Genomic DNA, 49,973 nt, shown 5'->3' with positions numbered 1-49,973 from the left:
TCGGTTGCACCAGTAAACAATCGTCTGTCGGTTTTAGTCAAACCAGTTACCACAACGTCTGATAATACTTGTGCATCGCTTTTCAATAGCACTTTCATGTTGGTGGTTCCTTTAAGTGTTTGAGCCACCATTCCAATATAACTAATCGTTACTTTNGGATTACTTTCATTCACCGAAAGCGTAAATTTACCGTCAATGTCGGTCACAGTAGCTATCTTTGTGCCCACAACTGTAACAGTTGCACCAATAACTGGTTCGTTATCAGCGGCACCAATAACCACTCCCGAGACTTTTGTTTGAGCTAAAGCAGTTCCTAAACAAAGGAAAATGCCAGCTAAAAACACAGCTAGTCTTTTCTTCATAAAGTTTTCTTTCTATATGTTTCTAATTAATAAAGAATTGATTTTCTCTTTTTCTCTCATCTAATAAATATTCTTCATTGCTCTGCTCTCATCAAAACAACGAAAAACTAACATGTAAAGCAGTATAAAGTTACGATTTAAAACATTTCTATTCATCAATGCTTATAAACTCTTATATATGCTCAATTTCTCTCTGTTACAACACAAATGTAAGTCAATCGAGGGTATATTCCAAACAATAAGAATAATAGTGTCCTTATTTAAAGCATTTTTAACATTGTAGACCCTAAAAAAGTAAATTATAAGTGATATTGAACTAAAATGAGGAATAAATGAATATATATTTTATTTTTATTATAAATTGAAAGCACGAATAAAGTTATAGCATTTAACATTTCATCTTCTTGAGCGAAATTCGCACAAAACAAAACACCCACATAGCCCTAACACAACAGCTTCTATATATATAAATAGGTGAAAACCCATTTCAATCCTTTTACAACCGTCTAACCCTTAAAAGGAAGGAAAAGAGCCATTATATTTCAATTTATTGCATTTTTCGTTATTTTTCAAATATACTCGCAGTCTTATCAATTCCTCATTTACTCTTTAAAATGATTAATTTAATGCCTATTATTTGCTTTTCTTAAAAACAATGCCTATCTTTGCAAAACATATTTACAAAAGATTTTAATTACAATAAAATGAATTCCAGCACCCTCGAAGTAAGAGTGTTGGAATTCAAATTTTATTATTTAATCACAAGAGTATAAACCTTTAAATTATAAACGCATTATGGCTTACATGTCACAAGAAGGCTACGATAAATTAGTAGCCGAACTTAAGCACCTTGAATCGGTAGAACGTCCTAAAGCATCTGCCGCTATTGCCGAAGCAAGAGATAAGGGAGACTTAAGCGAAAACTCTGAGTATGATGCCGCAAAAGAGGCTCAAGCTCATTTAGAATCAAAGATTAATAAGATTAAAGTGTCTTTATCTGAAGCAAAGATTGTCGACACTTCTCTTCTTAGTGCAGACGCTGTACAAATTATGTCGAAAGTGGTTATGACCAACTTGGGTAACAATGCAAAGATGACTTACACCATTGTTAGCGAAAGCGAAGCCAACCTTAAAGAGGGAAAATTGGCTATCACTACCCCTATTGCACAAGGACTGCTCAACAAAAAAGTTGGAGACGAGGTAGAAATCAAGATTCCTAATGGCACAATCAAACTACGCATCGATGCTATCAGCATTGCTTAAACCTACGGTTTAACCTAAAACTCTAATTATTATGACTATTTTTTCAAAGATTATCGCAGGAGAAATTCCTTCACATAAGATTGCCGAGAACGATAAGTTCTATGCTTTTCTCGACATCAACCCAGTGGCATTAGGTCACACATTGGTTGTTCCCAAACAAGAAGTAGATTATATCTTCGATTTATCAGACGAAGATTTGGCTGCAATGAACGTCTTTGCAAAGAAGGTGGCACACGCCATTAAAACAGCAATGCCATGTATAAAGATTGGTGTTACCGTTATTGGTTTAGAAGTTCCACATGCACACATTCATCTTGTTCCTATGAACTCTGAGGCCGATATGAACTTTCATAAGCCCAAATTAACCCCTTCTCAAGATGAACTTGCACAAATAGCAGAAAAAATAAGAAACGCTTTCGAGAAATAAAAGTTTATTTTTTGAGAGCTATTAGATAGTCGCCTTAAACATAACAACATGGTGTTTAAGGCGACTAACTTTTTCTATCACACACTAATCTTTCCACCTCAATCCCCCATTCACACTGGGATTAAGCATAAAAAGGGATATAAAACAAAAAGAGTACTAAAGAAAAACCTTAGTACTCTTATGCGCTTCAAGATGGGCTTGAACCAACGACCCCCTGATTAACAGTCAGGTGCTCTAACCAACTGAGCTATTGAAGCATTGTTCTTAATTGCGATGCAAAGGTAATAGGTTTATTTTAATCTTCCAAATATTTTCCTTATTTTTTTCGATTTTGATGAAAAAAAATACTTTTACACGTGTTTTTCTTGCTTATTTTATGGTAAAAACGCTATCTTTGTATAGCAAATACTTATTAAAGAAGAATCTTCAACCAAAAGAAGTTTGTTTGGTAGCTAAGAAAAACGAAACACACACGTAATAAGAAATAAAGAACAAGAAACTAAATTGCCCTTTACCTTATTATAATAGCCTTATCCTAACAGGAAACTTCTTCTAAATTTATATTGAAAATGAAACGAATTGCATTTTTACTTGCAGTGCTCATTAGCACCTTTTCAATGGTTGCTCAAACCAACAACCACAGTAGTAAAGTGGCAAAAAACCTTGATGTGTTTAATGCTATTTATAAAAATCTCGACCTGCTGTACGTAGATACGCTCGACGCTAACGAGGTTGTAGGGTATGGAATCAATTCTATGCTGCACAGCTTAGACCCTTACACTGAATATTATACTAAAGAAAAGAACGACGAACTCAACACCACTCTCACTGGAAAGTATGCAGGTATTGGTGCACTTATTAAATATAACAATCAATTAAAGAATGTAGTTATCGACCAAGCTTATGCCAATACTCCTGCAGCAGAAGCGGGTTTGAAGAAAGGCGACATCATATTGAGTATCGACGACAAGCCAATGGCAGGCAAAGACAATAGCTATGTAAGCAATTCTTTACGTGGCGAGCCTGGCACTTCGTTTAAATTAAAGGTGAAACGCCCATCAACATCAAAGGTTCTTACATTTAAAATCACCCGACGTTCCATTCAACTTCCTTCTGTTCCCTATTATGGAATGCAACCAGGAAACATCGGTTACATAAAATATACATCGTTCACCGAAGGCAGTGCAAAGCAAGTTAGATCTGCTTTCATCGATCTAAAGAGCAAAGGTGCTAAGGGATTGGTACTCGACTTGCGTGGCAATGGCGGTGGATCGTTAGGCGAGGCTGTTCAAATTGTGAACATGTTCGTACCTAAAGGCATCACTATTGTACAAACAAAAGGAAAACTTCAACGTGCTAATGCCGAATATAAAACAACCGAAGAGCCTTTAGATACAGTTATGCCTATCGTGGTTTTAGTAGACGGCAACAGTGCAAGTGCGAGTGAAATTACAAGTGGTAGCTTGCAAGACCTCGACCGTGCAGTGATTTTAGGTACACGAACATTTGGTAAAGGACTTGTACAACAAGTGATTAACTTGCCTTATGGCGGACTAATGAAGCTCACAACAGGTAAATACTACATTCCAAGTGGGCGCTGTATTCAAGCTATTCGCTACAAACATAGCAACGGAGGACGTATGGAACACGTGCCCGATTCATTAACAAAGACCTTCTACACTCGTCTTGGTCGTGCCGTTAAAGATGGCGGTGGCATCACTCCCGACGTGGAAGTAAAGGCAGATTCTGTTCCAAACATTGCGTTCTATCTTGCAGGAGTACGTGACTCTAACGAGGTAATGTTTAACTATGAGGTAGATTATATTGCTAAACACCCCACCATTAGCAGTCCTGAAAAGTTCGTAATCAGCGATGCCGACTATCAAATATTTAAGGATAAGGTGATTAAGAGCGGCTTTAAATACGACGGAGAGACCTCTAAATATCTCGAAAACATCATTCGTTTGGCTAAGTTCGAAGGCTATTATAACGATGCTAAACCACAGTTAGAGGCTCTAAAAGAAAAGCTTCAACACAATGTGGCACACGACTTAGAATATAGCAAAACGTTTATTTCTAATCTACTTGCTAACGACATCGTTCAAGCATACTATTTCCAAGAAGGCGGAATTGTTCACTCTTTGCAACAAGACAAGCAATGGAAAAAGGCTGTTGAGTTGCTCAACAACCCCAAAGAATATAAAGATTTATTGAAGAAGAAATAATTTTCTAATCACTATCATTATCAGCCCGTTCGACAACTCACACAAGGTTGCGAACGGGTTGTTTTATTTTCGTTTTACAAAAGCTGTCTTTTCGCTCTGCAAAGTCAATGTTTTTACACTCCAATCTCAATGCTTTTGCTTGCTAAAAGTATTGCTTTTATCGCTCACTTCTCCCCCACTTCTCACTTACAAACAATGCTCACGTCCAACTCTATATGTGTAAAAAAATTAATTTAGTACAACCAAAGCGAACAAAAGGCTACAAAAATACGTCACAAAATCGCATTTTTAGAAAAAGAAATGTTATTTTTGCAAGTTGTTAGACTAGACTTCAAGAGAGAGAAAGCATGACAGAGAAGACAATAGATATCGACAAAATACTAAAAGAAAAGATGGGAGCGAAAGCGAAATTTGTACCCTCTTTCCTCGTAAGATATCTAAAACACATCATTCATCAAGACCAAGTAAACGCTTTTTTATACGAAAGTAGAGACAAAGTGGGCACACCTTGGCTCAAAGAATGTGTGAAATATCTCGACATCACACTCCAAATCAAAGGCGAAGAAAACCTTCCAAGCAAAGACGATGGAAAGCTTTATACCTTTGTTTCGAATCACCCTTTAGGCGGAATCGATGGAGTTGCACTCGGAAGTGTTATCGGTCAGCACTATGATAGTAATTTTCGTTACTTGGTGAACGACCTCTTAATGAACCTACCTGGATTGGCTCCGCTTTGCATTGCCATCAACAAAACAGGACAACAAAGTCGCAATTTCCCTGCAATGGTTGAAGAAGGTTTCAAGGGAAACAACCATATTTTGATGTTTCCAGCAGGACTTTGTAGCAGAAAAACGAACGGAGTGGTGCGAGATTTGGAGTGGAAAAAGACCTTTATAACCAAAAGTGTCGACACACAACGAGACGTTGTCCCCATCCATTTCGAAGGAACTAACTCGCCATTCTTCTATCGTTTGGCTAACATCTGCAAGATGTTGCACATTCCTTTCAATCTTGCTATGCTCTATCTTGTAGACGAAATGTATAAAAACGTTCATAAAACATTCACCATCACCATCAGAAAACCTATTCCTTGGCAAACCTTCGACAAGTCGAAAACACCATTAGAATGGGCGCAAGAGGTTAAGAAACGAGTGTACGAACTTTAATATCGCAACGCAATTCATTGCAACAACTACAACAGTAAATAAATTCTTCAAACAAAAATCATGGAAGAAGCCATCATAAATGCTATCGACAAAGAACTTTTAAGAAGTGAGCTTACGCCTGAAAAGCGTTTACGTATAACCAATAAAAGTCACAACGAGATTTATGTAATCACTGCACATACTGCTCCAAACGTGATGAAAGAGATTGGACGTTTACGTGAAATCGCCTTCAGAACGGCTGGTGGTGGCACAGGAAAGAGTATGGATATCGACGAATTCGATACCTGCCCCAACTGCTATAAACAGCTTATTGTGTGGAATCCAGAGGCTGAAGAGATTATAGGAGGATACAGATATTCGTTTGGAGAGGATTGGGAATTAGACGAAAAGACAGGTCAGCCAAAGCTTGCAACAAGTCACATGTTCCACTTTAGCGACCAGTTTATTAAAGACTATATGCCTTATTCGGTTGAATTAGGACGTTCTTTTGTGTCGCTCGAATACCAAAATGTACGCACTAACACTAAGAGTATCTTTGCATTAGACAATCTTTGGGACGGATTAGGCGCACTAACTGTTATCAATCCAAAGGTGAAGTACTTCTTCGGAAAGATGACCATGTATCCCTCTTACATCCGTTATGGTAGAGATATGATTCTCTTTTTCCTCAAAAAATACTTCGACGATAAAGAGAAGCTCATTGTTCCTACCAAGCCATTGAAGCTCGAAACCGATGAGAAAGTGTTTGAAGAGCTTTTCAATGCCGACTCTTTCAAAGAGAATTATAAGATCCTTAATCGAGAAATTCGACAAATGGGCTACAACATTCCACCTCTTATTAATGCCTACATGGGCTTAAGTCCTACGATGAAATTATTCGGAACAGCTATCAATAAGGGCTTTGGAGATGTTGAAGAAACGGGCATTTTAATTGCAGTAGACGAGATTCTCGAAGAGAAACGCATTCGACATATCGACAGTTTCATTGCTGCCAATCGCAATAGTCTTGAAATTACGAGCGGCAATAACAACGTTATATACAAAGAAAAAGAGAGCAAAGAATAGTTTATTCCTTGCTCTCTTTTTGACATAAGTGGGGTGCTTTTCCCCTACTTCTCATTTTTTATTCGTAAATTTGCAAGATAAAGAGAATAAAATAACACTATATACAATGGCAGAAAAGAATTACAAAAGAACCACAGTAACGGCTGCTTTGCCCTATGCAAACGGTGGAGTGCACATCGGACACTTAGCTGGTGTTTACATTCCAGCCGACATTTACGTTAGATATCTTCGTTTAAAGGGCGAAGAAGTGGCATTTATTTGCGGTAGTGATGAGCATGGTGTGCCCATAACTATTCGTGCAAAGAAAGAAGGAATCACTCCTCAAGACGTTGTAGACCGTTATCATCAACTTATAAAAGATAGCTTCTCTGACTTTGGTATCAGCTTTGATATTTATAGTAGAACAACATCTGAAACACACAAACAAACTGCTTCTGACTTCTTTAAGCACCTATTGGATAACAATAAGCTACAAGAAGGCGAAACAGAACAATTATACGACGAGGAAGCTCACCAGTTCTTGGCAGACAGATACATCACTGGTGAGTGTCCATATTGCCACTATGAGGGTGCTTATGGCGACCAATGCGAAAGCTGCGGACGTGACCTTTCACCCACAGAACTTATCAATCCAAAGAGTACTATCAGCGGTTCGACTCCTGTTCTACGCAAAACCAAGAACTGGTACCTACCTCTTAACGACTATCAAGCATGGCTTAAAGAGTGGATTTTGGAAGGACATAAGGAATGGAGAGCCAATGTTTATGGTCAATGTAAAAGCTGGTTAGACCTCGATTTGCAACCTCGTGCCATGACAAGAGACCTCGATTGGGGTATTCCTGTGCCTGTTGAGGGAGCAGAAGGAAAGGTATTATATGTTTGGTTCGATGCTCCTATCGGCTATATATCTAACACTAAGGAGCTATATCCTAACGATTGGAAGAAATGGTGGCAAGATTCTGAAACCCGATTGGTGCACTTTATTGGTAAAGATAACATCGTGTTCCACTGCATCATCTTCCCTTCTATGTTGAAAGCTCATGGAGATTATATCCTTCCTGAGAACGTTCCTGCTAACGAATTCTTAAATCTTGAAGACAACAAGATCAGTACTTCTCGCAATTGGGCTATCTGGTTGCACGAGTATTTACAAGAATTACCTAACAAACAAGACGTTCTTCGCTATGTATTAACAGCCAATGCGCCTGAAACAAAGGATAATAATTTCACTTGGAAAGATTACCAAGAACGCAATAATAACGAGCTTGTGGCAGTGTATGGCAACTTTGTTAATCGTGCATTGCAGCTCACTAAGAAGTATTTCAATGGCGTTGTGCCTGCTTGTGGCGAGCTTCTTGACATCGACAAAGAGGTATTTACCGAGCTAAAAGGTGTGAAAGAAAAGGTGGAAACCTTGCTTAACAACTACAAGTTCCGTGACGCTCAACGTGAAGTTATGAACATTGCACGCATCGGAAACAAGTATATGACCGACTGTGAGCCATGGAAATTATGGAAAACTGAGCCTCAACGAGTTGAAACTATCTTATATGTTTGCTTGCAATTGGTGGCTAACTTAGCTATTGCTTTCGAACCATTCTTGCCATTTAGCAGTAAGAAACTACGCCAACTCATTCACATTGAGAATGCAGATTGGAGTAAGTTAGGTGCTACCAACTTACTAACTCAAGGCCATCAGCTTGCTGAACCTGAGCTACTTTTCGAAAAGATTGAAGACGAAACAATTGCTTTCCAATTAGAAAAGCTCGACAACATTAAGAAAGCTAACGAACAAGCGAATTATAAAGCGAAGCCTATTAAGCCTGTAGTGAGCTACGAAGACTTTGAAAAACTAGACATTAGAGTGGGCAAAGTCTTAACATGTGAAAAGGTGAAGAAGGCTAATAAGCTTTTGAAATTTACCTTAGACGATGGCAGTGGCAAAGAAAGAACTATTGTAAGTGGCATCGCTAAGTTCTATGAACCAGAGGAATTAGTGGGCAAGAGCGTTCTTTTCATCGCCAATTTCGAGCCTCGTAAGCTCATGGGAATAACCAGTGAAGGTATGATTTTATCTGCTGTTGACTTCGATGAGTCGCTCAGTGTCACCACAACTCTTCGTGAAGTGAAACCCGGAAGCCAAGTAGGATAAACGCAATAGCACTGCTATTGACTCTATAAAACAAAGAAGTTCTCTCTCTTACATTGATTTATTCATGTTCGAGAGAGAACTTTTTATTATGATGTTATTATCTTTCTACCTTTAAAGTAGAGCGCAGAACTATCGTATAAACAATAGTTCTCGGTACTTAGGAAGTGTCCAAAGCTCGTCAGCAACAATCAATTCGAGTTTATCAATGTGGTATCTTATGTCCTCAATGATAGGCGCAACGGTGTCGTGATACGCAATAGCTTTATCTCTTTCGCTTTCTATTTTATTCGCAACTTTACGTGCTTCCACCAAATTCTCAACCATAGTCTCGATGTGTTCGGTTCTTTCTGCAATCTCTTCTATAATCTTTAGGTTACGAGAAGTTAAGCTCTTAGCCTTTGATTCATCGAAAATAGCATACATATTGTGTACATTCTTAGCCAAACGACTTTGATAATGGGTTGCAACAGGAATGACATGGTTCATTGTTAGGTCGCCCATTACACGAGCTTCAATTTGAATTCGCTTGGTATAAGTTTCCCATTTCACCTCGTTACGAGCCTCAAGTTCGTTCTTTTTCATCACGTTTGTGCGCTCAAACATCGCCACAGAGTCGGGCTTTAAGTAGTGATCAAAGATGAGAGGACAGCTTGTTTCGCAGTCGAGTCCACGTTTCTTAGCTTCTACTACCCATTCTTCTGAATAGCCATTGCCTTCGAATACAATTGGAGCACATGTGCGAATGTCTTCACGAAGCACGTTGATTATTGCGTTTGTTTGGTCTTCTCCCTTCGCAATGAGGGCGTCTACACGCTCTTTGAACAATGTTATTGCTTCTGCAAAGGCGGTATTTAGCACAATCATAGCAGAGGCACAGTTGGCTTCACTGCCCACAGCTCTGAACTCAAAGCGGTTTCCTGTGAAGGCAAAAGGACTGGTTCTGTTTCTATCAGTGTTATCAATTAGCAGCTCAGGTATCTCTGGAATGTCTAATTTCATACCCTTTTTATCAGCCACATTGAACAGAGTTTCATTATCAGAGTCTACAATATGCTTTAAAAGACCAGAGAGTTGTTGACCCAAGAACGCAGAGATAATGGCAGGAGGAGCCTCGTGTCCGCCCAAACGATGTGCGTTAGTGGCACTCATGATCGATGCTTTTAGAAGTGCTTCGTGGCGATATACAGCCATTAAGGTCTCTACAATGAATACAACAAAACGCAAATTGTCTTCAGGAGTCTTTCCTGGTGCGTGCAAAAGAACGCCAGTGTCGGTGCAAAGACTCCAGTTATTGTGCTTTCCACTACCGTTAATTCCATCGAAAGGCTTTTCGTGTAGCAATGCTCTAAAGCCGTGTTTGCGTGCTACTTTCTTCATTAACGACATCAAAAGCATGTTATGGTCGATGGCAAGGTTACACTCTTCGAAGATAGGAGCAAGCTCAAACTGATTGGGAGCCACCTCATTATGACGTGTTTTACATGGGATTCCTAATTCAAGTGCTTGTATTTCGAGGTCTTTCATGAATGCTTGTACACGCTCTGGAATAGTTCCAAAGTAGTGATCGTCCATCTGTTGGTTCTTAGCAGAATCGTGTCCCATCAGTGTTCTGCCTGTTAACATAAGGTCGGGGCGTGCCAAATAAAGGTCTACATCAACGAGGAAGTATTCTTGTTCCCATCCTAAATTGGTTGAAACCTTCTTTACTTCGGGGTAGAAATACTTACAAACGGCTGTTGTTGCCACGTCTACTGCATGCAAAGAGCGTAGAAGTGGTGCTTTATAGTCGAGTGCTTCACCTGTGTAAGAGATAAAGATAGTAGGAATACAAAGCGTGTCGTCGATGATAAACACAGGCGATGTAGGATCCCAAGCCGAATATCCTCGTGCCTCAAAAGTATTTCTTATTCCTCCGTTAGGGAACGAAGATGCGTCGGGTTCTTGCTGAACAAGTAGCTTTCCGCTAAACTCTTCAATCAAACCTCCTTTGCCATCATGTTCTACAAAGGCATCATGTTTCTCTGCAGTTCCCTCTGTTAGGGGTTGAAACCAGTGTGTATAATGGGTCACTCCATATTCTTCTGCCCACTGCTTCATACCTTTTGCCACAGCATTTGCAATAGAACGGTCTAAGTGCGAACCATTATCTATCACGTCAATGAGCTTGTTATAAACATCTAAAGGAAGATATTTATACATCTTCTCACGGTTAAACACATACTTTGCAAAGAACTCTGATGGACGTTCTGCAGGTGTTTCTACTTCTAAAGGACGCTTTTTAAACGCCTCGGCAACAACTTGGAATCGTAAATTAGACATTGTATTTTGTTTTATTAATGTATCCATTTTATTTTCAACTCAATTTTCTCAGTTCATAGCTCCTTATCCGTTTCGACCCTATTGCACTGCCTTTTCGGCATTTCTCAACATTTGTTTGTCGTAACGGGCAATCTCTATGCTGTTAATGATATTCTGCCAAAGAATGTAACAGCCTGGTCCTACTGTTGAAAGGGGCGTTAAATAGGCGTTAGCAATCCATATTGCGAAAGCCGTATTCTTTTGTCCTAAGCCCTGACCAGCCTCTAATCGTCTATTAAAACGCAAGCCTATCGACCTTCCTACCATAAATTGTACGAGGCAAACTACAAGTCCTGCCACTGCAATGAGCAACAAAAACAACACACTTGCCTGTGCATGTACAATGTTTTTAATGGTTGTTCCACTCACAATGAGCAACGAACAAGCCCAAAGGTAATATGAAAGGTCTTTCACACTCACAATCTTTCGATGAATCTTCTTCATACTTTTCTTCACCACATAGGCCAGAAACATAGGCAAAACGAGCACTAAAAGAACCTGATAAAGTATCTTTAAGAAAGCCGAAAGGAAGCTGATGTGCAAACTAATGTCTACCAATGGCAGACAAATGGGAATGAGTATAGATGAAAAGAAGTTAGAAACATAGGTATAGGTGGTCATTTCTTCGATGCTTCCGCCCAACTTTTGGGTGACAACAGCAGCGGCAGTGGCACATGGACAGATGACACAAATAAGAATAGACTCGCAAAATACGAGCCTAGAACCACTTTTTCCCCACAACAATGTGAGTGCTAAAAGAAGGAGAATGATGCTGAATTGTGCTACAAGAGCGTAGCCATGCCAGCGTGTTACACGCAGTTTTTTGAAGTCTACTTTACAGAATGTAACGAAGAGAACTAAGAACATGAACAGCGGAAGGATTGCATTAAAGAAAGGCGCAAACAGCATTGCCGCACTCAACAAGCAAGGAGTGAAGGCAAAAATGAGATAAATAACAGCCCCAAAGGTGATAGACAGGGGCAAGGTCCATGTCTTTATAAACTTTATTAAACCCATGTTGATGTAAAGTTTACCGTCCTTTCAGTGTTTCTTTTCAATGCAACGCCTTTCAAACATCTTTATTTTCGGTTTGTAATAACCCACCAAACACGTTGTGTTGGAGTTGCCAAAAGAAAACAAAAGTAACAGCAAGCAATCTCGTTTTTTGCCCTCTAACAATATGCGCTAATCCTTTTAAACATTGGTTTGTTTGGCTTTCGGCATACAAAGTGCATTAAACGGGTATTTGCTCTGTTCTCAATTTGTTTGCAAAGGTATTATAATTTGTGGGTTCATAAAGCACTCTAATCTCTCTTTTTTGTTATATAATCTTAATTAGAGGCATTTTTTTAACTCCTATTCTACTTTCTTTTTCGATGTAGAAGGAAAGAAAAGAGATGCCAAGGGTGATGTGTTGAATAGGAAGGGAGATTGACTTGCCATTTTGATGGCATTTCAACACTGAAGTAAAAGCTATGCTATTGACCTGCAAAAGCATTGTTATTGCTGTGTAATTGCACTGCTTTTAGCATGCAAAAGCATTGCTTTTGTTGGGCACTACCTATAAAGCCGAGTAGAAAGGGCGTGCAATATAGAATATTTTTGTAACTTTGTGTGGAACATCTAAACGATGGTTCCTTTTCGTTTTCAGGTTTTCAAAAGGATAAAAAGGTTGGCTCATTTTGCCCATTGCTATCCTTTCAGCCAACAATCACTCGCTGTCGGACTACTGAATATCTGTCTAAACAAAGCATTTACATCACATTGAATACAAGGGCAACACGCTCTACAACATCAACACTTTACGTTTCACTATGAAAAGATATTACTTATCGCTTTTTTTTATGTGCTTTTTATCGGCTTCCCCACTCTTTGCCACTCAAAAAGATACCATTTTTGTAGCCGATTATGGTGTGACTCCCGACACTTACGAGAACCAAACCGAACGTTTGGAGGCTGCTATTGCCGATTGTAAGCAATTCAACTCTAAAGTATTGGTGTTTGAAAAGGGACGTTATGACTTGTGGACTGAAGGCGCAACCTACAAGAAATTCTTTATAACCAACACTTCTTCGGAAAGCGAATGTCCATCGAAAATAAAAACAATTGGTATGTTTTTCGAAGATATGGAGGGCTTAACCATTGAGGGAAACGGTGCAACTCTGATGTTTCATGGCAAAGTTACGATGCTTGCATTTGAACATTGCAAGAAAATGACTTTGCAAAACATTCATATCGACTTTGAAAGACCTGGCGGATCTGAGCTTACTCTCATTCAAAGAAATGAGAAAGGGGTGGTTGCTAAGTTTCATCCTGATTCACGATATGCCATCAAAGATGGTAAGATAACGCTCTATGGAGAGGGCTGGCGCACCAATATTCCACATTGCATCGAATACAATCCCACTACAGAACATTTTTATTATAGCCAGGCTTGGAATGTTCTTGCAAAGGCTAAAGCCACTGAGTTGGCTCCACATGTGGTGCTTTTTGAAACTACAGACACGGCTCAATGCAAGCTAAACCACACTTTAACGATTAGAGATATTATTCGTGACCAAGTGGGAATGTTGATTTATGAAAGCGAAGACATTACTTTTAAGAATGTTGGAGTGCACTATATGCATGGATTGGGCATCGTTAGTCAGTTCTCTAAGAATGTTGAAATGAACCACGTTTATTGCATGCCTCGTCAAAATAGTGGTAGATTATTGGCTTCTTCTGCCGACTTTATGCATTTTTCGGGTTGCTCTGGTAAGGTGAAGGTGGTGAATTGTAAGTTTGCTGGCGCACAAGATGACTGTATTAATGTGCATGGAACGAACTTACGCATTATGGAAAAGGTGAACGACTATACCCTTAAACTGCGCTTTATGCACCCTCAAACCTATGGATTTAATGCCTTTTTCGAGGGCGACACGGTGGCTTTTGTGCGCCCATCTACTATGCAACGCTATGCTCAAGCGGTGATTAAGACAGCTAAACTGCTATCGAACAGGATTGTGGAAGTAACGCTAACGAAACCTATTCAACACGATATTGAACTGCAAAGCGATTGCCTTGAGAACATAACTTGTACGCCTAAGGTGGAGATTCGCAATTGTTATTTCACCCGAACAAGTACTCGTGGCATTTTGGTTACAACGCCCCGACGAGCGGTTATCAGTGAAAACGTGTTCTATAAAACGGGTATGAGTGCCATACTTATTGAGGCTGATGCTGCGGGTTGGTATGAGTCTGGTCCTGTAAAAGATGTTTTAATCGAAAATAATACTTTCCTTGATTGTGCTAATAACAATAATAAACATGCTGTTATTGAATTGAATCCATCGAATACGGACATCAATGAGAAACGCCCTGTACATCAAAATGTGCGCATCATCAACAACCGTTTCACCAGTTATGGGCAGACTATTCTATCGGCTAAGAGCACTTCTAACTTGGTTTTCCGTAACAATGAGATAACTATGTATCGCAAATCGTCTGACACTTCCTCTAAATGGTTCTCGTTAAATGGTTGCAGTAAGGTGAAATTCAAGGCAAATCAGCTACTTGTTAGGAAGCCTATAGAGTACTCTTGCAGAATGTAATAGTACCAAACAAAAGGACTTGCTATACAAAGAGATATCGAAAGCAAGCCTTTTATTGAAGAATATGCATGTAACCTATTGGTGATTGAAGAGCAACTTCTTGCTCTTGTGATGCTTATCCAATGGGTTACATGCTTTTTATACCTCTTTCTTTTTTCTAATCCATTGAGAAAGGGTCATCACCTCTCCTTCTTTCTCTGCTACAAGCATAGGAATGGACTGGGGTTATCTACCTTTCAAAGGTGCTACAACAATGTTTCCCCTTTCTCTTCTAATTGTTATAGTCTTTCTTTTCTATTTGTAATGGTCTTTCTTTTCTACCTATTATTCTTTTGCTTTTTAATTAATTTCTCTCCTACTCAAATCGTTTTAGGGCTTATAAGCTGTTTTTCTTTCACCTTACAGGATTCGCTCACCGCAACAGCATAATTCCTTTAAATGCAAAAAGAAGAGCCTTTCTGCCCTTCTTCAATCGCCTTCGCTCATAGCTACACTGCTATTGGATTTTTACCTCACCCCAAAGAGGTAAAGAAAAGGCCGTGCGCCAAAGCGTTATCACGCTTTTGGGCACACGACCATTGGTATTAATCAAATCTATTCTTAGTCTACTATGCAATTATTGCACTCCAATAGGTCCTTGTCCAGCAACCTTTGGCCATCCTGGATTTTGATAAACAACAGATTGATCGATGTTGTTATCAGCTGCAGTAGATGACTTGCGGAATACACTTTGTGCAAGAGGAGTTAGATAATGAGCCTCTGTGAAATGGTAACCGTTGAACACAGAGTTGTTAACCTTACTCAATTGGTAAGGACGAACATATACTCCACTGATTGTTTTATCAGACATATTACCCTTACCTTGCTCAACATTTACAATCACAAGGTTTACTCCATCTTTATCAACTAACGCACCTTCGTAGATTGAACCCCAGTATCTCATACCCTCAATTTGGTATCCATTCACTTGATCTAGAGCTCTCCAACGACGTAAGTCATTTAAACGCATACCTTCAGCGATGAACTCATTACGACGTTCACGACGTATATTGTAAAGTGTTGTGTTAACTAATGCACCGTGAGAGTATGCTCCGAAGTCATTCTTAGCTTCTTCAGTCATAACTGTTGCATTAATTGTTTTGGTGTAATCTGGATCCACTTTAGCACGAGTACGTAGCGCTTTCCAATACTTAGCCGCTGTTGCATCGATTGTTTGGTTCTTTTCATACGATGCTTCCATGTAGTTAAGAAGAGCTTCTGCACCACGGAATACAACACTTGCAGAGATACCCATGTGGTGCTCTTCTTGTTGTTTTGAATCGTAGTTCAAACCTTTCTTCACTGCAAAACCAGTAACGATACGTGTTTCGTTGTTACCTTTTGCTAACCAAGACATATCAAATCTTGTTGCTACAGCTCCGTTGGTATAAGAAATAACGTCGCCATCTTGCTTACAGAATAGTTGGATACGAGAGTCACGATCTTGCAAAGTAGCTTTCACACCTTGTGTTTCCCAGTTGCTATTATAGCCAGATCCTGTAGCATAAATAGGCAAACCATTACGCATTAGGAATGAGTTTACATAGCCACGTGTGTAACCTGTACCACCACCATTACGTCCTAATTGCATTTGAATGTTATGAGTTACGCCTTGTTCTACATTGTATTGACGCCACATAAGCACTTCAGGATAGCTTGCTAAGTCAGGCATACTGAACATTGTAAAGTATGGGTTTGCGCTCTTCAAGCTTGCATCTTGACCATCACGAACATCTGTATTAGCTGCTAAGTTGTCTACCACTTTGTCGCCAACTACTTTTGCAGAGGCCATAGCTTCACTTAAGAAGTAATCGATTTCACTATCAATATTGAAGCCAGCAACGTCTGCTGCGTCTCCAGGCCAACCGCTTCCACCAGGTACAAGGGCTGTTCCTTTGTGGTATTTGAGCCATGTTCCTTCGTAAAGAGCTACACGAGAGCGGAATAAATAAGCCACATTTTTGCTTATTCTGTTACGTCCTCCAGGTGCATCTTCTTTCAAAAGTTCGATCGCTTTGTCGAGGTCTTCTAAGATAAAACGAGCCACTTTGTGTTGTGGTTGACGCTTAGAATTGTCGAGCAACACCTTTCTATCGTCTGCTAAAATCTCTTTAATAATAGGACAATCTCCAATAGTTGAGAGTTTATCAAAATAAGCTTTAGCACGCAAGAAGTAAACTTCTCCGATGTAGTGCTTAATGTTATCAGGATTACCTTTTAGTGTTCCTGCTTGATATTTTGGCAACACTTTCTCGAAGAAATAGTTGCAATGGTGAATCTGTTCAAAGTTCCATTCTTTCGAAGAGTTAGCGGGAACTTGCCAGTTTCCAGGCACCCAGTAGTTAGAATAGTCAACTCCTGCTTGGTTATCAGTTGCATTATCATCTGCAAAAGTACCCATACCATAAGACCCTGGATTAAGAGTTGAGAAGTCATAGTACTTTATTGCATAGTCTGCCAAATCGCTTTCAGCTTGGAAGAACTTTTCAGGTGTAACCTTATCTTCTGGCTCTCTATCTAAAAAGTCATTACATGCAGTGAATGTAGTGAGCGTAGTGAGCATTAATCCCGAGAAGAGAATACTGCTAATATATTTTAGTTTCATAATAAATAATCGTTTAGAATGTTACACTTAGACCCATTGAGAATGATTTTGTCAATGGATAAGTTTTACCTATTTGATTGCTATTAGATAAATATCCAACTCCAGCTAATTCAGGGTCAGCTGTTTTTATGAAGTTTGTGATGGTTAGAATATTCTCTGCAGATACGAAAACACGAACGTTTTGTACTGCAATTCTCTTTGTAAGAGCAGCAGGTAGAGTATAACCTAATGTGATATTCTTCAATCTGCAGTATGCTGCATTTTGCAAATAACGTGTTTGTGTTTGTGTATTACGTCCACCATTCCATGACAATCTTGGATAGTAGCTATCAAGATTTTGTCCTAATGGGTGGTTAGCTTCTGCACGGAAGTAATCTAAGTGTTCCTTAAATCCAAGTCCTTGCCATTTTCCTTGTCCTAAAGCACCCCAGAACATTGGACCTCCAGCATCGAAATCTCTCTTCAAAACACCTTGGAAGAAGATCTTTAAGTCGAAGCCTTTCCAAGCTGCATCAAGGTTCAAACCAAAGTTATAACGTGGAGTTGAGTTACCAATGATACGTTTATCACCTGGTTTATCAGCTGTTCCTTCACCACCATTTACTTTGAAATCGCCATCTAAGTCGGCATACATAATGTCACCAGCAGACCAGTTACTACCGATTGCACTTTGGTTAGCTTTAGCTAAGTGGGCATCCATTTCTTCTTGAGTTTTTGCAATACCAACAGTTGTATAACCCCAAATATCGCCTAAACGAGAACCAGCATAGTGTGTACCGATTGTCTTTGATGGGTTAGGATACTTATCGATTGTAACGAAGTTGTCTGACAAGTTTAATGTAACACCATAGCGGAAATCAGCGATTCTATCACGCCATGATAGTTGAAGTTCCCAACCTTTAGATGTCATATCGAGGTTGTTTACCTTTGGAACAGCAGCACCTAGTACGTCTGGAAGCTCAGGAGCAGGACCTACCATGTCGAAAGTTTTACGTTGGAAGTAATCGAACGAACCTGTTAAGCGGTTGTTAAATGCACCCCAATCCAAACCAATTTCCCATGTTCTGTTCTTTTCCCATGTTAGAAGAGCAGAGATAAGAGCTGGGTCTTCAGCTACGTTTGGCTTTTGTCCGTTAACCAACCAGTTACCATTCTTAGTCTTATAAGGAATAGTTTGGTAGAATGGATACCAGTTATCTGTATTTTGGTTACCCAATTGTCCCCATGAAGCACGAAGCTTAAGAGTGTTGATATGCTTTTGCATTGAAGCCCAGAAGCCTTCTTGTGCGATGTTCCAACCGAATGAGAACGATGGGAATAGGTTCCATCTCTTTTCACGAGTGAAGCGTGAACTACCGTCGTATCTTAAGTTAGCTTCGAACAAATAACGTCCTTTATAGTCGTAGTTAAGACGTCCGAAGAAACCTGCTGTACTCCAAGTAGCTGGACCTCCAGTTACACTTGGGTCACTTGTTGTTGTGTTAAGTGTAGGAATACCGCTAATCATGTTCTTTTGTTGAGCGGTGAATGAGCGTTGGTGCAACCATTCGCTTTGATAACCCAACATCACTTTCATGTTATGATCGCCAAATGCACGAGTATAATCTGTGTAGAAGTTAGGGTTGAAATAGTTGCTCTTGTATGCATATTCGTAAACACCAGATACTGGATGGTCTATAACAAATGGTTTGTCATCTGCATCATAGCCGTAAACTGTTTGCCAATCTTGGTGATTAAAGTTGTTATTTGCACGATAGTTGAATTCTAAGTGAATGTTCCAATCTTTGATAGGAGTAAGAACTAATGCAAGTTGTTGTGCGAATTGGTCTTCTTGTGATTCGTTAACACCACCGTCTAACATTTGATTAATGTATGTAGCATCTACATAATGTCCGTTAGGATCCTTTACAGGAATGATAGGCCAACGGCGTACTACTTGGTGATAGAACAATCCATTACCTTCACTAAGTGTGTAAGGAGCAGTGTAATCTACACGTGCAAAACGTGTGCTGTATGAGAAGTTAAGCCAATCTGTGATGTTAGCATTAACCTTACCAGTGAGGTTATAGCGGTTACGAGCTTCTTTACCATAACGCAAGATACCATCTTGTCCGAGGTAGTTAGCCGAGAAGTAGTATTTCAAACGATCGCTACCACCTGTTAAACTAACGTTGTGTTCTTGTGAGAAAGATGTTCCAAAGAATTCTTTCATCCAGTTAGTGTTACCCAATGGCAAATTGTCGTTATCGTTCCAGATTTCCCATCTGTTTGCACTATTGCGGAACATTTTAGCCATTGTACCATTAGTTTGAGCCTCTTTAAGCGCTGCAAGCTTTTGATCAGAGAACCAAACGCCAGCACCTGAGTTAATAGATGCATCGTTCATGTATAGCGCCCATGTGTAAGAGTCGAGCATATCAGGAACGTTTATCAAGCTATTGAAGCGGAAAGAGTTGTTATAGTTCACTGTGAACTTACCTTCTTTACCACCTCTTGTTGTTACCAACACAACACCACCAGCAGCTCTTGAACCATAGATAGAAGCTGCAGAAGCATCTTTCAACACTGAGATATTCTCGATATCTTGTGGGTTAAGAGTGTTCAAATCGCCTTCCATACCGTCGATTAAGACAAGTGGAGCAAGGCTAGAACCTGCACCAATAGTACCTGTACCACGAATGTTGAAGCCTTTATTTGAATTCAAAGCACCACCATTAGCACCTGTAGTGAAGTTCATACCAGGCACCATACCTTGCAAAGCGTCCTTTACGTTGTTCACAGGACGTGCAGTAAGATCTTTAGCTGTCACTGTAGAAACGGCTCCAGTAAGGTTTGCTTTCTTTTGAGAACCGAAACCTACGACAACCACTTCGTTTAGTTTTTGAGCAGAAGAGTGAAGTGTTACGTCTACAACGCTGCGTCCACCCACGCCTACTTTTTGTGTTTCATAGCCGATATAATCGAACTGTAATGTTGCGTTCGAAGCGCATTGGATGCTATAATTACCATCGATATCAGTAATACTATTTGCCTTTGCGCCTACTTCTCTAACGGTTACACCAATTAAAGGTTCGCCACTATCGTCTTTTACGACACCTTTTACCAAATGAGTTTGTGCCCAAGTGGCAACAGACATCATTGCAAATAGAAGCATCATCCACATTCGCCGCGGATTGTTTAAACTGCTTTGTCTCATTGTTTATTAGTTTAAGTGTTTATAAATAATTATCGTGTTTAGTTTAGGTGATGAGCAACTTAAAAATGATAAGCCTCTCAAAACTGGCCGTAAAGATACAAGTTAAAAAAGTGTTCACAGAAAAAAAAAACGTTAATAATTATTTAAACGGATAATAAAATAGATAAAATAACACCTTTAGTATTTGTTTTTAACACTTGAAGGAATAAAAAGCACTTTTGATGTGCATCAAAAATTAAGCCCTTATCAGAAGTTTTTAGCATAAACATGCAGTTTTAATGCAAATGCGATAGTACTAATTTTTATTACGACAAAAAATGTAATTAAGATATATAAACAGAACGAGCGTTTTCGGTTTACACCTTATTATATATATAAGAAGAAAGCCTATATCTTCTTATTTCACTTCACCTATATTCTAATTGCAGTGCTTTTACATTGCAATAGCTATCCTTTTGCGATGTAATGTCAATGCTTTTGCAACCTAAAGTCAATGCTTTTATATTGAAAGAAAAAGGACATAAAAAAGCCCCAACAATGCAACAGCGAAACATTCGCTACATTTGTTGGGGATAAGAAACGGATAACCAAAAGAGAAAACGAGCGGATTAGCGTGCTCCACGCTCCGACCAATCGCCCCTATCTAAGTTTCGATAGCCTATAGCTTCGTATAAATGTTGTTCTAACACCTGCTCACTTCCTGCTAAATCGGCAATGGTTCGTGCCACTTTTAATATGCGGTTATAGGCTCGTGCCGATAAACTTAATCGTTCCATAGCAGTTTTTAGCAATTCGATTCCTGCCTGATTGGGCTCGGCATACTGATGAATCATTCGCTCGGTCATCTGTGCATTGCAATGAATTCCTTTCACATCTTTGTATCTTTCTTCTTGTATTGCACGTGCTTTGATCACTCTTTCTCGAATAGTGGCACTGCCCTCACCTGGTTTTGCCTTCGAAATGTCTTTAAAAGGCACGGGTGTTATTTCTACTTGAATGTCTATTCGGTCGAGAAGTGGACCGCTGATTTTACTCATATAACGAGCTATCTGACCTGGCATGCACACACAATGATGCGTGGGATCGCCATAATAACCGCACGGGCAGGGGTTCATCGATGCCACAAACATAAACGAACAAGGAAACTCGATGGTGTATTTGGCTCGAGAAATGGTGATCTTTCGGTCTTCTAACGGCTGTCGAAGCACTTCGAGGGTGGATTTATTGAACTCGGGTAGCTCGTCTGCGAACAACAAACCATTATGGGCAAGCGATATTTCTCCAGGCTGTGGAGAGGCTCCTCCGCCTACAAGTGCTACCTCAGAGATGGTGTGATGGGGCGCACGAAAGGGGCGTTGCGAGATGAGTGACATGTTTTTACCCAGCTTTCCTGCTATACTATGTATCTGTGTGGTTTCTAAACTCTCAGCAAGCGACAACGGGGGAAGAATGGAAGGAAGGCGTTTTGCCATCATACTCTTGCCACTTCCTGGAGGACCTATCATGATTAAGTTGTGCCCACCCGCTGCTGCTACTTCCATTGCACGCTTCACATTGTCTTGACCTCGCACGTCTTCGAAGTCTAAATCGAAATTGTATTGATGTTCGTAAAACTCTTTTCGGGTGTCGATAACGGTGGGTTGAAAGCTGGTGTTGCGCTGTGTTAGAAAGTCGATCACGTCTTTTATGTTCTCCATTCCATACACATCGAGATTGTTTACCACGGCGGCTTCTCGCACATTGGCCTTAGGAACGATCAAACCTTTGAACTTTTCTGCTCTTGCTCGTATGGCAATAGGTAGTGCTCCCTTAATAGGTTGCAACGAACCATCGAGACTTAGCTCGCCAACGAACATATATTGCGAAATAATGTCGGACACTATGTCGCCATTTGCAGCAAGAATAGCAAGGGCTAAGGGTAAATCAAACGAACTACCTTCTTTGCGCAAGTCGGCTGGTGCCATGTTTACTGTGATGTCGGCATGGGGAAATTTATAGCCATTATATTGCAAAGCGGCTGCAATTCGGTCACGACCTTCTCGCACTGCTTCATCGCCTAAACCTGTGAAATGATATAAAACACCATTTACAAGACTTACTTCTATGGTGACGGTGGTTACATTTAAGCCATTAACGGCGGCGCAATAGGTTTTTACGAGCATAAAAAATGATAGGTGTTTTTTGGTTAGTTGTATGGTGTGAATGGGTGTAGACGAAGGGAAAGAAGGAGAAAAAGGGTTTGTTTTTGATGTTCTTTTAGGGTAAAGGTTGTCGTTTGGGAAAATAGGAGCTATGCCCTATCGGGTGAGTTCTTCTACTTTCTTCTTTAATTCTTCGTTCTTTAGATTTCGAGCTACTATCTTTCCACGCTGTAACACGATATTATCTGTTGGCGAGAAGAAACCTAATGAGCGGATTAACTTACCGCCAAAAAGTTGCTCATCGCAAACTATATTCCAAGAAAGTTCGTTCGATTCTACTGCTGTCTTAACGGTTTCTTTCGATGCATCGACACAAATTGTTAAGATAGAGAGTTTGTTTCCTGCTGTACTTTTGAGTTCTTTTAAAGTACTGAGGGTTGAATAGGCGTTGTAATCCCATGTTGCCCAAGCGGTGATAACGGCGCAATCTGCTTTGGAGAGGACTGCACTTGAAATGGTGTTTCCTTTGATGTCGGTGGCAGAAAAAGAGGATAATGCCTTGCCTTTTTCTGTGTTTGCAAGTCCTTCTACTTGCTGTTGCATACGAACAAGGAAACCATTGCGGGGCTGTTCTTTTAACATAAGTGCTAAAAGTTGCTTTGCAAGTGTGTAATTAGGCGTGGTAGTTTGTAGGAAGTACTTGTAAAGCAAATACGAACTAACGAGCGATTCGGGGTGATCTTCTATAAATTGCTTTGCATACTCTATTCGCTTTGGAGGCGATGCCGATGCCATTTGCTCTCGAAGACCATTCATCAGCTTATTGTCTTTGGTGCCTTTGGTGGTGATTTCTTTCAAATGCGATGCGTCTCCGTCGAGAGTTACGCTCTCACCTGGCTCCATAAAGATGGGTTGCTCGCTGAAATTAGGAAAAACGAGCATTAAGATTGAGGAATGGTCGCACTCTGTTTGGTACACAAATCGACCTGCTTCTACTCGTATTGTGTCGAATCCTTGAATGCCTCCGTCGGGACTATAAACATAAAACTCACCTTGATTGAGGTTTAACAAGCGTCCCTCTAGCTTAAAATGCTTGCTATCGGTACCACAAGAAACCATAATCAAGGTGAGTGTTGCTATATAAGCGAATAGTCTCATATATGTTATTGAAGGGAACTTAACTCCCTCTTAATTCACATTGTCTTACTTAATGATTTTTAATTCCAAATCTTTATCGGCATAAGTCTTTAAAGATGGATTGAGTTTTAGCGCTTCTTCAAGATGCGAAGTTGCTGAGAACTTGTTGCCTCTACGTGCTGCTACGATGGCATGAATGTAGTGGGTGTAAGCTGTTTTGTGCTTTACTTCGTCTAAAGTTTGCGCTGCTGCAGCGTAGTTGTTATTCATCAATTGAGCAAGAGCTGCTAAATTGGTGTTTGAATCGGCTAAATCTCGCTCTGCATCTGCATACTTTCCTTTTGCAAAAGCAAGGGCTGCAGTGGCATAAGCTGTGTTATTTGTGCCTGAAGCATTTGCAATTTGCACTTCTGCTTGTGCAAGATTGCCGTGCATTAGGTCTATCAAACCAAGATTTGCAAGGGCTTCTGGCGCCTTACTATTTACTCTTAAAGCTTGCTCTAAATAAGACTTCGCCTTTATTTCGTTGCCTTTCTTTAATTCAAGAGTAGCAAGATTGTTGAACGCTCTGTAGTCTTTATCATACAAACGAGCTGCTGTTTGATACACTTCTTCTGTCTTTGTACCGTCTACAAGTGTTGCATAATAAAGTAATTCGTCGGCACTTAGCTTAACAGGATCTTTCTTATATTGCTCTGCTATCTCGTCATCACTGCGGCCAACAACCTCATAATTGATCACAAGTCGTGCTCTTCTAAGCTCTGGAAGAATTCCATTTGCAAGCTCTCTAAAGCCTTCACTCATGTTTCTTATTTGTTGTTCACGTTCTTGTGGGTCCTTATACATAGACAAAACACGCAAAATTACGTCTTTATCTTGTATGTTTGACACTTGAACGAGCTTTTGGAAGCCTTCCCAGTCTTGTGCTGTATAACCTGCATCGATGGCAGTTGACATCTTATTAGCCTTGAGTTGGTCTTTCACATAGCCTTCTCCTGTGTTCTGACGCTTATTCGCAAGCTTGTCATTAAAGCTGAAACCGCCTTCTGGAGACGCATAAGCTTTCACCTCAATATTATTTAATATGAGGCTTTCACGCTCGCTATTGATTTTCTTGAGCATGCGAACAAAATCATGAATAGAATTGCTTTGTAATTCGCTCTTACGCAAATTAGCTTGATTTACCAAGAATTTGATGTTTGCTTCTTGCTTCTCTTTCTTTACACGTTCAAAAGAATCGGGAGCCAAGCAGCCTCCATCTTCGAATAAGATGTTCTTATACAGTTCTGAAGTAGCAATTACTCCATAACCTATTCTTACTGGATTTAGATTAACCTTCTTATTTCCTTGCAATGCATTGAAAGTGACATAAAGGTCGCTTTTTTGCATTTCTGGGGTATAAGCAAACGCTGTTTTGATGGTAAAACGTCCACCTAAACGATAAGATACCGATGGATTGTTTCCTAAAACTTTTTCTCCTTGGAATGTAGCTGAAGTGCCTTTAACAACTGAACCATCGCTAGAACGTAGCTCTGGAACAAGAGTTAGCACTACATTGCGCTTCATATACTTTTCTGGAAACAATGTTGTAATGGTAGCATCTACTTGACCTGCCTTTACTTCTAAAGGTGTTGGAACTACTGTAAACTTATCTGCTGACAAGCTTTTGAGTTTAGAACAAGATGTAAATAGGAATAAGGTAGAAGCAGAAAGCGTTAGAATGGTATTTCTAAACATAAGATTTAATGTTTTAAGGATTGTACCGCGAGCGGGACTCGAACCCGCACAGCCATCACTGGCCAAGGGATTTTAAGTCCCTCGTGTCTACCAATTCCACCATTGCGGTAGCCTAATTAGAAAGTAAAAGAGCGGAAAACGAGACTCGAACTCGCGACCCCAACCTTGGCAAGGTTGTGCTCTACCAACTGAGCTATTTCCGCTTTTATTACTGGGTGCAAAGGTAATGTAAATAATTTAAAATGCAATAGCAATATACATTATTTAACATTATATCTTTAATTCTTTACTATTACGACCTCTTTTGGAGTGTTTGAAGCACGATAAACAACCAAACGATAACGTCCTTCGCCTTGAATCATGTTTCCACCTGTATTGAGATTAAAGGCTCTTTTACAGTTTTTGCACTGCGCTATACCTGCACTATTCACCGAAAGGGGATAACTTTTCAAGGGAATAGCATTGTAGTCGAAACAATGTGGACACTCTCCGTCGTAGGCAAAGAATGGAGCTGGCGTATCTAAATTGCCATACCCCACTATAAGGAGATTGTTTTGCCCTAATATTTGAGTTTGACGTGCGTCGATTGCATTAAATGGAACGACATCAACCAAGCCCTGATGGTTATCAAAACGAAAACTTCTTTGTCCTCCAGAAAGGGTCTCTGATACAGAGCAAAACACGCCAACGTTGCCCAAGGCAGTTGCTAATGCTGCCGAATGACCATGCAAACGGGTATCAAACACAAAGTTGGCGTGCTTTGTTGTATATTTAAATTCATCGCCAGAACAGCCCACACCTATTAATAATAATAGGAGAAAACAAAGTGGAACGATTCTTTTTGCGATATTATTGACCATAAGGAATGTTTTGAAGTATATCTGCAAGTTTTTCAATACCTTCGTTTAAAGGCTTGCTCACCATTGGCTTTAAGAACATACTGATCTCTGCCTTGATAGTAAGTTTCATCTTACAGCTATCCGAAGTTACAGGAAGAATCTGAATCCAGAAGTTAAAAGGCAACGGACTCTCTTGTGCTTCGAATTTAATACAGTCGAACTCTGTGCGTTCAATGATTCTCAATTTCACCGAACCAACAGCACCTGCGCTAATTGATATACTATCATTATCGAACGAAAGGTTATTGATTTGGTCTTCAGGAAGACGATCTTTCACCTTTTCGAGGTTCTCTAAATTACTTAAAGTGTTATATACTAACTCTTGACTATAGGGTATTTGACGTACGCTACTTTCGAATTTACTCGACATTTCTATTTCTTTTGATTTATAATTGTGCTATTCTTGAAAGCGTTTCGTTATTTACCAAATTCTGAAGGATTACTTCTCCAGCTATCAAGTAATGCGATATCGTTTTCTTTGATATAGCCTATCTCTAATGCTTTAGCCACTACATGCTCATAATCTGTTAGAGTAACCAATGGAACATTTGCCGAATCGAATGCTTGTTGTGCCACATCGAAACCATAAGTAAATGCTGCAACCATACCAACAACATTAGCACCTGAACGACGAAGTGCCTCAACTGCTTTCAAAGAGCTACCTCCTGTTGAAATTAAGTCTTCGATCACAACAACGTTTGAGCCTTCTTTTAGCTTTCCTTCGATAAGGTTTTCCAAACCATGATCTTTTGGTTTACTTCTAACATAGCAGAAAGGAAGTCCTAATTCTTCTGCCACAAGAGCTCCTTGTGGGATACCTGCGGTTGCAACACCAGCGATAGCGTCTACATTGTGGAAATGTTTTAGAATAGCGTGAGCCATTTCTAATTTCACAAATCTGCGAATATCAGGATAAGAAAGGGTTTGACGATTATCGCAATAGAAAGGCGATTTCCAGCCACTTGCCCATGTAAAAAGGTTGTTTGGTTGAACTTTTATAGCTTCAATCTTTAAAAGTTTCTCTGCAAAAAGGGTTCTCAAATTATCCATTATTATTTCTTTTGTTATGTGATACAATGAGTTGTAGAATATTATTATTGCAAAGATAGTTGAAAAAACACGAAGTTAGGCGACAAATCGGAAATAAAATCGTTTTTTATCCCCATTGACTTCATTTTCGCCTTGTTTATCTTTCGAAGAATAAAAACGAAAAATGGTTCTTGCCTTTCGACAAGAACCATATACTAAAGCCTCATAATATGCTTTATCGTTTATTATAATCTGAAATTCGAGTTCTTATAATTTGCATTGAGCTAACAATTTCTTTGCCGAATCAGAAAGTAGAACTACGGCACCTGAAAGAATCACAATATCTTTCAACACCAATCTACCTGCACCCGAAAGCAGCGGGAATCCATGCTCGCCACTACCCAAATCTGGTACCCAACATTCAGGAGTTGTTACCAAGAACGATAGTGTTCCTATTGTCATTACAATCACAAGTAGTTCTCCAAAGATACCGATTTTAGGTGTGAAGATACCCAACAAGGTTAAAACACCAATCGACATAATGAGAATTCCCAATCCTTTAGAAAAACCATATGTGTTATTTGCTTCGTGCCATTGGCGGTTTTTAAGCACCAATTCGCCTTCTTTATTCTTATATTGCTTATACTCTGGAGCCTCTTTTTCATAGAAGAAACTCATAAAAGGACTATTTGCTACGAATGGAACAATACCATCTGCCTCGTATTTAGCAAACTTCAATCCTCCAATCCACACAAAAACGATGAATATTCCTACACGTAAGAAATTCAAGCCAAACTTATTTAAGTTGGCAGCTACTGAGAGTAGCCCATGTACTAATTCTTTCATAATCTGTTATTTGTTTATTATTTATTTTCTGTTTTATATTATGTTACTCACGGTAATAAGTCTTTCTTTTTAGTAAGAACGACTTGAATAGTTTTATCTTCTGATTCTTCTTCTTATTATAATTGATTACAAAATTAGCACTTTAAATACAATTATACTTCAGAATCGTAATTTATTTTATCTATCAAGTTATAGATAAAAACTATCTACGGACATTTTTTGATCTTAATCCACTCATAACTAACACTTTAAGTAAAGCTATTCATTACACTTAAAGGCTCTTTTTATTTGAAAACATCAGCCAACACACCTCTTAGAATATAAAAAGAATCCTCTTTTTGATATTTCGTTTCAATCTTTTTTGTATATTTGCCATATACTAATCAATGTATTACGCCTCTAAAATGGGCTAACCTAAATAGAATCGACATTCAAAACATTGTATATTTTTATCATTATGGGAAAAACCCATTGTTATTATAGCATACAATAATATTAACTTTTAAAATAAATCTTATGGAATACTGTTCAAAATGTGGCACACAATTAAAAGAAGAGGAAAACTTTTGTCCTCAATGTGGCAAAGCTAAAAACCAACCTGTACAAACAAGTTATGCAGAAGAAACACCCCAACAAGGCCCTCAATTCAACTATCCTTTAAAGAAAATCTTATACATTGCGCTACCTTTAGCTATTTGTCTTCTATTGGGACTCACATGTCCTGATAAGGAGAAACACGTAGAATCAATACGTACTGAATTGACGAACGTTCTTGAAACATCAAATAAAAGCGAAAATGCGATGTATGCTTTAATGGGAGGTGCAGTAATTGAGAAAGTACTTAATAGCAAACTAAAAGTAAATAAATATTTTCTTTTTAGTACAGGAACATTCAGTAATGGCAAAGATTCAAAGCTTTTATCTATCGGAATCTTAGGAACTGTCTTTACTTTCATCGATAAAGACGAATTAGACAAGATGAACAAGTCCTTAGAATCCGAAAATAGTGATGAGGAATAGGTATGAGATACTGGCAGTTTACGTTTCTCATCATTCTCATGTTTCTATCCCATTCGTGTAAGAAGAAATGTGAGAATAAAGTCGTTACTGCCTGTATCGACACGCTATCTCTACACGATGGCGATCTTATTTTCAGAGAAGGCAGAAGCACCGAAAGCCAAGTTGTAACAAGTTTAGATAGTGGTAGCTATTCACATGTTGGAATAATGCTACACACAAAAGATGGTTGGAGGGTTATTCATGCCGTCCCTAATGAGACAGAAAACGAGTTAGATACCGTTAAATACGAATCTATTAGTTCTTTTATACAACCCGATAAATGTATAAAAGCAAAGGTTATACGTATTTCTTTAAGCGACAAAGTCGTCAAAGGGGCTATACAATATGCCTTACAAAAGGTTGGTATGCCCTTCGATAAAGACTTTGATATAACCGATACTACAACATTCTACTGCACAGAATTAGTGTGGAGAGCTTATAAACATGTAGGTATTGACATTTCTAAAGGAAGAAGACACCATATCAATTTATTGGGTTTCAACAAAACTTGTATTCTACCTTCGGATATAATGCCCAATAAAACAAACTGTACGTTGTCAAACAAAAGTGCACACCCCAAAGACGTATATTTAGGGCAAGAGGAGAAAATCAAAAAGATAAGAGAAATAATAAAGCAAAATTCAATCAACAAAAGAACTTTTGATAATAAAACAAGAAAATATAAGAGTAAATAACTACATTTGCAGTTGTGCACTTTTGTTTGACAACGTACAACTGCCCCTTGGGGTGAAATACTCAGCAATCTAACTCGCCCGAAAGACGAACGAGGGTACGATTTAAGCGAAACTGGAGTTTCCGACATATTCTTCCAAGAGGCTGCTGATGGATTCTGTTCTTGGTTTATCCTCCAATATATGAGAGGGTACAAACCATTTGTGACTATGATATCGAAGGAAATTGACATTGAAAATTTATTAAATTAATGATGATAAATAAAATAAAATATAGAATTATAATAGCAAGTATGATTTTCTGCTGTTTGGGAATAGCCCTATTTTCTCACTTTAGAAGTGATATCCTTACTATTCCAACAGAATATTATGTATTAGAGTCTGACACGACCAACGTTGGGAAAAGTTCAAGACATCTGATCGTGCTTTTATCTAATGCTCCACACTTAGAGAAAAATGTCAAGAAATGCCTTGAAGAATCTTTTTGGAGGCATATTTCCTTAGACACATTATGCCTTTATACTGTATATTCTGTACGTTATTATCGAGAAACAAAATACCTGACTCGTAACTTTAAAGAAGGAAATCAATATGTTCCAATATATAGCCATTGGGATAACACAATGGATTGGAGAAATCATTTTAAGGATGAATTGGGAAATGTTATGTTTTGTAAACGTAAAAATGGGACAGGAATCTATAGCATTATAATTAATGATACAGGTTATGGATTTCATATGTTTGTAGATATTGTTAAAAGTGAAAGTACTTACCAGGACTTCAATGATATAAAAAGCTTCTATAAAACAAAATGCAAAGAATTGGGAATCAAAACAAAGAATATTGAAGTTAATGAAAAATATTGAGAATTTTATGCAAAAGGAATTGCCCTTGTGTGTCAAATTTAGAATTAGCCAAAAGACTAAAAAGTAAGAAAACATGAAGAAGTATAATATTTTATATCGCCAATTAGCAATTCGAAAATAAAACTTTTAAAATAGTTGATCAATGAAAATAAAAGCACCAAGTGGAAGTCGCATTCTTTTTGAAGGAGAAGATATGTTCTTAACAGAATATTGTGATGATAGCAATATGTGGTTTTGGAAAATAATAGGAGAGAAGCCTTTTTTAATAGAAAAGGGCTTTAAGGAACAAGGTAATTTATACACCCTATCCTTTCCTCAAAAAAGGAAATATCCTTATTCTGCCTATGAAAATCGCATGTATTGCATTTACTTGGGATACAAGTATGATGTTGAGAATATATGGTATGAATTATTCATACTATACCCAAATGAACGTAAAACGAGAAGATATTTAAAATTATATGACCATGATGATAGCCGAATAGAAGTTCCTTATGAGAAATTCATCGCTTCATCTCCAATCATTTGGGAAGAGCGAAAGCCTATCTCTGATTTTGTTTTTGATGTAGAACCGCTGGTCTATCTGTTCAAAGATAATTCATATATTGAAGAAAATCTGCATGGTGCATGGTATAACAGAATATCAAATGAGGGAAATGAACAACAGTAATATTTCATATCGTTCAATAGCAGTATTGCTTTTTACTATTTTGCTATCGTCTTGTCTCAAAGAGACTGCCGTTCCTATAGAATCGACATTCACTGCACGTTGTCAAACAAAAGTGCACAACTGTCATGGGTGGCGTGGCTGCATGGGCTACAGTAGGGGTTTTCCTGCAAGGTGCGATGCAAAGAATGATGATAGGCGCCGGTATCCTGCATGGTAGGGGAACCCCATTTAAAATAAGTTTTAACGGATTATACCATAACAAATAATGTGTAGAAGAATATTAAATATCGTTGTCCTGCTCCTCTGTAACCTCCTAACTTCGTGTCTTGGTGTGTTCTATATAGACTTAGGCAATCATTATGCATGGTTGGAGGACAGAATAATAGTTAAGATAAAAGAAGAAACGGAAAACAGCCTTTCCTATGATCTTCTTATCCGCCCACAGGTCTTGAATTATGACTATGACAATAAATTCATTATAGCCTATCAGATTTACGATGGCAGTGACTGGTATAATTCTAACCCAATAGCAGAAAAAAAAGACAGTTTGTTAATCCAATTCGCAAAGCTGAAAGAAATGAAATATTGCTATTGGATTATAAATAAAGAGACAAATCAGGTCATAGGTCCTATGAGGAAGCCGGAATTTGACAGGAAATGTGAGGAACTTCATGTAAAGGCAAAAATGCGCCATTTCCATGAAAAGAAATTCTGGTAAAACAATGGGGAATAGGGGGTAATCTTTTCTCATGTTAAGAAAATTCCTTAGCAAAATCTTTGACAACTAAAATTCTATCCAAGAATTGTCCTTATCCAATTTTTGGATAGATAACTTTTATATTATTATGCACTACTGTCCGGTTAAATTTCACCAAAGCAAAAGTTGCGGTCATTTTCCGGATTTTGATTAGTAATTGTTTTATCAAATAGTTCATTCATTTGGGTACGTTCCGTAAGAAGATCATAGTTTAGCAAGAATAGATCATTTAACAGGTACAAAACAACTAACGTCGCCCCACTGATTTTTCATAACGAGCGTATCCTTGCGAAATGAAATATGTTGTACGATAGTTGTTCCATAAGCGTCTACAGTCATACTATCACCTGCAAACTGATAAGGCATTGCCACAATAGGATATTCATCTACATAATACAAACTATCCTTATCGATTTCTAACACAGTAACCTCATCACCACTTGACGCCCAAAAACCAAATAATCGGGACTGCAGACTCTGTTGAGGCGAAGAGGCCATGCAAGACAGCATAATAAAAGCTGCTATTGAAATAAAACATTTTTTCATATTTGAATATCTTATGTAATATATAACTCAATTGTTGAATATAGTATAATTGTGTAGTCTCTTTTTTAAATGAGACTATCAATTTTTGATTCTATAATTAGTACTGCCTGATTTCTATATGAAACGCAGGATCATGAGAATTAAATGGTTCTAATAATTTTGTCACTCTACTAGATAGCGCACTGTGAAATGCTGATTGTTTATCAATAGGAACTCTCTGAAAAGAAATATCCATAACTTAAGTTCATTTCATGTCTGATTATATCTGCGGGATATCCTCCATAGAGTCTACGGAAGGAATATGGCAAATTTCTGAATCATCTACCTTCCAAAAATCTAATTCATAGAGCATATCATTAGAATCTATTAAAAGATAAACCGCTACTTCAACATTATCAACATCATGAAACTTGCAACATGAAAGAACTCTACTTTGTCTTCGAGTATATTTCTGGTTATTTTTAAAAAGCCCAATACTGCCTATTTTCTCTTTTGTGAGAGGATAAGCGATAAATTTATTTTCCCAATTACTTTCTAATTGGAATTGAGCTTTGGACGCTAGAAAGGCAATAAGAGCTACTTCCTCAGGAAAAATTTTTCTTTTATATTCCATGAATCCGACCTATATTATAAATGTACATTGTCAAACGAAAGTGCACAACTGCAAATATAGTTGCTTATTTTGAAAATTTATCATTTTATTATTAAAAATTCTTTTATTGATTGAATTTTGCTTTATTATTTCTCTTATCTTTTTGATTTTCTCCCCTTGCCCTAAATATACGTCTTTGGGTGTAAGATTATCTAACGATTCATGAAACCTTCTCCCCCTCCTTTCTCTCCTTTTGAATTACGCTTATATCGTTTCAATACAACATCTCTATTGTTATTCAGCACAAGCTACATTCTAAAAGCGGTGCTTTTGCAATGTAAAGGCAGTGCTTTTACCATATAATTGCATTGATATTACGATGCAATAGCAATGCTATTCCGTTTAACACGAAAGTCTATCTATACAAAAAAGCATTCTTACCATACACCAAAGCGGTGCGGATAAGAATGCTATTATTATTGTTTTAGCGAGCGACAGATGCCTGCCTACCTGCTATTTTCTATTCAACTGATTATTGTTGGTTGTTGTGTTGGTCATTATTTCCTTCACGACGAGGACGACGTTCGCCACGATCTTCACGGCGAGGACGGCGTTCACGCTCTACATAACCTTCTGGTTTTGGCATTAAAGCACGACGAGAAAGTTTGTATTTGCCTGTCTTTGGATCGATGTCTAATAACTTAACGGTGATGTTGTCGCCTTCTTTAATTCCAGCTTCTTCAACACTTTCAAGACGTTTCCAATCGATTTCAGAGATATGTAACAATCCGTCTTTACCTGGCATGATTTCAACAAAGCAACCATAAGGCATCACTGAGCGTACAACACCATCGTAAGTTTCACCAATTTCAGGTACTGCAACGATAGCTTTAATCTTCTTCAAAGCAGCATCGATAGAGTCTTTGTTAGGTGCACTCACCTGAACTTTACCTACTCCGTCTACTTCTTCGATTGTGATTGTTGCGCCAGTTTCTTCTTGCATTTGTTGAATAATCTTACCACCAGGGCCAATTATTGCGCCAATAAACTCTTTAGGAATTTCTAAGCTCACAATTCTTGGAACTTGAGGTTTCATCTCTTCACGTGGAGCAGAGATGGTTTCGGTCATCTTACTCAATATATGTTCACGACCAGCTTTAGCTTGCATCAATGCTTTTTCAAGTATTTCGAAGCTCAATCCGTCGCACTTAATATCCATTTGAGTTGCGGTAATACCTTTCAAAGTACCTGTTGTTTTGAAGTCCATATCACCTAAGTGGTCTTCATCTCCAAGGATATCGCTCAACACAGCATACTTTTCTTCTCCTGGATTCTTAATCAATCCCATTGCAATACCGCTCACTGGTGCCTTCATTGGTACACCTGCGTCCATCAATGACAATGTTCCTGCACATACAGTAGCCATAGATGAAGAACCATTACTTTCAAGAATTTGGCTCACAAGGCGCACTGTGTAAGGGAAATCTGTTGGAATTTGACCCTTCAAACCACGCCAAGCAAGGTGTCCGTGACCTACTTCACGACGGCCAACTCCACGTTGTGCTTTTGCTTCTCCTGTGCTAAATGGAGGGAAGTTATAGTGTAACAAGAAACGTTGGTAGCTCTTATCAAGAACATCGTCAACCATTTTCTCGTCTAACTTACTACCAAGTGTACAGGTAGAAAGGCTCTGTGTTTCACCACGAGTGAACAAAGCGCTTCCGTGAGGCATTGGAAGTGTAGACACTTCGCACCATATTGGACGAATTTCGTCTGGCTTTCTACCATCTAAACGCTTTCCTTCGTCAAGGATACAACGGCGCATTGAGTCTCTCATCACATCGTCATAGTAGCGGTCTACCAATGCATGTTTCTCGCTTAACTCATCTTCTGTTAAGTCTGTATGAGCGTTATTATATTCTTCGATAAATGCTTCTTTGATTTGATCGAATGCTTCTCCACGGCTCTTCTTGTCGTGATCGCCTGCAAGAGCGATAGCATAGCATTTGTCGTAAGTTGCTTTTCTAAGAGCTTCACGCAATTCTTCGTCGTTATTTTCGTGATTGTATTCACGTTTAACGTCTACGCCAAGTTCTTTAGAAAGTTCTGTTTGAAGGTCGCACATAGGCTTAATAGCTTCGTGAGCCACCTTTAATGCTTCGATAAGTTCTTGTTCAGACACCTCATCCATTTCGCCTTCAACCATCAATATATTATCTTTTGTTGCGCCAACCATAAGGTCCATATCCGCATTTTCCATTTGTTGGAATGTTGGATTCACAACATATTCGCCATTAATGCGTGCTACTCGAACTTCAGAAATTGGAAACTCGAATGGAATATCAGAGCAAGCAAGTGCTGCAGAAGCTGCAAATCCTGCTAAAGCATCTGGTTGATCGACACCATCTGCAGATAAAAGCATTACTTGTACGTACACTTCTGCGTGATAGTTCGATGGGAATAGTGGTCTTAGAGCACGGTCTACAAGACGTGAAGTCAATATTTCATTGTCGCTTGCTTTACCTTCTCTCTTTGTAAAACCACCTGGAAAACGCCCTGCAGCTGAGTATTGTTCTCTGTAATCTACCTGCAAAGGCATGAAATCTGTCCCGGGAACTGCATCTTTTGCGGCACAAACAGTGGCGAGAAGTACAGTATTTCCCATAGTGATAACTGCAGAACCGTCTGCCTGCTTTGCCACTTTCCCGGTCTCAACGCTGATGAATCTGCCATCAGACAATTGAACTTTTTTTGTTATTACGTTCATCTAAAATAATTTAAAACATTTATTGTTTTGTCGAGTATCTTTAATTTCTTGCTTACAAAGTTAGCGTTTTTATAACGAAAAGCAGTATTCTCGGGTCGTTAATTTCACTTTTATGCGTGTTTTTATTTCGATTAACATTTTACAACTTACAAATTATAATGTGCCAAAAGACATTTGTGAGCAAGGCGATCTCTTTCTACTTGATTTTGAAGAAGTTTTTTATTGCTTTCTGAAAGCAAATGAGGTGCATTGAAAAAGCAATGTGTTTGGGGCTCAAAAGGGGTGCTTTTACGTTCTAATTGCAATGCTATTACAACACAATAGTTATGCTTTTACATTCCAACTGCTATCTTATTGATAATCAATATATAAAAGCAAAGTGGAGATTCAACACAGAATCTCCACTTCATTATCTACTAACTATTACATGTTATGAAAAAAATTGAGAGAAAAATGAACTTCACAGTCCAATTATTTGTTTTATAAACATTGATTATTTTTATTGAGAAAGCATTGAAAAAATATCTTAATCAATTGGATTTACCATTTCTTGAGTAGACAAATTACTTTGTTTCATTGTGTCTACAACAGCCGAGTCATTTACAGCTACTGAGCTTCCACGATGGATTATCGTGCTAAATGTATCGTTGTTTTTTGTGTTTGTTGCATCAGGACTCATCGAAACGACCATCGCATTGCCTAATGTTAGAACGATTGCAACCATTGCTGCTGCCTTAAAGAGTGGCATTAAGCGACGTGTAAGGGTTATCTTTTGTGCCTTAACGGGTGCATCTTCGCCCACCATTGCAAGGAGTTGAGCGTCGAATTGCTCGTCGAGAACATTTTGTTCCTTATCTTCTTGCTCGTAAACAAATAGGGGGCGGAACTGTATTAAGCTGCCAGGCACGTCCTTTTGACTGAAGAATGAACGTAAGATGTTCTCTTCTTCAAGTGTGGTTGCCCCTTCCCAGTATTTGTTTAATAGTTGATTGATGTATTTATAGTCCATAATCGTCTAGCTTTATAAATCTTTCTTTAACCGTTTTGCGTGCTCTAAAGATGTTCACCTTTACTTGCTCTTCGGTTATTTGTAACACTTCTGCAATCTCTTTATATTGTTTTCCTTCAATATCTCGTAGTTGCATACAGCTTCGTTGCTTCTCTGGTAGTGCATTAATTATGCGCTTTATGAGTTCAACTCTGTCTCGCTGCAGTGTTTCTTCTAATGGAGATAGCTCTCTACTAATGTCTTGTATGACTGTATTTTCGAGCGATTCGTTGTTAGCGTCTTGCTTTTTTATACGGTCGAGAGCGAGATTTCGACAGATAGTAAGACTAAATGCTTCTATTGATTCTATCTCATTCCACTCGTCTTTTTTATCCCATACTTTCAAAAGAGTATCTTGCACGATGTCTTTTGCATCTTCTTCGCTCTGCGTTATGCGCAAAGCCAGGCGGTAAAGGATATTTTTTAGCGGCAAAACATTATTGCGAAAACTAATTTTTTCCATCTCCTATGTAATTAAATGACGAATGAAAAGCATGAAAGTTACAGTAAAACTTATTTTTAACTTTTATTTTCATTCTCGACTCTTTTTATGCTCTTTTGCGTGGGTTCTTTTCTCTTTTTCTACAAGTAGATAACGAACAAAACTGCACACTGATACGTCTTTTATGCTAAAGGGCTATAAAGGGGGTATCAACATGCAGTTTTTCTTATTCTGATGGCATTGCAACGGGGTTACAAAGCCTTGCTTATTGCGATTTAGTTTCGCACTGCTCTTATTCTAAATAGGTGTAACCATAGAGTCCAGAGCGGTAGTTCGACAAGAATTCTTTACCCTCTTCGAGTGATATTTTTCCTGCTTTGACACTCTTTGCTACCCATATTTCAAGCTGACGAACAAGCTTTTTAGGATTGTATTGCACGTAATCTAACACCTCTTCAACGGTCTCTCCATCGATAATTTGGTCGATATGGTAACGTCCATCTTTAACAGATATGTGCACAGCGTTGGTATCTCCGAATAGATTATGCATGTCACCAAGAATCTCTTGATATGCTCCTACAAGGAAAACACCTAAATAATATTGCTCAGTCTTCTTGAGTTGATGAACCGGAAGAACGTGAGAAATATGGCGATTGGTCACGAAATTGGCAATCTTTCCATCTGAGTCGCAAGTGATGTCTTGTAGAGTTGCATTGCGAGTAGGACGCTCATCGAGTCGTTGTATAGGCAAAATGGGGAACAATTGGTCGATAGCCCAACTGTCTGGCAATGATTGAAAGAGCGAAAAGTTACAGAAATACTTATCAGCAAGAAGCTTATCCATCTTTCTAAGCTCTTCTGGTACATGCTTTAACTGCTTTGTTAGGGTGTTAATCTCTCTACAAATGCTCCAATACATGCCTTCAATCTCTGCACGAGTCTTTAGGTCTACGATGCCATGAGCAAACAAATCGAGTGCTTCTTCACGTATTTGTTCAGCGTCATGCCAATCTTCTAAGATCGAACGAGGATTAAGATTGTCCCAAATCTCATACAAGTCTTTCACCAATTGATGGTCGGTTTCAGTTGGTTCGAACTCTTCTGACATTCTTGGTAACGACGCTGTTTCGAGCACGTCGATAACCAATACAGAGTGATGGGCAGCTAATGAGCGGCCACTTTCTGTGATAATGTTTGGGTGTTGTATGTTATTTTTGTTCGCTGCGTCGACAAATGTGTAGACACAGTCATTGACATACTCTTGAATAGTATAGTTAACTGAGCTCTCACTGCTTGGAGATCGGGTGCCATCATAGTCAACTCCGAGTCCACCTCCACAGTCAACGAAATCTACATTGTAGCCCATTTTATGCAAATTGATGTAGAATTGCGCTGCTTCTCTTAGTGCAGTTTGAATTCTTCTGATCTTTGTTATCTGCGAACCGATATGGAAGTGGATTAGACGTAAGCAGTTATGAAGTCCTTTTTCGTCGAGTATTCGAAGTGCTTCGAGTAGTTCACTTGATGTTAAACCAAACTTACTTGCATCTCCTCCGCTCTCTTCCCACTTCCCAGAGCCTGAAGATGCGAGCTTAATACGAATACCTAAGTTAGGCTTTACATTGAGTTTCTTAGCTGCTTTGGCAATAATTTCGAGCTCATTTAGCTTTTCTATAACGATAAAGATGCGCTTTCCCATCTTTTGAGCCAATAAAGCTAGCTCGATATAGCTTTGGTCTTTGTAGCCATTACATATAATTAAAGAGTCGCTTTGACATTGAACTGCGATCACAGCGTGTAGCTCTGGCTTTGAACCAGCTTCCAAACCGAGGTTGAATTTGCGTCCATGTGAGATAATTTCCTCTACAACTGGCTGCATTTGATTCACCTTAATAGGATAAATAATGAAGTTTTCTGCCTTATAATCATATTCCTTCTTTGCTTTTTGAAAGCAGCTTGCGGTTTGCTCAATACGATTATCTAGGATGTCAGGGAAACGCAATAACACTGGAGTTGTAACGTCTCTTAGTGCTAATTCGTTCATTACTTCTTTCAAATCAATACGTGTTTGGTCTTTAGAAGGACTTACATAAACATTCCCTTCTTCGTTAACTCCGAAGTAAGAAACGCCCCAACCATTTATATTATAGAGCTCTTTAGAGTCCTCTATGGTCCATTTCTTCATTTAGTTTACTATTATTTATTTTTACGTTGTCTTTGTTTTATCCTATGCTTTGTATGGATTTCCTTTTAAATAGAATTATTCTTTTGATTGATCCACACGCAAACAGCCTTTTAATCTGGTAACCCAATCATTTCTTTTAGGCGAGAAGCAGAGGCGATAATCTCTTCTCTTGTGTCGAGTAAGTTGATGTCGAACACATGTTTGGCTTTTAAATAGAATGGCTCTCGATAAGCTATTTGCTCCTTAATAAATTCCTTTACTTCTTCAGGAGATTTGTCTTTAAGGAGTGGTCGTGGCACCCTTGTCATCTTAATATGCTTAAAGAGCACCTCAGGCGACGCCTTTAAATAAATCGTTTCGCCTTGTTCATTCATATAATCGATATTGTTGTAGAAGCAAGGAGTGCCTCCTCCGCAGCTGATTATCACGTTTTCGAATTCAGCAACTTCATGCAACATGTTCATTTCTATTTGTCTAAAGCCTTCTTCTCCACGTTCTTCAAAGAGCTCACTAACGCTTTTTCGCATGCGATTCTCTATGTACCAATCGAGGTCATAGAATGTCCAACCAGTGAGTTTAGATAGTGCATAGCCCACAGTTGTCTTGCCTGCGCCCATATAACCGATAATGATTATGCGTTTCATTTCTTCTTTTCAGCCGACGCTTTCACCACATCCATGCACTCACCATAGGTCAATTCCGCTGCTTTTGCATGTAAGTTTTTGGGCAAACGATAGTTCTTTCCTTCATAACAGATATAAGGTCCATAACGTCCGTTAAGAATTTCGAGGTTAACCCCTTCTCCAAAGTCTTTCAAGTGACGTTGTTTCTCTTGCAATCTCTTTGTTTCTATCAATGCAACAGCATGTCCGAGAGTAACCGACATGGGATCTTCTCCCTTTGGAATAGATATATATCGTTTGTTATGTTGTATGTAAGGACCAAAACGTCCTGCACCAACTATAACGTCTTCGCCTTCGAACTGACCAAGAGTTCGTGGTAGTTTGAATAGTTCAAGAGCCTCTTCAAGAGTGATGGTCTCAATACTTTTGCCTGTAGGAACTTGCGCAAAGCGAGGCTTATCGGTATCTCCTGCGCTACCAATCTGCACAACTGGACCGAAACGTCCAATCTTAACAAATACTGGTTTATTGGTATTTGGCTCTAAACCCAATTGTCTTTCGCCTGCCTTATGCTCCGAACGAGCGTTCATCACCTTATCAACTGTAGGCTCAAACTCATCGTCAAAGGCCTTCATCATTTCCTTCCAAGTCTCTTTACCCTCAGCAATAAGGTCGAATTGACCTTCTACTTTAGCTGTAAAGTTGTAGTCAACGATGTCTGAGAAGTTAGCAGTTAAGAAGTCATTCACCACCGAACCGATGTCAGTTGGTAATAGTTTACCCTTCTCGTTGCCCACTGTTTCTTTCTTAGTAGTTGATGTTATCTTGCCATTTTTCAAGACATCCACCAAGTAGTTGCGTTCTTCTCCTGGCTTATCTCCTTTCACTACATACTCTCTTTGTTGTATAGTACTGATGGTTGGAGCGTATGTTGATGGGCGTCCGATGCCCAATTCTTCCATTTTGTGCACCAAGCTTGCTTCTGTGTAGCGTGAAGGTGCCATGCTAAAGCGTTCTGTTGAGACAATTTCTTTGCGTTCTAACAAGTCGCCTTCTTTAAGAGTTGCAGGCAAAACATGTGATTGTTCGTCTGCATTAGCATCGTCATCGTCGGTAGACTCACGATAAACCTTCAAGAAACCGTCGAAAGTAATCATCTCACCAACAGAAGTAAAGGTCTCACTTGCACCGCTAATGCTTACCGATACTGTTGTTTTCTCGATTTGAGCCTCTGCCATTTGACTGGCAATTGTACGTTTCCAAATCAACTCATACAATTTCTTTTCTTGTGCAGTTCCATCTATTTGGGTTTTATCCATATAGGTTGGACGAATTGCTTCGTGCGCTTCTTGTGCACCTTTTGCGTGAGTTTGGTAGTTACGAGAGCGACTATACGACTCACCATATAGCTTTTCGATTTCTTCTTTCGCTGCTCCTCTTGCCAAAGTAGATAGGTTTACGCTGTCGGTACGCATGTATGTGATGTGTCCACCTTCGTAAAGACGTTGCGCAACCATCATGGTTTGCGACACAGTGAAGCCCAACTTGCGTGCAGCTTCTTGTTGAAGTGTCGACGTAGTGAATGGAGGTGCAGGCATTCTCTTAAGCGGTTTCTTCGCAATTGAGGCGATTTGGAAGGTAGAATCCTTACTCTTTTCGAGGAAAGAAACAGCCTCTTCGTGGCTCTTAAAGCGCTTATCCAATTCTGCTTTGAGCTCTGTTACATTGCCTTCGCCATCTTTTAGCACAAAGATAGCATTCACTCTATAATAGGGTTCGCTTTTAAATGCTTGAATTTCACGTTCTCTTTCAACAATCAAACGCACGGCAACACTTTGCACACGACCTGCTGAAAGAGCTGGTTTCACCTTTCTCCACAACACAGGCGATAGCTTAAAGCCCACCAATCGGTCAAGAACTCGACGTGCTTGTTGTGCATTTACCAAGTTCATGTCAAGCTGACGAGGTGTCTCTATCGCATGAAGTATGGCTGGTTTTGTTATCTCATGAAACACAATTCTATTGGTTTTATCTTCGTCTAAGCCTAAAACCTCGCATAAGTGCCATGCAATAGCTTCTCCTTCACGGTCCTCATCGGATGCGAGCCAAACCGTTTTACTTTGTTCTACATTTCGTTTTAACTCTGAAACGAGTTTCTTCTTTTCTTCGGGAACCTCATAACATGGGTCTAAAGTCTTTGGGTCTATACTGATTTCTTTTTTCTTTAAATCTCGTATATGTCCATAACTTGACATCACCTTGAATTCTTTTCCAAGGAACTTCTCTATTGTTTTTGCCTTAGCGGGGCTCTCTACGATAACTAAATTCTGTTGCATATCAATGAGATCGTATTTTAAATTTGGTTGCAAAATAAATAAAAAGTCTACTTATACATTATTATATAGAGTGTTTTTTGTGTTTTTTTAAGTTTTGAATCTTTGTTTATTCTGTTTTTGTTTCGCCTATTTCATTAGCAAGCTGTATGCCAATCAACAACAAGCTTAACATCTCTTGCATTTTTAGAACATTGAGCATAGGTTGTATTCTGGGTGAAATTTGAACGTTTTGGGAGTTTCTTGGAGGCATTATGAAGATGGATTTGGAGTAAAGAATGATGAGAAAAGAGGCAAAAGGAATGCTTTTGGCGAAATAATAGAGCAAATTCTCACGCACGAGCGTAGGTTCATTAGTGAGTAAAAGGATTGCTTTTGCAAAGAAATGCTTTTTAGTTGCATGACAATAGCTATCAAATTGCATCGAAAAGGAAGTATTTTTATTTTCTAAAAGAATTGACTTTCCCCACTAAAAACAATGCTTTTGGGCCTATTTTTCGCAAAAATCGCCCATTTTATCGATTCTTTTTGTTTTCATTCGCTTTGTTATCATTTTGTACCTCTCTATTTTTCGCTATTGAGAAACGAAGTGTTTTGGATTTAAAATGTACGCCTTTATTTCGCATTCTCTCCTACTCTGTTTTTAGATTATTTAGCAGTTCAACCCCTCTTATCACCCTCAATAGATGTTTTATCTACGTTGGTTCTTGGCATCTGTTTTGCATCTCTTTCGCTTTTCTAAAATAAACCCCGATTAAATCGCATTTTTATAGATTTCATCGACATTATTTTATTCGATGAAATGGCGCATTTTAGTCCTTCTATTTCCTTCTCGATATAAGAAAAAAGCCTTGTAGGCTACACCAAAAAGGATTTTAGTGGGTTGGCGAGGGTTCTTGCTTTGCAAGACTTGTGTAGTGAGTTGGGGTCATAAAAAGATGGTTTTATTTTGAGTTATCTGCTATTTCTACTAACTTTGTTGCATGGTATTAAATTATATTTGGATTGGCTTTTTCATCATTGCGTTCGTTGTTGGACTGGTAAAAGTGATTTTTATGGGCGACACCGACGTGTTTACCACCATGATGAACAGTACTTTTGCCTCGGCAGAAGCAGCCTTTAAGATCAGCATTGGTTTAACAGGTGCCTTGTCGTTGTGGCTTGGTGTAATGCGAATTGGAGAGCAAGGCGGTGTGATTAACATGCTGTCTCGGGTCTTAAGTCCTGTGTTTTCTAAGCTATTTCCAAGTATTCCTAAGGGTCATCCCGCTACAGGTAGCATCTTTATGAACATCGCTGCCAACATGTTAGGGCTCGATAATGCGGCAACTCCATTGGGTTTAAAAGCAATGGAACAGCTACAAACGCTCAATAAAGACAAAGACACGGCGAGCAACGAAATGATTATGTTCCTTGTTTTGAACACTTCGGGACTAACACTCATACCTGTTTCGATCATGGTTTATCGTGTTCAGGCTGGCGCTTTGCAACCAACCGACATCTTTATACCCATTCTTATTGCCACTTTCTTCGCTACTTTGGCTGGCATCATCATCACTTCTATCTATCAACGCATCAATCTTTTCAACAAAACCATCTTACTAACGTTTGGCGGAATGCTTGCTGTGGTGTGCGGATTGATTTGGGGGTTGGGTCAATTAGATAAAGACACAATGAACAAGGTGAGCACACTTAGTGCCAACATCATACTGATGTCTATCATTATCTGCTTTATTTTGGCTGGCGTAAGAAAGCGAATTAACGTGTACGACGCCTTTATCGAGGGCGCAAAAGAAGGTTTTAATACCGCAATACGCATCATTCCCTATCTCGTTGCCATGCTGGTTGCTATCGCAGTGTTTAGAGCTTCGGGCGCAATGGACGTGCTGATAGGTTCTATTCGATGGTTGATTGCATCGCTTGGAGTAGATGCAAGGTTTGTAGATGCATTGCCAACGGCTATTATGAAGCCGCTTTCGGGTAGCGGAGCACGTGGTATGATGGTGGATGCAATGAACACTTATGGTGCAGATTCGTTCGTTGGACGATTGAGTTGCATTTTCCAAGGCTCTACAGACACTACTTTTTACATCTTAGCGGTGTACTTTGGAAGTGTGGGAATACGCAAAACTCGCCACGCAGTTGCATGCGGTTTGTTGGCAGATTTAGCGGGAGTAATTGCTGCAATAGCCATTGCTTACTTCTTTTTCTCATAGTATTGCAACACAATACATTTATCTTTTCGTAACTTTGCATTTGTTGTTATCACATCATAACACAGTAATAGCGAAATAAATACAATCAAAATACAGCTTTATGGCTAATTTAAAATCACTCGCAAAGGACACTGCTATCTACGGAATGAGCAGTATTTTAGGTCGTTTTCTCAACTATTTGCTTGTTCCTTTATACACTTCTAATATCTCTGCAGCAAGTGGTGGATATGGAATTATCACGAACTTATATGCCTATACTGCTCTTCTTCTGGTAATTTTGACATACGGAATGGAAACAACTTTCTTTAGATATGCCAACAAAACCAATGAAGATCCACAGAAAGTATATTCTTCTACGCTCATAATGGTGGGCTTTACCTCACTATTATTCATCGTTTTGGTGTCTATTTTCTTACAACCTCTTTCGGGAGTAATGGGCTATTCCGACCATAGTTCATACGTTTGGGTGATGGCTGCCACTGTTTCTATCGACGCTTTTCAATGCATTCCTTTCGCATATCTACGTTATAAAAAGCGTCCTATCAAGTTTGCTGCACTTAAACTCTTGTTCATTGCCTTCAACATCGCATTGAACTTACTCTATTTTGTGGTGTTACCCGATTTATATAAGAGCTATCCTGAGGTTATTCAGCATGTTTATAGTCCTGAAACGGGCGTTGGTTATGCTTTTTATATCAACCTTGTGTGTACGGCAAGCATCACTTTCTTCTTCTATAAGGAATTAACTGGCTTTAAATATACATTCGATAAAGAACTGGCTAAACGCATGTTATCCTATAGTTGGCCTATCCTTATTCTTGGAATTGCAGGTATATTGAATCAAACTGCCGATTTTATTCTCTTCCCATATCTATACAAAGGTGGTCAAGCACATCAGCAATTGGGTATCTATGGCGCTGCAAGTAAGATCGCAATGATTATGGCAATGATTACACAAGCATTCCGTTATGCCTACGAACCCTTCGTTTTTGGCAAAGGGAACGATAAAGATAACCGTGAGACCTATGCTGTTGCAATGAAATACTTTATCATTTTCACCCTACTTGCATTCCTTGTGGTGATGGGTTACATCAACATTTTGCGCCATATCATCGGTAGAGACTATTGGGAAGGATTGAAAGTGGTGCCTATTGTTATGGCTGGAACGATTATGATGGGCGTTTATTTCAACCTATCTTTTTGGTATAAGCTGATCGATAAGACCATTTGGGGAGCTTATTTCTCTGGTATTGGTTGCTTTGTGCTGATTCTTATCAATGTAATCTTTGTGCCTCAGTATGGCTATATGGCGTGTGCGTGGGCGGGACTCATTGGATATGCAACAGCAATGACGCTCTCTTACTTTGTAGGACAAAAGAAATACCCTATCAATTACCCCTTAAAAAGCATCGGAATATATGTTCTTATGACTGTAATCTTCTTCATTGCCATCACTTATAGCAATGAATATCTTCCTAAAATATATGCCCTTACGGTGAATACGCTCATTATCTTTGCATTCGTTGCACACATTATATATCACGATTTGCCCCTAAGTAGCATGCCAGTGATAGGAAAGTATTTTAGAAAAGGATAATTCAAAACTCAAATAAAGACAAATAACAAAAAGTATGAAGAAAACTCTTTTAGTATTATTTGCCATTGCTTCTACCCTAATAGCTAAGGCAGATGAAGGTATGTGGACGCTTTATAACCTTCCACAAGCCGTTTATCAACAGATGAAAGGAGAGGGCTTCGACCTTCCTTACAACAGTATTTATAAGGGAAAAGACGCCATTATGAAAGGTGTTGTGAACTTCTCGGGCTATTGTTCGGGTGTAGTTGTGTCGCCAGATGGCCTTGTTTTCACCAATCACCACTGCGGTTTCGAGGCTATTCGTAGTCATTCAACCGTTGAACACGACTATATGAAGGACGGATTCTATGCTAAGTCGTATGCAGAAGAATTGCCTAACAAAGATACTTTTGTATCGTTTATGATTGAACAAAAGGACATTACAAGCGAATTAGAGGCTCTTGGAATTGATAAAAAGACCACTATTCAAAAGGAACAGCTCATCGATTCGCTCGAAAATGTGCTTACTCGCAGAGCAAAAGCTATCGACTCAACTTATCATGTCAATATCGATCCATTCTATGAGGGCAACAAATACTACGCAACTACATATCAAGACTTCACAGATGTACGTCTTGTGTTCACCGTTCCCAAGTCAATGGGTAAGTTTGGAGGCGAAACTGACAACTGGATGTGGCCTCGTCAGACCTGTGATTTCAGCGTTTTCCGTATCTATGCCGATCCAAAAACAAACAAACCAGCGGCATATAGCAAAGACAATGTGCCTTACAAGCCAGCTCATTGGGCTCCCGTTTCGCTTAAAGGCTATGCAGAAGGCAGCTTTGCAATGACTATGGGCTACCCAGGAAGTACCAATAGATACCTTAGTTCTTATGGTATTAAGGAAAGAAGAGATGCTATCAACGAGCCAACAGCACAAGTTAGAGGCGTAAAACAAGAGGTTATGACTCGCCACATGCGTGCAAGTGAGGCAGTGAGAATTAAGTATGACTCTAAATTTGCACGTAGTGCGAACTACTGGAAGAACTCTATTGGTATGAACAAATGTATCGATTCTATCGGTATTATCAACCAAAAGAAAGACTATGAGAATCGTTTAAGAAGATGGCAAGATAGCACTGGCTACCTAAAAGGAAAGCTTAACTTCGACCGTATGGCTACTCTTTACGCACAACGCTTCGACCTTATGCGCACAATGCGTTACTTTAGAGAAACTTTCCACGGCACAGGTGAGTTTGTAGATCGTGCTAATCGCCTAAATAGAATGGAGATTAAAGGCTCTAAAAACAACAAAAAAGCCCAATTCATCGAGTTTGAAAACAACGAAGATGCATGGGACGAAGCTCTCGACAAGGAAGTTCTTGGCGTTCTTTTAAAGAATTATAGAGAGCATGTTGACAAACAATACTTGCCTAAGTTCTACACAGAAATAGACCAAAAGTTTGGCGGAAACTACGTTAAATACGTGGATTATCTCTACAAGAACTCTCTTTTGATGAAGAAGAACACTAAGATTTATGTCTATAAGAAGAAGGCTTTAACCGACCCAGGTGTTCTTTTCGGTCTTGACCTACTCGACATTCGTGGTGCATTGAGCCACCAATTGAATGCCATTAAGGATAGCATTGATTTGCAAGAGAAATATCTTTGCGCTGCCAAATTGCGTATGGAAGAAGATATGCCTCACTACTCTGACGCTAACTTTACAATGCGTTTGAGCTACGGACAAGTGAAAAGTTATGAGTTAGGCGGTAACAATTCGGGTTATTTCACAACCGCTCCTACTATCGTTAAGAAGATGAATAGAGGCCAAGAGGTGTACGATTATCGTGCAGAGCCTATCTTAAAAGAATTGCTTTCTGCTAAAGATTTCGGCCAATATACCGACAAAGCAAGTAAAGATTTGCAACTTTGTTTCTTAACAACCAACGACATTACTGGCGGAAACAGTGGTTCTCCTATCTTTAATGGTAAGGGAGAGCTCATTGGTTTGGCTTTCGATGGCAACTGGGATAGCCTTTCTAGCGACATAAATTTCGACGCTCGCCTTGCTCGTTGCATTGGAGTTGACGTTCGTTACATGCTTTATCTAATGGATAAATGGGGACATGCGGATCGCTTACTAAAAGAAATCAATGCTAAATAAATAAGCTTCTTAGGGCAATATACTTTGTCCTAAGCTTATAACACTATAAAAGCAGCGATTTAATCGATATGGGTTTACTTCTCGAAAGAGATAAATCACCGATTAAATCGCTGTTTTTTTATGTATCAATTCACTAAACAACCATCTTGTGCATCTGTGCGATTTGCTCCTCGACAAGGGTCTTTAGTTCTTCATTCTCAAGAATCTTGATATCTTGAAAAAGTCCTAACACGAAGCGAACAACAGGCACTAAGCTCACCACCTCGGTCTTTAACAACCAACGTTCGGCTTCTAATTCTATCAAATAGGCTTCTGACTGGGGATATTCTTCAATGAGAAGATTGTGCGAAAGCTGACCCAATTCGAGACAAATAGACTGCTTTTCTTCGCCCGAGAACATAAATATATCGGTGAAAAGCTCTTTATGCTCATGTTCGTGCATCCAATCTACATCTAAAATCTCTACATCGTGGGTGCGAGATACTTTGAATGTTTTGTTGACATGCGTTTTTAATTCAAAGCAACGCACCTCGTTTTCGTTATTCAAAAACAAGTAAGGCTCTACAATGCGGTCGGCAATTGTTTTGCTATGAGGCGAAGAATACTTCCGTAAACGCACTGCTTTATGCGATTCCATGGCTTCTCTTAGCTTCTGAATGTTGCGTCTTCGTCTTTTGAGATGTGCTGGTTTGGTTAATAACTCGAGGTTATAAAATCGTTCGAACTTTACTTTTATAGACCGAACCATATTGTCTTCATCATCTTGTCCCATCAACATTTGATAAAGAAACATGGCCTCCGAATCGTTCAAAGCAATACTATCGTGTAGCTTTCGAAAGAATTGATTCCTTCGATCGAGGCGATATTTTGTGCCGTTCTTAATGATTTTAAACCCGTACTTTTTAAAGTTTTCGAAATAATAGTAGATATTCCGTTGCGTAACTCCTAAACGTTTTGCTAACTCTTGAGTATCATGTTCATGGTTATCGGTTAGAAGTAGTATCAGTTCTAATTCGTTTCCGTATTTGTTCATAGGCTTGTTTGTGTGAAACAAAGATATAAAAAAAGTTATAACCGATAGGCTTTTTTGCCTAAAAAATCTGCATTTCACCGCAAAATATTGACCTTCTTTATTGATAAGCCTTCGATCTACATATTTAAAAGCAATGATTTTACTGTCTAAAAACAGTGCTTTTA

At 39.0% G+C, this 49,973-nt stretch carries 38 protein-coding genes and 3 tRNA genes; 16 read left to right on the top strand and 25 right to left on the bottom strand.

The features are described from left to right. On the bottom strand, nucleotides 1-362 hold a 362-nt coding region (locus A3GM_RS0106045; RefSeq protein WP_026216139.1), incomplete at its 3' end, for a carboxypeptidase-like regulatory domain-containing protein. A 795-nt stretch (nucleotides 363-1,157) separates the two neighbouring features. Between A3GM_RS0106045 and greA the strand changes: the two genes are divergently transcribed. Continuing rightward, nucleotides 1,158-1,625, top strand: coding sequence for a transcription elongation factor GreA (gene greA / locus A3GM_RS0106040; protein WP_018362493.1), 468 nt, complete (start codon nucleotides 1,158-1,160; stop codon nucleotides 1,623-1,625). A 31-nt stretch (nucleotides 1,626-1,656) separates the two neighbouring features. Beyond that, on the top strand, nucleotides 1,657-2,052 hold the full coding sequence (locus tag A3GM_RS0106035) for an HIT family protein (RefSeq protein WP_009228587.1): 396 nt from the start codon (nucleotides 1,657-1,659) through the stop codon (nucleotides 2,050-2,052). Nucleotides 2,053-2,235: 183 nt separating this feature from the next. On the opposite strand, the gene A3GM_RS0106030 is transcribed toward A3GM_RS0106035, so the two are convergent. Further along, nucleotides 2,236-2,309 (bottom strand) — tRNA-Asn (locus A3GM_RS0106030). A gap of 312 nt (nucleotides 2,310-2,621) precedes the next feature. Here A3GM_RS0106030 and A3GM_RS0106020 point away from each other — a divergent pair. From A3GM_RS0106020 to metG, 4 genes are all read left to right on the top strand, one after another. After that, complete coding sequence (locus tag A3GM_RS0106020) at nucleotides 2,622-4,277, top strand: S41 family peptidase (protein WP_018362491.1); 1,656 nt, start codon at nucleotides 2,622-2,624, stop codon at nucleotides 4,275-4,277. Between the two features lie 347 nt (nucleotides 4,278-4,624). Next, nucleotides 4,625-5,443, top strand: coding sequence for a lyso-glycine lipid O-acyltransferase GlsA (gene glsA, locus A3GM_RS0106015; protein WP_018362490.1), 819 nt, complete (start codon nucleotides 4,625-4,627; stop codon nucleotides 5,441-5,443). 60 nt (nucleotides 5,444-5,503) lie between these two features. Continuing rightward, a complete protein-coding gene (glsB, locus tag A3GM_RS0106010; protein WP_018362489.1) occupies nucleotides 5,504-6,508 on the top strand; it encodes a glycine N(alpha)-acyltransferase GlsB in 1,005 nt (334 codons plus the stop codon). 106 nt (nucleotides 6,509-6,614) lie between these two features. After that, nucleotides 6,615-8,660 (top strand): methionine--tRNA ligase, encoded by a 2,046-nt coding sequence (gene metG, locus A3GM_RS0106005; RefSeq protein ID WP_018362488.1) that lies wholly within the window; start codon nucleotides 6,615-6,617, stop codon nucleotides 8,658-8,660. Between the two features lie 129 nt (nucleotides 8,661-8,789). On the opposite strand, the gene A3GM_RS0106000 is transcribed toward metG, so the two are convergent. From A3GM_RS0106000 to A3GM_RS11885, 3 genes are all read right to left on the bottom strand, one after another. Next, nucleotides 8,790-10,979 (bottom strand): glutamine synthetase III family protein, encoded by a 2,190-nt coding sequence (locus A3GM_RS0106000; protein WP_018362487.1) that lies wholly within the window; start codon nucleotides 10,977-10,979, stop codon nucleotides 8,790-8,792. A gap of 78 nt (nucleotides 10,980-11,057) precedes the next feature. Then, entirely contained in the window at nucleotides 11,058-12,035 is a 978-nt protein-coding gene (locus tag A3GM_RS0105995; protein ID WP_018362486.1) for a transporter, read from the bottom strand. Between the two features lie 24 nt (nucleotides 12,036-12,059). Further along, nucleotides 12,060-12,170 (bottom strand): AgrD family cyclic lactone autoinducer peptide, encoded by a 111-nt coding sequence (locus A3GM_RS11885; RefSeq protein ID WP_169333328.1) that lies wholly within the window; start codon nucleotides 12,168-12,170, stop codon nucleotides 12,060-12,062. Nucleotides 12,171-12,832: 662 nt separating this feature from the next. On the opposite strand from A3GM_RS11885, the gene A3GM_RS0105985 reads away from it, so the two are divergent. Both A3GM_RS0105985 and A3GM_RS11575 read left to right on the top strand, forming a co-directional pair. After that, nucleotides 12,833-14,608 (top strand): right-handed parallel beta-helix repeat-containing protein, encoded by a 1,776-nt coding sequence (locus A3GM_RS0105985; protein ID WP_025830204.1) that lies wholly within the window; start codon nucleotides 12,833-12,835, stop codon nucleotides 14,606-14,608. 438 nt (nucleotides 14,609-15,046) lie between these two features. Next, complete coding sequence (locus A3GM_RS11575) at nucleotides 15,047-15,196, top strand: hypothetical protein (protein ID WP_154648095.1); 150 nt, start codon at nucleotides 15,047-15,049, stop codon at nucleotides 15,194-15,196. 28 nt (nucleotides 15,197-15,224) lie between these two features. Here the strand turns inward: A3GM_RS11575 and A3GM_RS0105980 are convergent, their stop codons facing one another. The 11 genes from A3GM_RS0105980 to A3GM_RS0105925 form a co-directional block, all read right to left on the bottom strand. Next, nucleotides 15,225-17,252: a RagB/SusD family nutrient uptake outer membrane protein gene (locus A3GM_RS0105980; protein WP_025830205.1), complete on the bottom strand. Its 2,028-nt coding sequence runs from the start codon at nucleotides 17,250-17,252 to the stop codon at nucleotides 15,225-15,227. 13 nt (nucleotides 17,253-17,265) lie between these two features. Then, nucleotides 17,266-20,448, bottom strand: coding sequence for a SusC/RagA family TonB-linked outer membrane protein (locus tag A3GM_RS0105975; protein ID WP_026216138.1), 3,183 nt, complete (start codon nucleotides 20,446-20,448; stop codon nucleotides 17,266-17,268). Between the two features lie 608 nt (nucleotides 20,449-21,056). Then, nucleotides 21,057-22,610 carry a YifB family Mg chelatase-like AAA ATPase gene (locus A3GM_RS0105970; RefSeq protein WP_018362482.1) on the bottom strand — a complete coding sequence of 518 codons (1,554 nt, stop codon included), beginning with the start codon at nucleotides 22,608-22,610 and terminating at the stop codon, nucleotides 21,057-21,059. Between the two features lie 135 nt (nucleotides 22,611-22,745). Continuing rightward, nucleotides 22,746-23,747 (bottom strand): DUF4369 domain-containing protein, encoded by a 1,002-nt coding sequence (locus A3GM_RS0105965; protein WP_018362481.1) that lies wholly within the window; start codon nucleotides 23,745-23,747, stop codon nucleotides 22,746-22,748. A gap of 45 nt (nucleotides 23,748-23,792) precedes the next feature. Next, nucleotides 23,793-25,463, bottom strand: a complete 1,671-nt coding sequence (locus tag A3GM_RS0105960) for a hypothetical protein (protein ID WP_018362480.1) — start codon at nucleotides 25,461-25,463, stop codon at nucleotides 23,793-23,795. Nucleotides 25,464-25,486: 23 nt separating this feature from the next. Further along, nucleotides 25,487-25,572 (bottom strand) — tRNA-Leu (locus tag A3GM_RS0105955). Nucleotides 25,573-25,593: 21 nt separating this feature from the next. Continuing rightward, a tRNA-Gly gene (locus A3GM_RS0105950) sits at nucleotides 25,594-25,666 on the bottom strand. Between the two features lie 75 nt (nucleotides 25,667-25,741). Beyond that, nucleotides 25,742-26,323, bottom strand: a complete 582-nt coding sequence (locus tag A3GM_RS0105945) for a hypothetical protein (protein WP_018362479.1) — start codon at nucleotides 26,321-26,323, stop codon at nucleotides 25,742-25,744. Next, nucleotides 26,313-26,732, bottom strand: a complete 420-nt coding sequence (locus A3GM_RS0105940; protein WP_018362478.1) for a hypothetical protein — start codon at nucleotides 26,730-26,732, stop codon at nucleotides 26,313-26,315. Before A3GM_RS0105940 ends, A3GM_RS0105945 begins: the two co-directional genes overlap by 11 nt. 47 nt (nucleotides 26,733-26,779) lie before the next feature. Then, nucleotides 26,780-27,412, bottom strand: a complete 633-nt coding sequence (gene pyrE, locus A3GM_RS0105935; protein ID WP_018362477.1) for an orotate phosphoribosyltransferase — start codon at nucleotides 27,410-27,412, stop codon at nucleotides 26,780-26,782. A 246-nt stretch (nucleotides 27,413-27,658) separates the two neighbouring features. Continuing rightward, on the bottom strand, nucleotides 27,659-28,237 hold the full coding sequence (locus A3GM_RS0105925; RefSeq protein ID WP_018362476.1) for a DUF417 family protein: 579 nt from the start codon (nucleotides 28,235-28,237) through the stop codon (nucleotides 27,659-27,661). A 516-nt stretch (nucleotides 28,238-28,753) separates the two neighbouring features. On the opposite strand from A3GM_RS0105925, the gene A3GM_RS0105920 reads away from it, so the two are divergent. The 5 genes from A3GM_RS0105920 to A3GM_RS0105890 all read left to right on the top strand — a co-directional run bounded on the left by A3GM_RS0105920 (nucleotide 28,754) and on the right by A3GM_RS0105890 (nucleotide 32,242). Then, nucleotides 28,754-29,257, top strand: coding sequence for a zinc-ribbon domain-containing protein (locus A3GM_RS0105920; protein ID WP_018362475.1), 504 nt, complete (start codon nucleotides 28,754-28,756; stop codon nucleotides 29,255-29,257). A gap of 2 nt (nucleotides 29,258-29,259) precedes the next feature. Then, the gene (locus A3GM_RS11030) at nucleotides 29,260-29,991 is read left to right on the top strand and encodes a YiiX/YebB-like N1pC/P60 family cysteine hydrolase (protein ID WP_018362474.1); all 732 of its coding nucleotides are present in this window, start codon (nucleotides 29,260-29,262) and stop codon (nucleotides 29,989-29,991) included. Between the two features lie 248 nt (nucleotides 29,992-30,239). Continuing rightward, on the top strand, nucleotides 30,240-30,854 hold the full coding sequence (locus A3GM_RS0105910; protein ID WP_238299405.1) for a hypothetical protein: 615 nt from the start codon (nucleotides 30,240-30,242) through the stop codon (nucleotides 30,852-30,854). 142 nt (nucleotides 30,855-30,996) lie between these two features. Further along, entirely contained in the window at nucleotides 30,997-31,524 is a 528-nt protein-coding gene (locus tag A3GM_RS0105900) for a hypothetical protein (RefSeq protein WP_018362472.1), read from the top strand. Between the two features lie 265 nt (nucleotides 31,525-31,789). Next, a complete protein-coding gene (locus tag A3GM_RS0105890) occupies nucleotides 31,790-32,242 on the top strand; it encodes a DUF3997 domain-containing protein (RefSeq protein ID WP_018362470.1) in 453 nt (150 codons plus the stop codon). A 264-nt stretch (nucleotides 32,243-32,506) separates the two neighbouring features. On the opposite strand, the gene A3GM_RS0105885 is transcribed toward A3GM_RS0105890, so the two are convergent. The 8 genes from A3GM_RS0105885 to topA form a co-directional block, all read right to left on the bottom strand. Next, nucleotides 32,507-32,827 carry a hypothetical protein gene (locus A3GM_RS0105885; RefSeq protein ID WP_018362469.1) on the bottom strand — a complete coding sequence of 107 codons (321 nt, stop codon included), beginning with the start codon at nucleotides 32,825-32,827 and terminating at the stop codon, nucleotides 32,507-32,509. Between the two features lie 259 nt (nucleotides 32,828-33,086). Then, nucleotides 33,087-33,440 (bottom strand): DUF6984 family protein, encoded by a 354-nt coding sequence (locus tag A3GM_RS0105880; protein WP_018362468.1) that lies wholly within the window; start codon nucleotides 33,438-33,440, stop codon nucleotides 33,087-33,089. Nucleotides 33,441-33,951: 511 nt separating this feature from the next. Beyond that, the gene (pnp, locus tag A3GM_RS0105870) at nucleotides 33,952-36,186 is read right to left on the bottom strand and encodes a polyribonucleotide nucleotidyltransferase (protein ID WP_018362466.1); all 2,235 of its coding nucleotides are present in this window, start codon (nucleotides 36,184-36,186) and stop codon (nucleotides 33,952-33,954) included. A 526-nt stretch (nucleotides 36,187-36,712) separates the two neighbouring features. Then, entirely contained in the window at nucleotides 36,713-37,195 is a 483-nt protein-coding gene (locus A3GM_RS0105860) for a hypothetical protein (protein ID WP_018362464.1), read from the bottom strand. Further along, a complete protein-coding gene (locus tag A3GM_RS0105855) occupies nucleotides 37,185-37,697 on the bottom strand; it encodes an RNA polymerase sigma factor (protein WP_025830062.1) in 513 nt (170 codons plus the stop codon). Before A3GM_RS0105855 ends, A3GM_RS0105860 begins: the two co-directional genes overlap by 11 nt. 271 nt (nucleotides 37,698-37,968) lie before the next feature. After that, a complete protein-coding gene (gene speA, locus A3GM_RS0105850; RefSeq protein WP_018362462.1) occupies nucleotides 37,969-39,861 on the bottom strand; it encodes a biosynthetic arginine decarboxylase in 1,893 nt (630 codons plus the stop codon). A 110-nt stretch (nucleotides 39,862-39,971) separates the two neighbouring features. Then, a complete protein-coding gene (locus A3GM_RS0105845; protein WP_018362461.1) occupies nucleotides 39,972-40,505 on the bottom strand; it encodes a shikimate kinase in 534 nt (177 codons plus the stop codon). Then, the gene (gene topA / locus A3GM_RS0105840; protein WP_018362460.1) at nucleotides 40,502-42,820 is read right to left on the bottom strand and encodes a type I DNA topoisomerase; all 2,319 of its coding nucleotides are present in this window, start codon (nucleotides 42,818-42,820) and stop codon (nucleotides 40,502-40,504) included. The genes A3GM_RS0105845 and topA overlap by 4 nt, the downstream gene beginning before the upstream one ends. Nucleotides 42,821-43,800: 980 nt before the next feature. Between topA and A3GM_RS0105830 the strand changes: the two genes are divergently transcribed. The 3 genes from A3GM_RS0105830 to A3GM_RS0105820 all read left to right on the top strand — a co-directional run bounded on the left by A3GM_RS0105830 (nucleotide 43,801) and on the right by A3GM_RS0105820 (nucleotide 48,776). After that, nucleotides 43,801-45,033, top strand: a complete 1,233-nt coding sequence (locus tag A3GM_RS0105830; RefSeq protein ID WP_025830060.1) for a nucleoside recognition domain-containing protein — start codon at nucleotides 43,801-43,803, stop codon at nucleotides 45,031-45,033. Nucleotides 45,034-45,133: 100 nt separating this feature from the next. Then, nucleotides 45,134-46,630: a lipopolysaccharide biosynthesis protein gene (locus A3GM_RS0105825; protein ID WP_018362456.1), complete on the top strand. Its 1,497-nt coding sequence runs from the start codon at nucleotides 45,134-45,136 to the stop codon at nucleotides 46,628-46,630. A 34-nt stretch (nucleotides 46,631-46,664) separates the two neighbouring features. Continuing rightward, nucleotides 46,665-48,776, top strand: a complete 2,112-nt coding sequence (locus tag A3GM_RS0105820) for a S46 family peptidase (protein ID WP_018362455.1) — start codon at nucleotides 46,665-46,667, stop codon at nucleotides 48,774-48,776. 133 nt (nucleotides 48,777-48,909) lie between these two features. On the opposite strand, the gene A3GM_RS0105815 is transcribed toward A3GM_RS0105820, so the two are convergent. Beyond that, entirely contained in the window at nucleotides 48,910-49,809 is a 900-nt protein-coding gene (locus A3GM_RS0105815) for a helix-turn-helix transcriptional regulator (RefSeq protein ID WP_025830059.1), read from the bottom strand. Between the last annotated feature and the right edge of the window lie 164 nt (nucleotides 49,810-49,973).

The organism is Hoylesella nanceiensis DSM 19126 = JCM 15639 (assembly GCF_000379965.1).
GTDB lineage: Bacteria > Bacteroidota > Bacteroidia > Bacteroidales > Bacteroidaceae > Prevotella > Prevotella nanceiensis.
Note: the sequence above shows the minus strand (reverse complement) of the source record. Positions and strands in the feature narration are given on the sequence as shown.

What these genes read in the sequence shown, in the direction of transcription:
- A3GM_RS0105830 (WP_025830060.1), top strand. Translation starts at nt 43,801, where the DNA reads ATGGTATTAAATTATATTTGGATTGGCTTTTTCATCATTGCGTTCGTT.
- A3GM_RS0105960 (WP_018362480.1), bottom strand. Translation starts at nt 25,463, where the DNA reads ATGTTTAGAAATACCATTCTAACGCTTTCTGCTTCTACCTTATTCCTA.
- A3GM_RS0105890 (WP_018362470.1), top strand. Translation starts at nt 31,790, where the DNA reads ATGTGTAGAAGAATATTAAATATCGTTGTCCTGCTCCTCTGTAACCTC.
- speA (WP_018362462.1), bottom strand. Translation starts at nt 39,861, where the DNA reads ATGAAGAAATGGACCATAGAGGACTCTAAAGAGCTCTATAATATAAAT.
- topA (WP_018362460.1), bottom strand. Translation starts at nt 42,820, where the DNA reads ATGCAACAGAATTTAGTTATCGTAGAGAGCCCCGCTAAGGCAAAAACA.
- A3GM_RS0105975 (WP_026216138.1), bottom strand. Translation starts at nt 20,448, where the DNA reads ATGAGACAAAGCAGTTTAAACAATCCGCGGCGAATGTGGATGATGCTT.
- A3GM_RS0105885 (WP_018362469.1), bottom strand. Translation starts at nt 32,827, where the DNA reads ATGAAAAAATGTTTTATTTCAATAGCAGCTTTTATTATGCTGTCTTGC.
- A3GM_RS0105880 (WP_018362468.1), bottom strand. Translation starts at nt 33,440, where the DNA reads ATGGAATATAAAAGAAAAATTTTTCCTGAGGAAGTAGCTCTTATTGCC.
- A3GM_RS0105860 (WP_018362464.1), bottom strand. Translation starts at nt 37,195, where the DNA reads ATGGACTATAAATACATCAATCAACTATTAAACAAATACTGGGAAGGG.
- glsA (WP_018362490.1), top strand. Translation starts at nt 4,625, where the DNA reads ATGACAGAGAAGACAATAGATATCGACAAAATACTAAAAGAAAAGATG.
- A3GM_RS0106035 (WP_009228587.1), top strand. Translation starts at nt 1,657, where the DNA reads ATGACTATTTTTTCAAAGATTATCGCAGGAGAAATTCCTTCACATAAG.
- glsB (WP_018362489.1), top strand. Translation starts at nt 5,504, where the DNA reads ATGGAAGAAGCCATCATAAATGCTATCGACAAAGAACTTTTAAGAAGT.
- A3GM_RS11030 (WP_018362474.1), top strand. Translation starts at nt 29,260, where the DNA reads ATGAGATACTGGCAGTTTACGTTTCTCATCATTCTCATGTTTCTATCC.
- A3GM_RS0105965 (WP_018362481.1), bottom strand. Translation starts at nt 23,747, where the DNA reads ATGAGACTATTCGCTTATATAGCAACACTCACCTTGATTATGGTTTCT.
- A3GM_RS0105910 (WP_238299405.1), top strand. Translation starts at nt 30,240, where the DNA reads ATGATGATAAATAAAATAAAATATAGAATTATAATAGCAAGTATGATT.
- A3GM_RS0105925 (WP_018362476.1), bottom strand. Translation starts at nt 28,237, where the DNA reads ATGAAAGAATTAGTACATGGGCTACTCTCAGTAGCTGCCAACTTAAAT.
- A3GM_RS0105815 (WP_025830059.1), bottom strand. Translation starts at nt 49,809, where the DNA reads ATGAACAAATACGGAAACGAATTAGAACTGATACTACTTCTAACCGAT.
- A3GM_RS0105995 (WP_018362486.1), bottom strand. Translation starts at nt 12,035, where the DNA reads ATGGGTTTAATAAAGTTTATAAAGACATGGACCTTGCCCCTGTCTATC.
- A3GM_RS0105920 (WP_018362475.1), top strand. Translation starts at nt 28,754, where the DNA reads ATGGAATACTGTTCAAAATGTGGCACACAATTAAAAGAAGAGGAAAAC.
- greA (WP_018362493.1), top strand. Translation starts at nt 1,158, where the DNA reads ATGGCTTACATGTCACAAGAAGGCTACGATAAATTAGTAGCCGAACTT.
- A3GM_RS0105980 (WP_025830205.1), bottom strand. Translation starts at nt 17,252, where the DNA reads ATGAAACTAAAATATATTAGCAGTATTCTCTTCTCGGGATTAATGCTC.
- A3GM_RS0105970 (WP_018362482.1), bottom strand. Translation starts at nt 22,610, where the DNA reads ATGCTCGTAAAAACCTATTGCGCCGCCGTTAATGGCTTAAATGTAACC.
- A3GM_RS0106000 (WP_018362487.1), bottom strand. Translation starts at nt 10,979, where the DNA reads ATGTCTAATTTACGATTCCAAGTTGTTGCCGAGGCGTTTAAAAAGCGT.
- A3GM_RS11575 (WP_154648095.1), top strand. Translation starts at nt 15,047, where the DNA reads ATGCAAAAAGAAGAGCCTTTCTGCCCTTCTTCAATCGCCTTCGCTCAT.
- metG (WP_018362488.1), top strand. Translation starts at nt 6,615, where the DNA reads ATGGCAGAAAAGAATTACAAAAGAACCACAGTAACGGCTGCTTTGCCC.
- A3GM_RS0105900 (WP_018362472.1), top strand. Translation starts at nt 30,997, where the DNA reads ATGAAAATAAAAGCACCAAGTGGAAGTCGCATTCTTTTTGAAGGAGAA.
- pnp (WP_018362466.1), bottom strand. Translation starts at nt 36,186, where the DNA reads ATGAACGTAATAACAAAAAAAGTTCAATTGTCTGATGGCAGATTCATC.
- A3GM_RS0105820 (WP_018362455.1), top strand. Translation starts at nt 46,665, where the DNA reads ATGAAGAAAACTCTTTTAGTATTATTTGCCATTGCTTCTACCCTAATA.
- A3GM_RS0105845 (WP_018362461.1), bottom strand. Translation starts at nt 40,505, where the DNA reads ATGAAACGCATAATCATTATCGGTTATATGGGCGCAGGCAAGACAACT.
- A3GM_RS0106020 (WP_018362491.1), top strand. Translation starts at nt 2,622, where the DNA reads ATGAAACGAATTGCATTTTTACTTGCAGTGCTCATTAGCACCTTTTCA.
- A3GM_RS0105855 (WP_025830062.1), bottom strand. Translation starts at nt 37,697, where the DNA reads ATGGAAAAAATTAGTTTTCGCAATAATGTTTTGCCGCTAAAAAATATC.
- A3GM_RS0105940 (WP_018362478.1), bottom strand. Translation starts at nt 26,732, where the DNA reads ATGTCGAGTAAATTCGAAAGTAGCGTACGTCAAATACCCTATAGTCAA.
- A3GM_RS0105825 (WP_018362456.1), top strand. Translation starts at nt 45,134, where the DNA reads ATGGCTAATTTAAAATCACTCGCAAAGGACACTGCTATCTACGGAATG.
- A3GM_RS0105985 (WP_025830204.1), top strand. Translation starts at nt 12,833, where the DNA reads ATGAAAAGATATTACTTATCGCTTTTTTTTATGTGCTTTTTATCGGCT.
- A3GM_RS0105945 (WP_018362479.1), bottom strand. Translation starts at nt 26,323, where the DNA reads ATGGTCAATAATATCGCAAAAAGAATCGTTCCACTTTGTTTTCTCCTA.
- pyrE (WP_018362477.1), bottom strand. Translation starts at nt 27,412, where the DNA reads ATGGATAATTTGAGAACCCTTTTTGCAGAGAAACTTTTAAAGATTGAA.